Origin of the sequence: Chthonobacter rhizosphaerae, assembly GCF_013839525.1 — a bacterium.
In the GTDB taxonomy this organism is placed as follows: Bacteria; Pseudomonadota; Alphaproteobacteria; order Rhizobiales; family Pleomorphomonadaceae; genus Chthonobacter; species Chthonobacter rhizosphaerae.
Genome location: NZ_JACDIS010000006.1, coordinates 342,799 through 387,858 on the forward strand (window position 1 = coordinate 342,799; position 45,060 = coordinate 387,858).

The following is a 45,060-nucleotide window of genomic DNA, read 5'->3' on the forward strand; positions in this document are numbered from 1 at the left end:
CAGGTCTGCGCGCTGGATCTTCATGTCCGCGATGGCGGCCTGGAGATCGCGAACTTGGTGCTCGTGCTCCAGCACCGTCACGGTGGACTTGCACACCACCTCGTCGGCCGCGGCCTTGCCCTGCATGGCGGCCGCGAGCTCGGTCTTCCGATAGGCGACCGCCGAGGTCAGCGACGTGACGGTGTTCTCCAGGCCGACCACCTGACGGGCCAGCCGCTCGCTGGCGGCGGTGAGCCTGTCGCCCTCCAGCTTCCAGCGCTCCGCCTTGGCGATGAGGTCCTGGTTACGCTCGACCGCCGCGATCAGGCCGCCAAGCTCGGTCTTGCGCGCGCCGACGGCGGCGGACAGGGATACGTGCTCGCTCTCCAGCCGGCGCACGGTCGGTTCGAGCACCCGGTTCCGGCCGTCGAGGTCGGCGAAGATGCGCGAGGCGCTCGCCTCCAGGTCGGATGCGGACGAGGCCTTGGCCTGGACGACCTCCAGCTTGGCGGCGGCGGTCTCGACCTGCGACGCGCGCGCTTTCGCCGCAGCGGAGGCGGCGACGAGCGCGTTTTCGGCCCGGACCAGTTCCCGTTTCTTCGCCGCGATGGAGGCGTTGAGGCTGTCGGCGGTGGAGCCGTCGAGGCCCGCGGCCGCCAGTTGGGCCCTAAGGCCGGCGATCTCGGTGCGGCTCGCATAGGTCTCCGACCAGCCGATGCCGGCGGCCACCACGACTGCGCCCAGGGCCAGGACGACCCCGCGCGGCGTTCCGTCCATCCAGCTTTTCTGCGTTCCCTCGCCCATGACGACCCCCTTTATGATCGGTATCGTTCACCGGGGTGTCGAACTCGGCGCCGGCCCTGCCGACGCGTTCCGCCCCGGTGTTCAAGCTCAAGCCGGGGGAGTGTGCGACCGGACGTCCTGCGAATCAATACCGATGCGGCGGCGACCATCTGCAGGGTGAATGCGATCTTCGGCGTCGGACGCGGTTGAAACGGCGCGCGGACTCGCAGAAGCTCCCGCGGTGGCCACGGCCAAAGGATCGAGGGAGTGGGTCGGACATGACGGTTCCAGTGTTTCGCGACGACGCCTACCTGTCGGTCGCCGAGGCGACGGTGGTGTCGGCGGACGAGACCGGGATCGAGCTCGACCGGTCCGTCTTCTATCCGGCCGGCGGCGGCCAGCCCGGCGATGTCGGTCGCCTGGAGCGGGCGGACGGACGCGTGGTGCCGATCGCCACCGCGGTCTACGCGGACGACCGGAGCCGCATCCTCCTGAGGCCCGCAGAGGGCGCCGACCTGCCGGCGGTGGGCGAGACGGTCGTCCAGCATCTCGACTGGGACACGCGCTACCGGCACATGCGCATCCACACGGCGCTGCACCTCCTCTCGGTCGTGCTGCCCTATCCGGTCACCGGCGGCCAGATCGGCGCCGAGGAGGGGCGGCTCGACTTCGACATGACGGAAGGCGGGCTCGACAAGGCCGAGGTGACGGCCGCGCTCATGGCCCATGTGCGCGAGGACCACCCGATCACCACGGAATGGATCACCGACGAGGATCTTGTCGCCAACCCGGGGCTGGTGAAGACCATGAAGGTGAAGCCGCCCATGGGCCAGGGCCGCGTCCGGCTCGTGCGCATCGGCAAGAGCCTGGACCTGCAGCCTTGCGGCGGCACGCACGTGCGCTCCACCGCCGAGGTGGGCGAGGTGCATGTCGCCAAGGTGGAGAAGAAGGGCAAGATGAACCGCCGCGTCCGGCTGCGCTTCGGCCCCCTCCCCGCCGACGCGGACGCCTGACGCCGGAACTCAAGTCCCGAACCCGAACGGATCCCGATCAACGCGAGGACAGCCCCCATGGCGGATACCCACGACAGCGCCCTCGTCTCGGTGGACTGGCTGGCCGAGCGCCTGCGGGCGCCGGACCTGGTCGTCATCGACGCCACCTGGCACCTGCCGACGACCGAGCGGCTCGCCTCGGAGGAGTATCTCGCCGGCCACATTCCGGGCGCGGTCTTCTTCGACATCGACGGCATCTCGGATCCGTCCACCGACCTGCCCCACATGCTGCCGTCGCCGGAGGCCTTCTCCAGCCGCATGCGCAAGCTCGGCATCGGCGACGGACAGACGATCGTCGTCTACGACAGCTACGGCCTCTTCTCCGCCGCGCGCGTCTGGTGGACCTTCCGGGTCATGGGCGTCGGTCGCGTCCATGTGCTGGACGGCGGCCTGCCGGCCTGGGTGGCGGCGGGGCATCCGCTGGAGGAGGGGCCGGTGCGCCGGCCCGAGCGGCACTTCACAGCCCGCAAGAACAACGCGGCGGTGAAGGACTTCGCCGCCGTGCAGGCGGCTCTCCAGGCCCGGTCGGCCCAGGTGGTGGACGCCCGGAGCGCCGAACGCTTCCGCGGCGAGGCCCCGGAGCCTCGCCCGGGCCTGAAGTCCGGGCACATGCCGGGGGCGGTGAACGTGCCGTTCGGCGCGGTGCTCGACGGCGGCCGGCTGAAGTCGCCGGAGGGCATCAAGGCCGTGTTCAAGGCGCGCGGCGTGGATCTGTCGCGCCCCGTGATCACCAGCTGCGGCTCCGGCGTCACCGCCGCCGTCCTGGCGCTCGCCCTGGAGGAGGCCGGCGCGCGCTCGGTGACCCTCTACGACGGCTCCTGGTCCGAGTGGGGCGCGCGCGACGATGCCCCCGTCGTGACGGGCGACTGACGCGCCATCCTCCGCCCTTGATCACCGGCCGACGCCGCGCGCGATCGCGCCGGCGCACGCCTCCGCCACCGCCCACGAAAAAAACCCGACCCGGCCGATGGGGCCGGATCGGGTGGTGCGCGGACAAGCGTTGCCGGAAGGGTCTCGCCTCGCGAAGGCGAGGCCAGGCCCTCCCTCGCGGCTGATCAGCCCTTCAGGATCGAGCGGCCGGCGTAGCGGGCCTGGGTGCCGAGCTCTTCCTCGATGCGGATCAGCTGGTTGTACTTGGCCACCCGGTCGGAGCGGGCGAGCGAGCCGGTCTTGATCTGCCCGCAGTTGGTCGCGACGGCGAGATCGGCGATGGTCGAGTCCTCGGTCTCGCCGGACCGATGCGACATGACGGCGGTGTAGGCGGCCTTGTGGGCGGTCTCCACGGCGTCCAGCGTCTCGGTCAGAGAGCCGATCTGGTTCACCTTCACCAGAATGGAGTTGGCCGTCGCGGACGAGATGCCCTGGCGAAGCCGCTTGGTGTTGGTGACGAAGAGGTCGTCGCCGACAAGCTGGCAGGTCTTGCCGATCTTGTCGGTGAGGAGCTTCCAGCCGGCCCAGTCGTCCTCGGCCATGCCGTCCTCGATCGAGATGATCGGGTACTTGGCGGCGAGCGAGGCGAGATAGTCCACCTGCTCCTCGATGGAGCGGACCTTGCCCTCGCCCTCGTAGTGATAGGCGCCGTCCTTGAAGAACTCGGTGGCCGCGCAGTCGAGCGCCAGATAGACGTCCTCGCCCGGCCGGTAGCCGGCCTTCTCGATGGACGACATCACGAAGTCCAGCGCGTCCGTCGCCGAGGCCAGATTCGGCGCGAAGCCGCCTTCGTCGCCGACGTTCGTGTTGTGGCCTGCGGCCTTCAGGCCCTTCTTCAGGGTGTGGAAGATCTCGGTGCCGATCCGCACCGCGTCCGCGATCGACTCGGCGCCGACCGGCATGATCATGAATTCCTGGAAGTCGATCGGGTTGTCCGCATGGGCGCCGCCGTTGACGATGTTCATCATCGGCACCGGCAGCACGCGGGCGTTCGGGCCGCCCACATAGCGGTAGAGCGGCAGGCCGGCCGCCTCGGCCGCCGCCTTGGCGGTGGCGAGGGACACGCCCAGGATGGCGTTGGCGCCGAGGCGCGCCTTGTTCGGCGTGCCGTCCAGGTCGATCATGGTCTGGTCGATCTGGATCTGGTCCTCGGCCTCCAGCCCGCCGAGGGCCGCGAAGATCTCGTCGTTCACGGCCGCGACCGCCTTGGTGACGCCCTTGCCGAGGTAGCGGTCGCCGCCGTCCCGCAGCTCGACCGCCTCGTGGGCGCCCGTGGACGCTCCCGACGGCACCGCCGCCCGCCCCATGGAGCCGTCCTCCAGGATGACGTCGACCTCGACGGTCGGGTTGCCGCGGCTGTCGAAGATCTGTCGGCCGACGATGTCGATGATGGCGGTCATGGGAAGGCTTACTCCGAGCAGGGTTGGGAAGCGACTGAAGCCGGCCGTTCTATAGCTTGAGCCGCCCTCCCTGCAAAGGTGCGGAGCCCTTCCAAACCTGCTAGACGAACGGCCCCTTGTCCCCGTCGTCGAGACATCACCGGAGGTGCTACCGTTGACGACCATCGATCCCGCGACCGTGAAGCTCGGTCAGACCAGCCCCATTCCCACCGAACCGGACGCCGGCGTTCTCGACCGGGTCCCCAATCCGCACGCGGACACGCGTTTCGTCGCGCGCTTCACCGTGCCGGAATTCACCTCGCTCTGCCCGGTCACCGGCCAGCCGGATTTCGCCCATCTGGTGATCGACTACGTGCCGGACGCCTGGCTCGTCGAATCGAAGAGCCTGAAGCTCTACCTGTTCGGTTTCCGCAATCACGGCGCCTTCCACGAGGCCTGTACCGTGGAGATCGGCCGCACCCTCGCCGGCCTCCTGAAACCGCACTGGCTGCGCATCGGCGGCTACTGGTACCCGCGCGGCGGCATTCCGATCGACGTGTTCTGGCAGACGGGCGCGCCTCCGTCGGACGTTTTCATGCCCGACCAGGGCGTCCCGCCCTATCGCGGACGCGGCTGACGATCCGGACCCCATGCCCCCTCGCCTCGTCCTCTTCGACTTCGACGGCACGCTCGCGGACAGTTTCCCGTTCTTCGCGGCGAACATGGGCGTTCTGGCGGACCGGCATGGCTTCCTGCGCCTGCCCGAGCACGAATTGGACGAGCTGCGGACCCTCGGCGCGCGCGAGATCCTCGCGCGGGCCCGGGTGCCGCTCTGGAAGCTGCCGGTCATCGCGGCCGATTTCCGCCGCATGATGGCCGAGCGGATCGACGACATCCGATTGTTTCCCGGCACGGGCGAGATGCTGGCCGCGCTCAAGGCCGGCGGAGTCCGGATCGGCGTCGTCACCTCGAACAGCGAGGCCAACGTCCGCCGGGCGCTCGGCCGGGATCTCTCCGCCCTGATCGACCACTACGGCTGCGGGCTCGCCCTGTTCGGAAAGACCCGCAAGCTTCGGCAGATGCTCGCAGCCGCCCGCATCCAGCCGTCCGGGGCCGTTCTGGTGGGCGATGAACTGCGCGACCTGGAGGCCGCGCGGCAGGCCGGCATCCTGTTCGCCGCCGTCACCTGGGGCTACACGCTCGGACCCGCCCTCGCGGCAGCACGGCCGGACCTCATCGTCGAGAGCATGGACGCGCTCGCCGCTAGCCTGCTGGACGGCGCCTGCATCTGAGCGTCGGTCGGTCCGGCGAGCAGGCGCGTCGCCTCCCTAAGGCCCACACGCGCATGCAACCTTTGCGATTAGACATTCGCGCCCACACCGGTTGAGATCGTCCTGCACGGGAGCGGAAGCAGCAGCGTCGATCCAGCGACGCGACCGGGGAGGATGGGCCACCCCGGCCGCAGCGACGGCCTCGCTCTCGAGCAGGAGGCCTGCGCATGTCTCGAAAGAGATGGACGCTGGAGATCAGCCTGACGAAATATGCGGACCGCTGGAGACTAACGGTCCGCATAAACTTCGCAAGATGATCGAGGAGCGGGCGGGCACAAACCGCCCGCTCCACTCCTCCACTCTACACCACTCCGGACAATTCTCAATCCCGGCAAGCCACCTGCGGTCCACCCCGACCGGCCGTCGGGTGGCGCCGGCATCGTCAAACGAGGCGGCTCTGCGCCATCGCGGCCTCGATGAAGCTCGCGAACAGCGGATGGGGCTCGAACGGGCGACTCTTCAGTTCCGGATGGTACTGGACGCCGATGAACCACGGGTGGTCCTTGATCTCGACCGTTTCCGGCAGCACGCCGTCCGGCGACAGGCCGGCGAAGACGAGACCGCAGGATTCCAGCTTCTCCCGGTAGTCGATGTTCACCTCGTACCGGTGCCGGTGGCGTTCGGAGATCCGATCGGACCCGTAGATCTCGGCGATCTTGGTGCCCTGCACCAGCTTGGCCTCGTAGGCGCCGAGGCGGAGCGTGCCGCCCATGTCGCTGTCGGCCTTCCGGCGTTCCAGCTCGTTGCCCTTCAGCCACTCGGTCATCAGGCCGACCACCGGCTGCTCCGCCGGGCCGAACTCGGTGGACGTGGCGTCCTTGATGCCGGCGAGCGAACGGGCCGCCTCGATCACCGCCATCTGCATGCCGAAGCAGATGCCGAAATAGGGCACCTTCCGCTGGCGCGCGAAGCCGGCCGCCCGGATCTTGCCTTCCGAGCCGCGCTCGCCGAAGCCGCCCGGCACCAGGATGCCGTGGACGTGCTCCAGGTAGGGCGCCGGGTCCTCCTTCTCGAAGACCTCGCTCTCGATCCACTCGATGTTGACGCGCACGTTGTTGGCGATGCCGCCGTGGACGAGCGCCTCGATCAGCGACTTGTAGGCGTCCTTCAGCACCGTGTACTTGCCCACCACGGCGATGTTGACCTGGCCTTCCGGGTTCTTGATCCGGTTGACGATGCCCTGCCAGCGCTCCAGGTTCGGGGCCGGCGCGCCGGTGATGCCGAACGCCGCAAGCACCTCGGTGTCCAGGCCCTCCTTGTGGTAGGCGAGCGGCACCTCGTAGATGGACGAGACGTCGAGGCCCGGGATCACGGCGCTTTGGCGCACGTTGCAGAAGAGCGACAGCTTGCGGCGCTCGCCCTCCGGGATCGGCCGGTCGCAGCGCACGAGCAGGATGTCCGGCTGGATGCCGATGGAGCGCAGCTCCTTCACCGAATGCTGGGTCGGCTTTGTCTTCAGTTCGCCCGCCGACGGGATCCAGGGCATCAGGGTGAGGTGGATGTAGACCGCCTCCCCGCGCGGCAGTTCGTTGCCGAGCTGTCGGATCGCCTCCAGGAAGGGCATGGCCTCGATGTCGCCCACGGTGCCGCCGATCTCGGTCAGCACGAAGTCCACGTCCTCGTTGCCGTCGAGCACGAAGGCCTTGATGGCGTCGGTCACGTGGGGAATCACCTGCACGGTGCCGCCCAGGTAGTCGCCCCGCCGCTCCTTGGCGAGGATCTCCTGGTAGATGCGGCCGGTGGTGATGTTGTCCTGCTTGGTGGCCGGGCGCCCGGTGAAGCGCTCGTAGTGGCCGAGGTCGAGGTCGGTCTCCGCCCCGTCGTCGGTCACGAACACCTCGCCGTGCTGGTACGGCGACATCGTGCCGGGATCGACGTTGAGGTAGGGGTCGAGCTTGCGCAGGCGGACCTTGTAGCCGCGGGCCTGCAGGAGGGAGCCGAGAGCGGCCGAGGCAAGACCCTTGCCAAGGGACGAAACCACGCCGCCGGTGATGAAGATGTACCGCGCCATGGGCCTTGAACCTATCTCTATTTCAAACAGCGGTGGAAGCGGAAAGCGAAGTTGTCCGCATGGAAAAACGCGTCGCGGCGCGCGGGCGGCGGGCCGCCGCGCGGTGGACGCTGTCTGGACTGGCTGGACCTCGGCGGCGGCCGCGGCTGACGTCGCGACCACCGGATGCGGGAGACGAGGCGTTCGGCCTCGTCACTGAGCCGGAGCCGGCGCGGCCGGAGCGGTCGTGGTCGGAGCGGTCGTGGTCGGCGCGGCGGGAGCCGGGGCGGTCGATTCGGCCGGAGCCGGTGCGGTCGGCGCGGGCGCGGCCGGAGCCTCGGCGGCGGGATCCACCTCGATGGGAGCGTCGGCCGCCGGGGCCGCGGGGCTCACCGGGGCCTGGTCGAGCGACGGGCCGGCGGGCGCGGCCGCATCGCCGGGAGCCGGGGCGCCCGGAACCGGAGCGGCCGGCGCGCCCGGCACCTGGGCGCCGGCCGGAACCTCGGGCACCTGGGCGCCCGGCGCGGTGTTCCGACGCAGGGCGTTGAGGTCGTCGAGCACGCCGCCCGAACCGCCGCCGACGGCGCCCGGATCGGCCGCCGGCGCGGTGGCGCCGCCCGGAACGGTGTCGAACACCGAACCCGCGTCGCCCGCGAAGCGCGGCAGGATGGAGAGCGCCAGCGAGGTCAGGAAGAAGACCGCCGCCAGGATGGCCGTGGTGCGGGTGAGGACGTTCGCCGTGCCGCGGCTGGTCATGAAGCCGCCGCCGCCGCCGATTCCGAGCGCACCGCCTTCGGAGCGCTGCAGGAGAACGACGCCCACGAGGGCGACCACCACCATCAGGTGGACGACGAGAAGAACCGTTTGCATGAGGTCAGGAAACCTTGTCCAAGAAGCACGGCACGGGGGATCGGGCCCTCGTGGGTACTCGAGCCGGCGGCGTTGTACACGAAGGCTTGGCGGCTTTCCACCCTCTCGCCGTCACGGGTTCGTGGATCGGCCGTCGCCTTCCGTGAAGTGGGCGTTGCAGCCGGTCCGCGCCAGGGGTGGCCGTGCTGTTGGTTCGGCGCGGGCGGACGGGCCGCCCCGCGACCTCGCCAGGGTCAGCGATAGGCGGCCACGATGGCGAGGAAGTCCGCCGCCTTCAGGCTGGCGCCGCCGACGAGGGCGCCGTCCACGTCCGGGACGGTCATGAGCTCGCGGGCGTTGGAGGGCTTCACCGAGCCGCCGTAGAGAATCCGCATCGCCTCCCCCGCCGCGCCGAAACGCTCCACCAGCGTGCGGCGGATGAAGGCGTGCACCTCGGCCACATCGCCCGACGTCGGCGTCAGGCCGGTGCCGATGGCCCAGACCGGCTCGTAGGCGACGACCGTGTTGTCGCCCGTGACGCCGTCCGGAAGAGAGCCGGCGAGCTGGCCGCCGACCACGTCGAGCGTGCGCCCCTCCTCCCGTTCGGCGCGGGTCTCGCCCACGCACACGATGGCCGTCAGCCCCGCCCGCCAGGCCGCCTCGGCCTTGGCGCGGACCGCCGCGTCGGTCTCGTGATGGTCGGCCCGCCGCTCGGAGTGGCCGACGATCACGAAGCGCGCGCCGGCGTCCTTCAGGGCTTCCGCGCTGATGTCGCCCGTGTGGGCGCCACTCGGGGCCGCGTGGCAGTCCTGGCCGCCGACGGGCAGCCTGCCGCGCTCGGCGAAGCTCGCCACCAGGGTGGCCGGCGGGCAGAGGATGACGTCGACCGTCTCCCGCATCGCCGGGTCCAGTCCCTCCGCCACCGCGTCGAGTTCGGAAACCGAGGCCTTGAGGCCGTTCATCTTCCAATTGCCGGCGACGAGGGGCTTGCGGGTGGCCATGGGGGCGTTCTCTCCTGTCGGGGTGGTTCTTGTCTGTTCAGGTCGGTCGTCTTCGGATCGGGCGTCGGTCGTCGAGAGCTGCAGCCCGCCTCTACTGGATCGGGGCGCGCGCGACCATAATGCGTTCGGCGCAGCGACCGACCGCAAGCGAAATCGCCGGGTGAGGGACAAGGGCGCGGGGATATCCGGCCCGGCCGGACTAGGTCGCGCCGACCGACCCCGTCCAACCGTCGGGCGGGCGTCCCTTCTGCGTCGCGCCCTCGCCTTGTGTCGGGCCGGCGCCGTCCCTATGATCCGCCGCGCTTCGGACCGGACCCTGCCGGCGAGACAATGACAACAACGGGACGGCGCCCCTCGTCGCACCCTGACCGGACGGAACTATGCTCGACGCCCTGCGCCGCGGCGCCACCACCTGGGTCGCCAAACTTCTCCTCGTGCTCCTGGTCGCGTCCTTCGCGGTCTGGGGCATTTCCGACGTGTTCCGCGGCGGCCAGACCCGGTCGGTGGCGGAGGTCGGCGGCACGGAGATCGACCTCGCCACCTTCCAGCGCACCTACCAGCGGGAGGTGCAGTCCCTGACGCGCCAGTTCGGCCAGCCGGTCACCTACGAGACCGCCGCCGCCCTCGGCCTGCCCCAGCGGGTGCTCGGCCAGATGATGTCCGAGGCGGCGCTCACCGAGGCGGCCCGCCAGCTCGGCCTCGGCGCGTCCGACCAGGACGTGGCCGCCGAGATCGCGGCCTCCCCCGAGTTCAAGACCGCGAACGACCAGTTCGACCGCGCCCGCTTCCAGCAGCTCCTCCGTCAGGAGGGCTATTCGGAGGCGAGCTTCCTCGCCGAACAGCGGCTGCAGGTGCTGCGCCGGCAGGTGGCCGAGGGCCTCGTCGGCGGCATCAAGGTGCCGACCGCCATGGTCGAGGCGATCGCCCGCTTCCGCAACGAGGTCCGCACCGTGGACTACGCCGTCCTGAACCGGGCCATGGTCGAGCCGATCCCGGCGCCGACCCCGGAGGAGAAGACGGCCTATTTCGAGGAGAACAAGGCCTCGTTCCGCGCGCCCGAATATCGCAAGCTGGAGACGCTGACCCTGACGGCCGCGTCGCTCGCCGATCCGGCGAGCGTCACCGACGAGGCCGCGCGCGCCGAGTACGACCGCACCCGCGGCCAGTACGGCACGCCGGAGCAGCGGCGTATCCAGCAGATCCTGTTTCCGACCGCCGAGGAGGCGAAGGCCGCCGCGGACAAGATCGCCGCCGGCTCCACGTTCGAGGCCGTCGCCGAGGAGCGCGGCCTGACGCCGACCGACTTCGACCTCGGCCTCCTGACCCGCGACAAGGTGGTGGACCCGGCGATCGCCGAGGCCGCCTTCGGGCTCGCACCCAACACCGTCAGCGCTCCGGTGGACGCCCGGTTCGGCTCCGCCCTCGTCCGCGTGACCGAGGTGGCGCCGGAGTCGATCCGGCCGTTCGAGGAGGTCGCCGGCGAGATCAAGGCGTCGCTGGCCGCCAAGGCGGCGGAGCGCACGCTCCTCGACACCGAGCAGGAGATCGAGGACGCCCGCGCGGGTGGCGCGACGCTCGCCGAGATCGCCGAGCGGTTCAAGCTGTCGGTCGCCGCCGTCGAGGCGGTGGACAGCACCGGCAAGGGTCCGGACGGCGCGCCCGTGGTCCTGCCGCCGGGCGAGGGCCTGCTCGACGCCGCCTTCCAGAGCGACGTTGGCGTGGAGAACGATCCGGTCCGCATCCCCGGCGGCGGCTACACCTGGTTCGAGGTGGCGTCCGTGACGCCCGCCCGCGACCGCGCCCTGGAGGAGGTCGACGCCGAGGTGGTCCGCCGGTGGACCGACGAGCGCGCCGGCGAACTCCTCGCCAAGAAGGCGGACGAGATGGTCGCCGCCCTGAAGGGCGGCCAGGACTTCGCCACCGTCGCGACCGCCGCGGGCGCCACCGTCACCCGCTCGCCCGCCTTCCCGCGCGGAGGCGAGGTGCCCGCCCTCGGCGAGGTCGGCATCGACGCCGCGTTCGGCGGCCCGGAGGGCTACGTCACGGCGGTGGAAGGCGACGGCGACACCCACCTGGTGCTGCGGGTCGTCAACGCCGTGGTGCCGCCCTTCTTCGAGGAGGAGGCCGGCAACGCCCAGGTGGCGCAGCGCTTCACCGGCGAACTCCAGGGCAGCCTGCTCACCCAGTACGTGACCGACTTCCAGTCCACCATCGGCACCAGCGTCAACCAGCAGGCGCTGGAGCTTGCTATCGGCGTCGCCGGCCGTTGACGGTCGGCGCGCCGGGCGCCCACACTCCGGCGTCCACCACACGAGACCCTCGGGGGCGAAAGTCTCGACCATGAGCGAGTTCAAGGCGTTGATCGGCAAGGTCGCCACCGGGGCGGCCCTTTCCCGGGAGGAGGCCCGCACGGCGTTCGACGTCATGATGTCGGGCGAGGCCACGCCGTCTCAGATCGGCGGCTTCCTGATGGCGCTCCGCGTGCGCGGCGAGACCGTGGACGAGATGGTCGGCGCCGTGGAGGTGATGCGCTCCAAGATGCTGCGGGTGACCGCGCCCGGATCGGCGATCGACATCGTCGGCACCGGCGGCGACGCCTCCGGCAGCCTCAACATCTCCACCGCCTCGGCCTTCGTGGTGGCGGGCGCCGGGGTGCCGGTCGCCAAGCACGGCAACCGGGCGCTGTCGTCCCGGTCGGGCGCGGCGGACGTGCTCGCCGCCCTCGGCGTCAACATCGACCTCGGCCCGGCGGCCATCGGCCGGTGCGTGGCCGAGGCGGGCTGCGGCTTCATGTTCGCGCCGGCCCACCACGCGGCCATGAAGCACGTGGGCCCCAGCCGGGTGGAGCTCGGCACCCGCACCATCTTCAACCTGCTCGGCCCGCTTTCCAACCCGGCCGGCGTCCGCCGCCAGCTCGTCGGCGTGTTCTCCGGCCAATGGGTGGAGCCGGTGGCGCGGGTGCTGAAGGACCTCGGCTCCGAGGCGGTCTGGGTCGTGCACGGCTCCGACGGGCTCGACGAGATCACCACCGCCGGTCCCACCGCCGTCGCGGAGCTGAAGGACGGCGCCATCCGGACCTTCCAGATTACGCCCGAGGACGCGGGCGTCGGCAGCCATCCGAAGGGCGCCGTCACCGGCGGCACCGCGGAGGAGAACGCCGCCGCCCTCCGCGCCCTCCTCGACGGCGCGCCCGGCGCCTATCGCGACACGGTGCTGATGAACGCGGGGGCCGCGCTCCTCGTCGCCGGCAAGGCGGCGAGCCTGAAGGAAGGCGCATCCCTCGCCGCCCGGTCCATCGACGGCGGCGCCGCCCGGGGCGTGCTCGACGCCCTGGTGCGCATCTCCAACGAACCGGTGCCCGCATGAGCGACATCCTCACCCGGATCGAGGCCTACAAGCGCCAGGAGATCGCCGCCGCCGAAGCGGCCGTCCCGCTGGCCGAGATCAGGGCGCGCGCCGCCGAGGCATCGCCGCCGCGCGGCTTCCGTCGGGCGATCGAGCGGACCGTGGCGGACGGCCGCTACGCGCTCATCGCCGAGATCAAGAAGGCGAGCCCGTCCAAGGGTCTGATCCGGCCGGACTTCGACCCGCCGGCGCTCGCCCGCGCCTACGAGGCCGGCGGCGCGGCCTGCCTGTCCGTGCTGACCGACACCCCGTCCTTCCAGGGCCGGCCGGAATATCTGGGCGCCGCCCGCGCGGCCACGAGCCTGCCGGCGCTCCGCAAGGACTTCCTCTATTCCACCTACCAGGTGTTTGAGGCGCGCGCCTGGGGCGCCGACGCCATCCTGATCATCCTCGCCGCCGTGGACGACGCGCTCGCCCGCGACCTGGAGGCCACCGCCTTCGGCCTCGGCATGGACGTGCTCCTGGAGGTCCACGACGACGCGGAACTCGACCGGGCGCTGGCGCTCTCCTCCCCGCTCGTCGGCATCAACAACCGGAACCTGCGCACCTTCGAGACCCGCCTGGAGACCACCGAGGCCCTGGCGCCCCGGGTGCCGGCGGACCGGATCGTGGTGGGCGAATCCGGCCTCTTCACCAGGGCCGACCTCGACCGCATGGCCGGCGTGGGCGTGCGGACCTTCCTGGTCGGCGAAAGCCTGATGCGGCAGGCGGACGTGACCGCAGCCACGCGCACGCTCCTCGGCCTCTGACAGCCGCCGGACCCGGCAGGCGCCGGCCGTCCGGCCGTTCCTTGGTCCGGGTGTCGCCGGCGGCCCGGCCCGGCTACAGTCCACCCCGAACGACGAGGATCGGCCCGCCGTGACCGACAAGCTGACCCATCTGGACGACCGCGGCGCCGCCTCCATGGTGGACGTCACCGACAAGGCCGCCACCACCCGCACGGCCGTCGCCGAAGGCCGGGTGGTGATGCGGCCCGGGACGCTGGCCGCGATCATGGACGGCGCGGTGCCGAAGGGCGACGTGGTGGCGACCGCCCGCATCGCCGGCATCATGGCCGCCAAGAGGACGCACGAGCTGATCCCCCTCTGCCATCCCCTCGCCGTCACCAAGGTGGCGGTGGAGATCGAGCCGGACGCCGCCCTGCCCGGCCTCGTGGTCACCGCCACCGTGCGGGTGACCGGCCAGACCGGCGTGGAGATGGAGGCGCTGACCGCCGCGTCGGTCGCGTGCCTCACCGTCTACGACATGGCCAAGGCGATCGAGAAGGGCATGCGCATCGAGGGTCTGCGGCTCCTGGAAAAGACCGGCGGCAAGTCCGGGGTCTGGACCGCGGACAGCTGACGCCAGAACACGAAGGGAGGTCGCCCGTGGCCCTGATGCCCGTGTCCGACGCGCAAGGCCGCATGCTGGAGGGCGTCGTGCCGGTGCCGGCGGAGGTGGTGCCGCTCGCCGCCGCGGCCGGCCGCGTGCTCGCCGAGGACCTGTTCGCGCGGCGCACCCAGCCGCCGTTCGCCGTCTCGGCCATGGACGGCTACGCGGTCCGGGCCGCCGATCTCGCGCCCGGCTCGCCGCTGCGGCTGATCGGCGAGGCGGCCGCGGGGCACCGCTTCACCGGCGCGGTCGGCGCCGGGGAGGCCGTGCGCATCTTCACCGGCGCGCCCGTGCCGGAGGGGACCGACACCATCCTGATCCAGGAGAACGCGGAGCGCGACGGCCTCCTGATCCGCCCCACCCAGACCGAACCGGTCGGCCGGCATGTGCGGCCGGAGGCGCTCGACTTCCGCGCCGGCGACCGGCTTCTCGCCGCCGGCACCCGGCTCGACGGCCGGCGCCTGGCGCTCGCGGCCGCGGCCGACCACGCCACGCTGGCGGTCCGCCTGCGGCCGAAGGTGGCGCTTTTGGCGACGGGGGACGAACTGGTGCGTCCCGGCTCGCCCATCGGCCCGAACCAGATCGTCGCGTCCAACGGCTACGGCCTGATGGCGACCCTGGTCGACCACGGCGCGGAGCCACTGGACCTCGGCATCGTGCCCGACGACCTGGACCTGATCCGCGCGCGCCTGCGCTCCGCGTTCGACGGCGGGGCGGACGTGGTCTGCCTGCTCGGCGGCGCCTCGGTCGGCGACCACGACCTCACCCGTCCGGCCATGGCTGCCGAGGGTGTCGAGCTCGATTTCTGGAAGATCGCCATGCGGCCGGGCAAGCCGCTGATGGTGGGCCGGCGCGGGGCCGTGCGGGCGCTCGGCCTGCCGGGCAATCCGGTCTCCACCATGGTGTGCGGGCTCCTGTTCCTGACGCCGCTAGTGCGCGCCCTGCTCGGCGAGCCGGATCCCCTACCCCAGGCCGAGCCCGCGCGCCTTGCCGAGGATCTCCGCCCGAACGACCAGCGCCAGGACTATCTGCGCGCCCGCCTGTCCCGCTCCGACGACGGCGACCTTCTGGCGGCGCCCTTCACGGTCCAGGACAGTTCCATGGTGTCCACCCTCGCCAACGCGGACGCCCTCATCGTGCGGGAGCCGCATGCGCCGGCCGCCAAGGCCGGCGACGCCTGCCGGGTGATCCGCCTCGACCGGGTCTGACCCGGATCAGTCAGCCACGGAGAAGGGGCGCGGCTGCTCGCCGTTCCGCCAGCGCTCGAACATGGTCTCGTAGGCGCGCTCGATGGCGCGGGTGGTGCGCACCGTATCGAACAGCGGCGCGGTGGACCGCGCGGCGGCGAGCCGCTCCTTCAGGTGGTCGCACCGGCCCGGCTCGGTCGCGATCGCGACGGCGAGATCCTCGTAGCTCTTCAAGTCGGGCGTGATCAGGTCCGGCATGCCGACCGACTTCAGAAGGCTTCCGGCCACCCGGCCGACGAAGGTCCGGCCCGTGACCGTCAGCAGGGGCAGGCCGGCCCAGAGGGCGTCACTCGCCGTGGTGTGGGCGTTGATCGGCGCGGTGTCGAGGAAGAGGTCCGCCTGCCGGAGGCGGGCGAGGTGGACGTGGTTCTTCGCCGCTTCCGCGAAGATGATCCGGTCCGGGTCCATGCCGCGCTTCGCGGCCTCGGCCCGAAGATTGTCGCGGGCCTTGGGGCGCACCGACAGGAGCCACAGGACGGACCCGGGAACCCGGCCGAGGATGCGCATCCAGACGTCGAAGACGTCCGGCTTGATCTTGTAGGCCTGGTTCATGCAGGCGAACACGAAGGCGTTCTCGGGCAGGCCGAGGTCGGTGCGGGACGGCTTCCAATCGGCGATCGGCCGCGTGCTGTCGTTCACCTGGTAGCAACCCGGCAGGTAGACCAGGTTCTCCACATAGTGCTCTTGCTCCTCGGGCGGCACGATGTGCTCGTCCACGAGCGTGTAGTCGATGAAGTCGGCCGCCAGCGGACCCGGGTAGCCGATGTAGGCGACCTGGATCGGCGCGGCGCGGTAGGCCGCCACGTGCTCGCGCGCGTTGTGGGTATAGCCCTTCAGGTCGACCAGGATGTCGATCCGGTCCGAAAGGATGCGGCTCACGATGGCCTGGTCGGAGGCCTTCGAGCACTCGTAGAACGAGTCGAACGAGGCGATGACGCGCTGCCGCATCTCCGTGCCGTCGTCGATCCCGACGGAATAGGCGAAGGTCTCGAACCGGCTGCGGTCGTGCTGCTCGAAGAAGCCCGCCATGAGGAGGCTGGTCGCGTGCTGGTGAAAGTCGGCGGACAGGTAGCCGACCCGGATCCGGTCGCCCTTCGGGCGGGGCTCCACCCGCCGGTCCGAATGGTCGATCTGGCTGCCGATCCGGATCCGCTTGACGAAGGCGGCCGACTGGGCCGCCTGCTGGGCCGGCGTGCTCGGCAGGTTGAGGAACAGGAACGGCGGCGCGGGTCGGTCGGACTCCAACGGCATGGTCAGGAGCTTCCGCTCCAGGGCGTCGAGACCCGTCCACTCGCAGGCGTTGCACTTGGCGAAGTAGAAGGTCGCGCTCGGCAGCACGTGGTCGTCCGCCGCGCGCGCCCCCTTGCGATAGGCCTCCAGGCTTTCGGCCCAGCTCTGGCCGCGGTCCAGCACCTCCCCGAATGCGACCCAATGGCCGGCGTTGTGCGGGTCGAGCGAACACGCCTTGCGATAGTCCTCCTCGGATTCCGATTGCCGGCGCAGGTCGAACAGGACCGAGGCGCGCTCCCCGTAGAGCCGCGCGTGGTCCGTGACCCCCATGAGGGCGGAGTCGAGGATCGCCTTGGCGTCGTCGAGGCGCAGCGATCGGCGGAGCGCGAAGGCGTAATCGCAGACGCCCTCCATATCGAGGGGGGCCGCCACGACCGCCCGCTCGTAGGCGAGGACCGCGAGGTCCAGGTGTCCCGCGAGGTCGAGCGCCTTCGCCAGGGCTCGGAGCGAGATGGCCGACGACGGGTCGACGTCGACCGCCTGCATGTACCAGCCGACCGCGCCGAGGAAATTCCCCTTCACCTGCTCGCAGGCGCCGAGGCCGCGAAGCGCCCCGATCGCATGTCGCGGCGTGTGGACGAGCGACGTGAACAGCTCGGCCGCCGCGTCGGTCCTGCCCTGGCGGAAGTGTCGCTGCGCCTTGGCGAGGACCCGATCCGCCGCCGCGGGCGACAGGGCCCGCGCTCCGGCGGCCGGCTGCGATTCGATCGGTTCGAACGATGCTGACATGGCGGCGCTCCTCCGGCGGGGCCGGCGCGCGTCGCCCGAGAGCCCCGATAGATCGTTTCTCGCCGCACTGTCGCGAGGGCCGCTTGCGCGGGGCTGACGACGCCGGCGCGCGCCGAAGCCCCGATATCCGCAAAAGAACACGCCGGACGCGTTGGGCACGCTTGCAGAACGCAGGTAGAACATGCTAACCATGTTCGTGTTTTGTACCGACACCGAACCTAAACGACTCGCGCCGCATACTGCGGGCCGCTTGTTGAAAACCCGCCGCCTGGTCGCGCGAACGAGGGCCGTATGCTGACGCGAAAGCAGTTCGAGCTCCTGATGTTCATCCACGAGCGCCTGAAGGAGTCAGGTGTTCCGCCTTCGTTCGACGAGATGAAGGACGCCCTGGACCTGAAGTCCAAGTCCGGCATCCATCGACTCATCACGGCGCTGGAGGAACGGGGCTTCATCCGCCGGCTTCCCAACCGGGCGCGAGCGCTCGAGGTGGTGAAGCTGCCCGAATCGGTTCAGCCGTCGCCGGCCCGGCCGCGCCGCGGGTTCGAGCCGTCGGTTATCGAAGGCAACCTCGGCAAGGCGCGGCCCGCGCCGACGCCGGAGCCGACGTTCGAGCGCGACACGCTGCCCGTCCCGGTCATGGGCCGAATCGCCGCCGGCGTGCCGATCTCGGCCATCCAGAACCACTCGCACACGGTTCACGTGCCCATCGACCTCATCACCACGGGCGAGCACTTCGCCCTGGAGGTGCGGGGCGATTCCATGATCGAGGCCGGCATCCTCGACGGCGACACGGTGGTCATCAAGCGGTCCGACGTCGCCGACACCGGGGACATCGTGGTCGCGCTCGTGGACGACGAGGAGGCCACTCTGAAGCGCCTGCGCAAGAAGGGCGCCTCGATCGCGTTGGAGGCCGCCAACCCGGCCTACGAGACGCGGATCTTCGGGCCGGACCGGGTGCGCATCCAGGGCAAGCTCGTGGCGCTGATGCGCCGCTACTGACGGGGGCCGGCGGACGGGCTCGGCACCTGTTCGCCGTCCCGATCCGCTTTGCCATCCGGGGCGGGATGCCAGGGCCGCCGCGGATCGGAGATGGCCGCGTCGAGGGGCACCAGACGGAGCCGGCCATCGGGTCCGGCGTTTCGCCGCCGGCCTGATCGCGCCGCGTCCGCCGGCGGTCCTGCCGCCCCGTCTCCGGGCTCCACCGCATAGGTCCGCGCCCCCGTTGCGGCGAGATCCGTCCGGTCGATCACCGTCGTCAGCGCGCGGCACCATCGCGGCGCCACCAGGGGCGTCACCACGAGCCGGGCGGTGGCGCACTCGTCCGCGAAGGCGGCCGGTTGCCGGACGAGCGCGATCAGCGAGCGCCGGCCCGGCCTGCCCGGATCCGCCCAACCCGTGGCGGCGCCGCCCGCGGCATCCTCCTGTCGCTCCCCCTGCCCCGCGCCCTTCCGCCGCCTCCCAAGTTTCCCGGCAGCGGCTCTCCCGTCTTCCGCCAGCACGCATGCCTCGGCATCGCAGCGGACGCCGTCGGACAGCGTGTCGGTCTCCCGGGCCGGCGGCGCGCCTCGTGCCGCGAGCCACAGGTTCGTCTCGAACGCGTCCGCCCGGCCCAGCACGTGCAGGCGCCCGGACGGGTCGGCGTAGAGCACGCGGCGCCCGGTGCCGGAGACGACCAGATCGGGCGCGCGCTCCAGCGGCGCCAGAACCAGCCCGGCGGCCACCAGGGCGAGCCCCGCGAACCGGACCCTGCCGGTCCAGAGCATCAGCCAGAGGCCGCCCGCCACCATCAGGAGCGTGCCGGCAAGGCTCGGCCGGCCGAAGCTTCCGCCTCCCGGCGTCCAGTCCGCCACCATGACGGCGATCGCGATCATGATGTCGATGCCGAGCCCCATCGCCGGCAGCGTCCATCCGTCCAGCCCGAACGGCATGGCGATGGCCGACATCACGCCCGCCGGCATGATCAGGAAGGCGATCACGGGCGTCGCCAGGAGGTTGGACACGATCCCGAGCGGCGCCAGCCGGCCGAAGTGGTAGAGGGCGATCGGCCCGGTCGCGAGGCCGGCGATCAGGGAGGTGGCCATGCAGCCGAGCGTCCAGAGGCCGACGGCGGTCGCCACCCGGACGGCGAGGTTGACGTCGGGCGGATCGCCCATGGGCCGCGCCTCGCGCCAGCCCTCGTAGGCGGCGATCAGGGCCGCCACCGAGATGAAGGACATCTGCGCGCCCGGTTCGAGCACCGACACCGGATCGACGGCGAACACCACGAGCGCCGCCACCGCCACGAGCCGGAGCGAGAACGGCCGTCGGTCAACCATCACGGCCACGCACGCGAGGGCGACCATGGCGGCGCTCCGCACGGTCGCGACGGACATGCCGGAGACCAGAAGGTAGAGCCCCGCCCCCACCAGCGCCGCGCCCGCCGCCCATCGCTTCACCGGCCATTCCAGCGCCGCCCGCGGCCACAGGGCGACGAGAAGCCGGACCGCCTTGAACAGGCCGAAGGCCACGAGCGACATGTGGAGGCCGGAAATGGACAGCACGTGGGAGAGGCCGGAGACCTGCATGGCCCGGTCCGTCTCCGCGTCGATGGCGCCCCGGTCGCCCACCATCAGGGCGGCGGCGATCGCCCCCGTGTCGCCCGGCAGCGTCGCCCGCACCCGCGTCGCCACCTGCTGGCGCACGCTCTCCACCTCCGCCCAGGCGCGCAGCAATCCCGGAGCCGGCGGCGAATCCGCCCAGGGCTCGGGCGGCGCGATCGTGAAGCCGGTGGCGCCGATCCGGTCGAACCACGCGACGCGGGCGAAGTCATAACCGCCCGGATAGAGCGGCGGCGAAGGCGGCGCCAGCCGCGCTTTCAGGCGCACCGCCGCGCCGGGGCGCAGCAGCCCGTCCGGCACCGGGCCGCGCACGATCACCTGCACCCTCAGCGGCGCGCGCCCCCGGCGATAGGATTCCAGGTGGTGCACGGCCACGAGCACGCGGATCCCACGGCTCTCCCGGTCCTCTACCGCCATCAGGTGGCCGGCGACGACGCCGGTCCAGGGCCGGCCGAGGCGCGGCGCCTCCGAGAGGGCGGTGCTCGCCTCCGCCGCCAGCCAGCCGATCGCCCCGGTGGCGGCGGCCGCGAGGAGGAGCGACGGCCGGCCGGCACGATCCGCCCGGACGGCGACGGCGATCAGCCCGGCGGCCCCGGCGATCGCCGCGACGATCGGGACGGACGGCAGCGCGAACCAGAGCGCGATCCCCGCCATCAGGGCGACCGGCAGCCACAGGAAGCCCCGCCCCTCGGCGAGGTCGTGCTCGATCTCCCGCCTGGCCCGGTCGCGCGCGGCGGCGAAGCGCTCGCGCCACACGGACCGGCGTTCGCGCCGCCGCCGGCCCGGCGCCCGGTCCGCGCCCGCCCTCCTGGGGCCCCACACGTCGGCCGGGGTCAGTCCCGGTCCTTCGCCGTCACCGTCGAGACCGGCCGCTCGCAGCGCCACGCGGCTTCTCCGTCAGGGTCATCGCCTTTTGCGGCGTCCCGCGCATCGTGCTACAGACCCCTGCCTTTTCGGCCGGGGCGGACCGATGTCGGCCGCCTGCCCCGCCCGCCGCCGGATCCCTTGCGAGTTTTGCCTATGACCAAGCCCGTCGTCACGCGTTTTGCGCCGTCTCCGACCGGATTCCTCCACATCGGTGGCGCGCGCACCGCTCTCTTCAACTGGCTCTACGCCAGGCGGACCGGCGGCACGATGCTGCTCCGGATCGAGGACACGGACCGGGAGCGCTCCACGCAGGCGGCGGTGGACGCGATTCTCGACGGGCTCACCTGGCTCGGCCTCACCTGGGAGGGCGAGGCGATCTCCCAGTTCCAGCGCGCGGAGCGGCACGCGGAGGTGGCCCGCGGCCTCGTGGAGGCCGGCAAGGCCTACTACTGCTACTGCACGCCCCAGGAGCTGGAGGCCATGCGCGAGAGCGCCAAGGCCGAGGGCCGGCCGCCCCGCTACGACGGCCGGTGGCGCGACCGCGACCCGTCCGAGGCGCCCGCGGGCGTGAAGCCGGCGATCCGCATCAAGGCGCCGCTCGACGGCGAGACGGCGATCGACGATCAGGTGCAGGGCCGCGTCGTGTTCCCGAACAAGGACCTCGACGACTTCATCATCCTGCGCTCCGACGGCACGCCCACCTACATGCACGCGGTCGTGGTCGACGACCACGACATGGGCGTCACCCACATCATCCGCGGCGACGATCACCTGACCAACGCGGCCCGGCAGGCGATCATCTACGGCGCGCTCGGCTGGGACATCCCGGTGATGGCGCACATCCCGCTCATCCACGGGCCGGACGGCGCCAAGCTGTCCAAGCGCCACGGCGCCCTCGGCGTCGACGCGTACCGCGCCATGGGCTACCTGCCGGCCGCGCTCAGGAACTATCTCGTCCGCCTCGGCTGGGCTCATGGCGACGCCGAGATCCTCTCCACCGACGAGATGATCGAGCTGTTCGATCTCGCCGGCATCGGCCGCTCCCCCTCCCGCTTCGATTTCGCCAAGCTGGAGAACCTCAACGGCCACTACATCCGCTCCACCCCGGACGCGGAACTCGTCCGCCACGTGGAGACCGTGCTCGACCACATCGGCCCCACCGGCGCGGACCTCAAGGCGAAGCTCGACGAGGCGATGCGGGCGAAGCTGCTGGCCGCCATGCCGGGCCTCAAGGAGCGCGCGAAGACGGTGCTGGAGCTGATCGACGGCGCGCAATTCCTGTTCGCCGCTCGCCCCCTGCCGGTGGACGAGAGGGCCGCCGCCCTCCTGGACGAGACGGGCCGCTCGGCCCTCGGGGCCCTTCTGCCGCGCCTCGACGCCCTCCCCGACTGGTCGGCCGCCAGCACCGAGGCCGTGGTGCGGGCCTACGCGGAGGAGGCCGGGCTGAAGCTCGGCAAGGTCGCCCAGCCACTCCGGGCCGCGCTCACCGGCCGGTCCACCTCCCCACCGGTCTTCGACGTGCTCGCCGTGCTCGGCCGCGACGAGAGCCTCGCCCGCATCCGCGACGCGGCCTGACCGACCGCGGGCCGAGCGCCGTCACCCGGGCGCGCGGGCGCCCGGGCCGGACCCGTCGACCCGATCGGCACCGCGCCGGCGACGCAATCGGCACCCTGTCGGGTCCCGCGCCGAAGATCCGTGCGTGGGTTTACGCATGGCTGCCCGGCCGTCATGAGCCCTCGTCCACGGTTGACGCGGGCGCCGATCCGTCGATCATCTGACGCAGCGTCAGGCGGCGTCTCTCCTGTCCGAAACCGGTGCGCGGCTTCGACTTTTTGGGGCCGCCGGCATGGTCGCAATTTCCAAAGGTCAGCTTGCCGCACCCTGGTTTTTCCGCTACGCACAATGGCGTTCCCTCTCGGCGATGAGGCAGCTGACCTTTACGTCAACGTCAATTCAGGTCGCCGCACCTGGGTCAACCGACACCTTGGAGGTCCATCCGTATGAGCGAAACCAAAGCCTCCCTGACCACCGGCGAGAAGGTCATCGAATTCCCGGTCAAAGAGGGTTCTGTCGGGCCGAGCGTCATCGACATCTCCACGCTCTACGCCAAGACCGGACAGTTCACCTACGACCCGGGGTTCACCTCGACCGCCTCGTGCGAGTCGAAGATCACCTACATCGACGGCGACAAGGGCGTGCTGCTCTACCGCGGCTATCCGATCGAGCAGCTGGCGGAAAACGGCGACTTCCTGGAGACCTGCTATCTCCTACTCTATGGCGACCTGCCGACGGCGGCCCAGAAGGCCGACTTCGACATGCGCGTCACCCGGCACACCATGGTGCACGAGCAGATGTCGCGCTTCTTCTCCGGCTTCCGGCGTGATGCGCACCCGATGGCCGTCATGGTGGGCGTTGTCGGCGCGCTGGCGGCCTTCTACCACGACTCCACGGACATCTCCGATCCGCACCAGCGCATGGTCGCGTCCCTGCGCATGATCGCCAAGATGCCGACCATCGCGGCCATGGCCTACAAGTACTCGATCGGCCAACCGTTCGTGTACCCGAAGAACAGCCTCGACTACTCGTCCAACTTCCTCAACATGTGCTTCTCGGTGCCGTGCGAGGATTATGTGGTCAACCCGGTTCTGGCGCGCGCCATGGACCGGATCTTCATTCTCCACGCGGACCACGAGCAGAACGCCTCCACCTCCACGGTGCGGCTCGCCGGCTCCTCGGGCGCGAACCCGTTCGCCTGCATCGCCGCCGGCATCGCCTGCCTCTGGGGCCCGGCCCACGGCGGCGCCAACGAGGCGGCGCTCAACATGCTGGCCGAGATCGGCACGCCGGACCGCATCCCGGAGTACGTCCGCCGGGCGAAGGACAAGTCCGACCCGTTCCGCCTCATGGGCTTCGGCCACCGGGTCTACAAGAACTACGACCCGCGCGCCCGCATCATGCAGCGCACCACGCACGAGGTCCTGGCCGCCGTCGGCAACACCGACGACCCGCTCCTGCAGGTAGCCGTGGAGCTGGAGAAGGTGGCGCTGTCGGACGAGTATTTCATCGAGAAGAAGCTCTATCCGAACATCGACTTCTACTCCGGCATCACGCTCCGCGCGCTCGGCTTCCCGACCACCATGTTCACGGTGCTGTTCGCCCTCGCCCGCACGGTGGGCTGGATCGCCCAGTGGAAGGAGATGATCGAGGACCCGTCCCAACGCATCGGCCGCCCCCGCCAGCTCTACACGGGCGCGCCGGAGCGCGACTACGTGCCGGTGGAGAACCGCCGCTGACCGGCCTCGGCCGGAGCGGGATCCGAACATCGGAAGGGCGCCCTCGGGCGCCCTTTTTCATTGTCCTGGAAGGGCTTGGCGCCGGGTCCTCAGGCCCCGCCCGGGCGGGGCTTCAGCGGCCGGGCACGCGCCGGGCGGTGGCGAGCACCACGTCCGCCGCCGCGTCGCCGGGGCTGCGGCCGCCGGGCAGCGCCATGCGGGTCCAGAGGTCGCCGAGCGCTTCAACCTGCCGGGCGCGCTCCGCCGTGTCGGCGAGGAGCGGCGCGACGGCGGCGGCGAGCCCGTCGGCCGTCACGTCGGCGTCCAGGTGTTCGGGGATGACGTTGCGGCCGAGGATGATGTTCGGCAGCACCATGGAGCTCACCTGCGGCTGCCCGGTCGCCAGCACGATGCGCTTGACGATCCGGAACAGGGCGTCCAGCCGGTAGGCCACCACCATGGGCACGCCGGCGAGCGCCAGTTCCAGGGTCACGGTGCCGGACGCGGCCAGCGCCGCGTGCGCCCGCCGGAAGGCGGCGAACTTCGCCGCTTCCCCCGAGACGATCGTCGGGCGCACCGCCCAGGACGCGCTGCCGGCGGTGATCGTCTCCTGCAGGTGCGGCACCGCCGGGATCACGCACTCGAACCGCACGCCCTTGGCTGCGAGCCGGCCCACCGTTTCGCCGAACACCTCCAGGAGCCGGCTCACCTCGCTGTGCCGGCTGCCCGGCAGCACCAGGAGGGTCGGCGGGTCCGCGGTCGCCAAAGGCTGGCGCTCCCCGTCCGTGCCGAGCAGCAGGTCCGGCCGGTCGATCAGCGGATGGCCCACGTAGGTGGTGGTCGGCCCGCCGAGGCGGGCATGGATCTCCGGCTCGAACGGCAGGATGGCAAGCAGGTGGTCCACATAGACGGCCATCTTGCGCGCCCGCCCCGGCCGCCACGCCCACACGGACGGCGACACGTAGCCGACGATCGGGATGGCGCCGCGCTCCTTGCGCACGCGCTTCGCCACCTGGTGCGTGAAATCCGGGCTGTCGATGATCACCATCACGTCCGGATCGGCGGCCAGCGCGGCGGTCACCGTGGCGTAGACCCGCCGCACCAGGGTCGGCAGGCGGGCGAGCACGGGGCCGATGCCCATGACGGCGATGTCGTGGAGCGGGAACAGCGGCGCGAGGCCGAGCGCCTGCATGCGCGAACCGCCGAGGCCGCTGAAGCGCACCGAGCCGCCGGTGCGCCGGATCAGCGCCTCCATCAGCCGGGCGCCCAGCTGGTCGCCCGATTCCTCGCCGACCACCAGGAAGACGTGCAAGGGCCGGGAATCGGAGCTCATGGGGCCGGCTCGGGCGCGATCGGCGCGTCCGCGGGCGTCATGTCCAGGGTTTCGGCCACCAGGAAGACCCGGGCCGCGTCGGCGGCCGCCACCGTGGCGGCCCGGTCGACGATCATCACCCGGCCCGCCTCCACGGCGATGCCGGCGAGCCCGGCGTCGGCCACCAGCGCCACGGTCTTCGGGCCGACCGTCGGCATGTCCACGCGCAGATCCTGCTGGGGCTTGGCGGCCTTCACGAGCACGCCCTCCCGGCCCGACCACTTCAGCCGTCCGCGCCGGCGCAGGTCCGCGATCCGGCCGATCAGCTCGTCGGTTCCCTCCACGCCCTCGACCCCCACCACGCGGCCGCCGATGCCGACCACCGCCTGGCCGATGTCCAGGCTGCCGAGCACCCGCGCGGCCTCGAAGCCCTTGCCGATGTCCACGGCCTGGGAGGCGGACGGCCCGTAGCGGCCGATCTGGCCGACCGTCGCCACGAGGTCGGGCGCCACCGAATGGGCGCCGATGATCGTGTAGCCCCGATCCTCGAAGAAGCGGACGACACCCTTCAACACGGTGTCGTCGCCGCCGACCATGAGGGCGAGAATGCGCGGCAGGCTGAGGATGGCGCCGAGGTCCACCCGGATGGCGCTGAAGTCCGGCCGGCTGACCGACCCGGCGATGACGATGTCGCCCACCTTCTCGCGCACCAGGAGGTCGAACAGGCGGCCGATCTCGCCCCAGCGCACCCAGTGGTGCGGGAAGGCCTGGATGGCGTGGTCGGCCTCGCCGCGGATGCCGAACACCACCACCGGGCGGCCCGAGTCACGCGCGGCGGCCGCCACCGTGACCGGAATCGCCCCGCCCCCGGCGATGATGCCGAGGGTCGGGCGAGACGGATCGGTGGGCGCCGGATGCATCAGTCGTCGATGTCCTTCCCGCGAGGCGTGCAGAGCGCCCGGTCTCCCCCTTCCCGGATGAAGGCGATCAGCTTGTCCACCAGCGGCGTGCCGCCGTGCGCCGCCTCGAGGGCGTCCACACGGGCCGACAGCGCACCTTCGCTGGAGAAGAGCGTCCTGTAGGCGGCCCGGAGCGCGTGGATGTGCTCGCGCGGGTGGTTCGCGCGCTTCAGCCCGACGAGGTTCAGCCCGCCGAGGTGGGCGCGGTTGCCGAGCACCGTGCCGAACGGGATCACGTCGTTCTCCACGCCCGTCATGCCGCCCACGAAGGCGCCCTCCCCGATCCGCACCCACTGGTGCACGGCCGAGAGGCCGCCCAGGATGGCGTTGTCGGCGATGCGCACGTGGCCGCCGAGGGTCACGTTGTTCACCAGGATCACGTTGTCGCCGACGATGCAGTCGTGCGCCACGTGCGCGCCGACCATCAGCAGGCAGCGGTCGCCCACCCTGGTCAGCATGCCGCCGCCCTCGGTGCCGAGGTTCACCGTCACGTTCTCGCGCACCACCGTGTCGGCGCCGATCTCCACCCGGCTCGGCTCGCCGCGATACTTCAGATCCTGCGGCGCGTGGCCGATGCTGGCGAACGGGTAGACCTTGGCGCGCGGGCCGATCGTCGTCCGGCCGGTCACCACCACGTGGGAGTGCAGGACGACGCCGTCGCCGAGCACCACGTCCGGTCCGACCACGCTGAAGGCGCCGACCGACACGCCGGCGCCGAGAGTGGCCGCCGGATCGACGATCGCCGTGGGGTGTACTGCTGCCATCTCGCCTTCGTCTCCTTCGCGAACGCTCACTCGTCCACCAGCATGGCGCTGAGTTCCGCCTCCGCGACCTTCACGCCGGACACCTTCGCCTCGGCCGAAAACCACCACATATTCGCACGTTGCTTTGTTTTCTTCACATGGTACTCGAGCACGTCGCCCGGCTGCACCGGGCGGCGGAACTTCACCTTGTCGATGGTCATGAAGTAGACGAGCTTCGGCCGGCGCTCCATCGGGCGGGCCGCCACGCAGATGGCGCCCGCCGTCTGGGCCATGCCCTCGATCATCAGGACTCCCGGCATGACCGGCTGCTTGGGGAAGTGACCCTGGAATTGCGGCTCGTTCATGGTGACGTTCTTGATGCCGATCGCGGACGAGTCCCCGTCGATCTCGACGATCTTGTCGACGAGCAGGAAGGGATACCGATGCGGCAGCACCTCCAGCAGTCGCATGATGTCCAGGGCGGCGAGCGTCTTCGGCCCTTCGGCCGGGGACGCCTGTTCAGGGTTGTCGCTCACGTGTCGCTCTCTCTGCCGGATGCCAACTTCTGGAGGGTGGTCACTTCCCGCATCCATTCGCGGATGGGCTTGGCCGGAATGCCGCCGACCCGGGTGCCGGCGGGGATGTCGTCCTTGACGGCGGAGGCTCCCGCCACCTGGGCGCCGGAGCCGATCTTCACGTGGCCGGAGACGCCCGCCTGACCGCCGAGGGCGACGAAGTCGCCGAGGGTCGACGAGCCGGAGATGCCGGTCTGGGCCACGAGCACGCAATGCCGGCCGACCACCACGTTGTGGCCGACCTGCACGCCGTTGTCGATCTTGGTGCCCTCGCCGATGATGGTGTCGCGGTTGGAGCCGCGGTCGATGGTGGAGTTCGCTCCCACCTCCACGTCGTCCTGGATCACCACGCGGCCGATCTGCGGCACCTTCAGGTGCCCGGCCGGCCCCATGGCGAAGCCGAACCCGTCCTGGCCGATCCGCACGCCCGCATGGAGGATCACCCGGTTGCCGACGAGCGCGTGGGTGATGCTGGCGGTCGGGCCCACATAGCCGTCGCGGCCGATGCGGACGCCCGCGCCGATCACCGCGTTGGCGCAGATCACCGTGCCGCGGCCGATCTCCGCGCCGCGGCCGATCACGGCGCCCGCCTCCACCGTCACGGCGTCCTCCAGCCTCGCGTCCGGATGGATGTGGGCGGCCGGCGAGATGCCCTCCTCGCCGGTCACCCCCGGCGGCCGGGTCGCGTCCGGGAAGAGCGCCTGCAGCACCAGCGCCATGCCCCGATAGGGCGAGGGAGCCACGACCACGGCCGTGCCCTCCGGCGCGGCGCCGAGGTGCTTCTCCGCCAGGATCACGGCCGCCGCCGTGGTGGCGCGCAGCTGCGGCACATAGCGCGGATTGTCCAGGAAGGTCAGGTCGTCCGGGCCGGCCTGGTCCAACGGGGCGACCCGCGAGAGGCGCATCGCGCCGTCACCCCGGGCGACCCGGCCGCCGGCGAGGGCTGCGACCTCCTCCAGCGTGAGGGTTCGCACCGGCGTGAAGAATTGAGGGTCGGCCATCCGCCTCGTCCCTTCGCCAAAACACGGCACTCGATAGCGGAAACGCGCCGTCCGCTACGATGTTTCGCCGCCTTCTTTAAACAACACGGCCGCCGCGGTGAAGCGGCGGCCGTCGCACGGGATTGCGGGAACCCGGGATCAGAACTTGGTACCGCCGGAGAACCGGAAGATCTGCGTCTCGTCCGCGTCGTCCTTGGACACCGGCAGCGCGAAATCCGCGCGCAGGAGGCCGAACGGCGACTGCCACAGCAGGCCGAGGCCCACGGAGGCGCGCAGGGTCGGGTCGTCGCCGACCACGCTCACGCCCGGACCGGCGTCGTCCACGCTCTCCTGGTCCACGTCCCACACGGTGCCGGCGTCGGCGAACAGCGAGCCGTAGAAGCCGAACTCGCGGGGCACGACCGGGATCGGGAAGATCGTCTCGGCGGTGGCCGCCGCGTAGAGCTGCCCGCCCAGGAGGTAGCCGGAGGTGTCGTCGCGCGGGCCGATGCCTTCCGACGCGAAGCCGCGGATCGTCTCGCCGCCGAGGCGGAAGTGGTCCACGAACCGCAGGTCCTGGCCGATGCCCATGATGTGGCCGGCCTTGACGCCCACGTGGCCGATCATGCCCCAGTCCGGGATGATCTCCTTGTAGTAGTCGGCCTTGGCGGTGGTGCGCAGGAACTGCACGTCGCCGCCGACGCCGGCGAACTCCTGGCCGAACTGGGCGAAGATGCCGTCGCGCGGGAACAGGCGGCTGTCGATGGTGTCGTAGGTCAGCGTGTAGCCGATGGACGAGACCAGCGTCTCGCTCTCCTCGATGAGGTTCGGGCCGATGCCGTCCTCGTCGGTGAACTCGTCGTCGATCCCGAAGATCTCCTGGTTGTACAGGGAGTACTTCAGGCCGAGCGTGGTGTCCTCGGCCACCGGGATGCCGAAGCGCAGGGCTCCACCGGTCAGCACCTCCTCGTAGGGGTGCACGTCGCCGCTGCCCTCGTCATACGACCGGCGATAGAGGTCGAAGCCCGCCGAAAGGCGACGGTCGAGGAAGTAGGGCTCGGTGAAGGAGAGCTCGTAGGTCTCGGCCTCCTCGCCACGGCCCACCGCGGCGCGGACATACTGGCCGCGGCCGAGGAAGTTCTTCTCCGACAGCGACAGCTCGGCGATGAAGCCGTTGGCGGTCGAGTAGCCGGCGCCGATGGAGACCTCGCCGGTCGGCTGGTCCTCCACCTGCACGTTGACGATCACCCGGTCGGGCGAGGAGCCCGGCTCGCTGAACACGCGCACGGTCTTGAAGTAGCCGAGGTTGCGCAGGCGACGCTCGGCCTTCTCGATCAGCACCTGGTTGAACGCGTCGCCTTCCGCGAGGTCGAACTCGCGGCGGATCACGTAGTCGCGGGTGCGGGTGTTGCCGATCACGTTGATCCGCTCGACATAGGCGCGGGCGCCTTCGTCGACGAAGTAGGTCACCGAGATCCGGCGGTTGGCGTAGTCGCGATCGCCGCGCGGACGCACCTGCACGAAGGCGTAGCCGCGAGCGGCCACGGCCACGGTGATGTCCTCCAGCGTCTCCTCGACGGCGGTGGCGTTGTACACGTCGCCCGGCTTGGTGGTCGCGAGGGCGCGCAGCTCTTCCGGATTGATCTCGCTGAGGGTCGATTCGACGTTGATGTCGCCGAACGTGTACTGCTCGCCCTCCTCCACCGTGAAGGTGATGAAGAAGGCGTTCTGCTCGCGGTCGAAGTCGGCGACGGCCGAGACGATGCGGAAGTCGGCGTAGCCGCGGCTGTAGTAGAAGCGGCGCAGCAGTTCCTGGTCGGCGTTCAGGCGATCGGGATCGTAGTTGTCGGTGGACCGGAGCCAGCCGAGGATGCCCGACTCCTTGGTCTGGATCACATCGCCGAGCCGGCCGTCGGAAAAGGCCTTGTTGCCCACGAAGCTGATCCGGTTCACCTCGGTGCGCGGGCCTTCGTTGATCTTGAAGACCAGATCCACGCGGTTCTCGCCGAGGTCGATCACCTGCGGCTCCACCGTGGCGTTGTAGCGGCCCGTGCGGCGGTAGAGTTCCAGGATGCGCTGGGTGTCGGACTGCACCTTCGCCTGGGTCAGCACCGACCGCGGCTGCAGCTCGATGGTGGCGGCGAGGATCTTATCGTCGTGTCGATCGTTACCCTCGAAGGCGACGCGCGTGATCACCGGGTTCTCCACCACGGCGACCACCAGCGTGTTGCCGGAGCGGGAGATTCGCACGTCGGAGAAGAGCCCGGTGGCGAACAGCGTCTTGATCGATTCGTCGACGTCCGCGGCCGTGTAGTTCCGGCCCGGCTGGATGGTCAGGTACGAGATGACGGTGTCGGGTTCGACGCGGGTGGACCCGGTGACCGAGATCCTTGAAACGACCTCCGCGTGGGCCTTTTCCATGCCGACGCCCGGCAGATCCGCGCCAACGAGCGGCAGAACGCCGCCGAGCGCGACCGACAGGCCGACGACTTTGGTCCAGTTTTTCGCTGCGCGCATGAGATACTCAAACCCGTTGATCGCTTCAGAGGTCCGGATCGGAAAGCGGCGCCGGAGTCTCGACGTTCGGTTTTTACAGTGTTCAGGAAGACTGGCAAGGCGGGACGGCGCGTGAGACCCGTTTCTCACCAGACAGTTGCCGCCTCGCCACGGTGTTCCGCGGAATCGCCGGGTGCGGATCATCCGGCGGCCAACTGCATCAAATCGTTCCATGTCGCGAACACCATCAACGCCAGTACAATCGCGAATCCGACCCTGAACCCGTAGTCCTGCGCCCGTTCCGACAAAGGACGACCGCGGATGGCCTCGATCGCGTAGAAGACCAGATGGCCTCCGTCGAGCAACGGTATCGGGAAAAGGTTAAGCAGACCGATCGAAACCGATAGGATCGCGGCAAGGTTAATGAGCGGTGCAATTCCAAGCGTCGCCACCTGTCCGGACACCTGCGCCACCCGGATCGGGCCGCCCAGCTGGTCCGGCGACTCGCGCCCGATGATCACGCCCCACAGATAGTCGAGCGTGCGCGTCACGATGAAGCTCGTCTCCTTCACGGCCTCGCCGACCGCGCCCACGGGGCCGTAGGTCACCACGGTCACGTTGCGCGCCGTGTGCTGCAGGCCGAGCATGCCCACCCGGTGCACGTTGCCGAACCGGTCCGTGGTCTCGCGCCGCTCCGGCGTGGCCGTCAGCGTCACCGGCTGGCCGGCGCGCTCCACCACGATCGTCAGCGGCGTGCCGGCGCTGCCGGAAACCACCCGCTGCAGGTCGGTGAAGCTTTCCACCGGCGCCCCGTCGATGGACTTGATCAGGTCGCCCACCTGGAAGCCCGCCACCGCCGCGGCGCTGTTCTCCTGCACGCCGTCCACCGTCGGCGCCGACACGGGCTTGCCGGCCGCCATGAAGAGGCCGGCGAAGATCACCACCGCCAGGATGAAGTTGGCGATCGGCCCGGCCGCCACGATGGCGGCGCGGCGCGCCACGCTCTTGCCCTGGAAGGAGCCCTCGTGGTGCGCGATGGCGGCGTCGCGGTTGGGGGTGCTCGCCGCGCTCATGTCGTCGATGAACTTCACGTAGCCGCCGAGGGGGATCGCGGCGATCCGCCAGCGGGTGCCGTGGCGGTCGTTGAAGCCGACGATCTCCGGCCCGAAACCCACCGAGAAGGTGCGTACCGCCACGCCGCACCAGCGGGCGACCAGGAAGTGGCCCAGCTCGTGGAAGAACACCACGATGGTGAGCACGAAAAGGAAGGGGATCAGCGTTCCGAGCACGGAACCGCCGAAGCCGGTGATCATGTCCATCGTGGTCCTCCCGGATCCCGGCCCGCCCCGGGTGCCGCTAGGCCGCGGGCAACGACGAGGGATCTGACGAAATTCATTGCATCCGGCGCGCCACCTCGGCCGCCGCCAGCCGGCGGCCGGACGCGTCCAGGCTTTCGGCGTCGACGAGCGACGCGGGTTCCGCCATCATGCCCGCCCCGCGCGCCCTGGACAACGTATCGGCCACCACCGCGGCAATGTCCAGGAATCGGATCCGCCCGTCGAGGAAAGCCTCCACGGCGATCTCGTTGGCGGCGTTGAGCACGCACGGCGCGCCCCGCCCCTCGGCGAGCGCGGCTTCGGCGAGCGCGAGGCATGGGAAGCGCGCCCGGTCCGGCGCCTCGAAGGTCAGCGTGCCGAGCGCGACGAGGTCGAGCGGCGCCACCGGCGCCGGCCGGCGCTCCGGCCAGGCCAGGCAGTGGGCGATAGGCGTGCGCATGTCGGCCGAGCCCAGTTCGGCCAGCAGCGAGCCGTCCGTGTAGCGCACCAGCCCGTGCACCGCCGACTGGGGGTGGACGACGACGCTCAGCTGGTCCGGCCGAACCGGAAAAAGATGATGCGCCTCGATGAGTTCGAGGCCTTTGTTCATGAGCGTCGCGCTGTCGATGCTGATCTTCCGCCCCATCGACCAGTTGGGGTGCTTCAGCGCCCGCTCGGGCGTCACGCCAGCCATCTCGGCGAGGGAGAGGGTCCGGAACGGCCCGCCCGAGGCGGTCAGGATGATCTCCGCCACCTCGCGGATGTTCTCCGCGTCGAGCACCTGGAAGATGGCGTTGTGCTCGCTGTCCACCGGCAGCACGCGCACGCCGCGCCGCACCGCCTCGGTCATGAACAGGGTGCCGGCGGAAACGAGCGTCTCCTTGTTGGCGAGGGCCACCGCCTCCGCGGCGCCGAGCGCCGCCAGCGAGGGCGCGAGGCCCGCGGCGCCCACGATGGCCGAGACCACCAGGTCCGCCGGCCGCGCCGCCGCCTCCACGATGGCGTCCGGACCGGCCGCCGCCGCGACTCCCGTGCCGGCGAGCCGCTCCGCCAGCTCGCCATAGGCCGTCTCGTCGCCGATCACCGCCACCGCGGCGCCGACCCGGACCGCCGCCTCGGCGAGGGCCGCCGTATTGGACTGGGCGGTAAGCGCCACCACGTCGAACCGGTCCGGCTCCCGGCCGATCAGGTCCAGCGTGGACGTTCCGATCGACCCCGTCGCCCCCAGCACGGAGATCCGCAGCGGCCCCGACCGGGACGAGGGCGCGAGCGCGCCGGATCGGGGCAGGTGCATGCGTCGCCTCTCCTTACCAGGCCATCAGGCCGGTGGCCACGTCCGCCCCGCCCGCGCGCGCCATGCCGATGGCGGCGGCCAGGACCAAGGCTACAGCGAGACCGTCCACCCGATCCATCACACCGCCGTGACCGGGGATCAGGTGGCTGGAATCCTTCACACCGAAATGGCGCTTCAAGGCGGATTCGAACAGGTCCCCCGCCTGGGATCCGACCGCCAGGACCAGAATGACGACGGCCAGCACGGCGCTCGCCCGGAATCCGCCGATCTCGGCGACCGCCAGCCCGCCCGCCACCGCGCCCACGAGCCCGCCGAGCGCGCCCGACCAGGTCTTCTTCGGCGACACGCGCGGCCAGAGCTTCGGCCCGCCCACCGAGCGGCCGACGAAATAGGCGGCGCTGTCGGCCGCCCACACCACCACGAACACGAAGGCCAGCGCCACGAGGCCGTTGGTCGTCTCGCCCGGCGCGCCGTTGCCGCGCAGCACGATGGCGGCGACGCCCGGCAGGGCCGCGTAGACGATGCCGGCGCCGAGCCAGGGCAGCTTGCGGTCCATGGCGCCGAGGAGCACCAGCACGCCCGTCACGGCCGCGATCGCGGCGATCGACGACACCGGGTCCCAGATGGACGCGAACACCGACACGGCGACGAGCACGAGGCTCGCCTTGTCGGCGGCGCGGGTCTGAAACGGGCCCGCCATGGCGTTCCATTCGTGCAGCACCAGGCCGGCGCCGATCGCCACCAGGCCGGCGAACACGTAGCCGCCGGCCACCACCGCGCCCGCGGCGATCGCCATCATGACCAGCGCGGACGCCAGGCGGAGCGGCAGGTCCGAACGGGGCCGACGCGGCTCCTCGGGCTGGCCCGCGGACATGCTCAGACCTCTGCCCCGACCTTGAGCCCGCCGAACCGTCGGTCGCGGGCGTAGAAGGCTTCCAGGGCGTCGTCGAAATGGTCGGCCGAGAAGTCCGGCCAGAGCACCGGGGAGAAGTAGAACTCCGCGTAGGCGGCCTGCCAGAGCAGGAAATTGGAGAGGCGCTGCTCGCCGCTCGTCCGGATGATCAGGTCCGGGTCCGGGATGCCGGCCGTGTCGAGCCGCTCCCCGATGGTCGCCTCGGTCACCGAATCCGCCGAGAGCCGGCCGGCGGCGATGTCGGTCGCGATCGACCGCATGGCCCGGGCGATCTCGTTGCGGGCGCCGTAGTTGAACGCGACCACAAGCGTCAGGCCGTCGTTCCCGGCGGTGCGGGTCTCCGCCTCCTCCAGAAGGCCGAGGATGTCCGCCGGCAGGTCCGACCGTTCGCCGATCACCCGCACCTGGACGTTGGACGACACCAGTTCGGCGAGGTCACGGCGCACGAAGACCTTGAGGAGCAGCATCAGCGTCTGCACCTCCTCCAGCGGCCGGCTCCAGTTCTCCGACGAGAAGGAGTAGAGCGTCAGGTAGCGGACGCCCACCTCGCCGGCGTGTCGGACGATGTCGCGGAGCGTCTGCACGCCGCGTCGATGGCCCTCCGTGCGGGGCAGGCCCTTGGCGCGCGCCCACCGCCCGTTGCCATCCATGATGATGGCCACATGGGCGGGAAGCCTGGCCACATCCCGGGCCGCTGGTCTGATCACTGGTTCACTCGTCGTCATGGAGCCCCCGGGGGTCGCACGGCCGCCGCCCGCAGCCATGCGTCCGCACCACGCGTGGCAAGCCTGTGTCCCTCAGACCTGCATGATTTCCTGTTCCTTCTGGGACAGGAGCTTGTCGACCTCGGCGATGGTCTCGTCGGTCAGTTTCTGAACCTTCTCGGAATAGGAGCGGCTGGAATCCTCCCCGATGAGGCCTTCCTTCTCCAGTTCCTTCAGTTCGTCCATACCATCACGGCGCACGTGGCGCACGGAAACACGGGTCGCCTCGGCGTACTTGTGCGCGATCTTGACCATTTCCTTGCGGCGCTCGGTGTTGAGCTCCGGAATCGGCAGGCGCAGCAGCGTGCCTTCCACGATCGGGTTGAGGCCGAGGTTGGACTCGCGGATGGCCCGATCCACCGCGCCCACCATCTGCTTGTCCCACACCTGAACGGAGAGCATGCGCGCCTCCGGAACGCTCACGGTCGCCACCTGGTTCAGCGGCATGGTGGAGCCGTAGGCCTCCACCACGATCGGATCGAGCAGGCTCGCCGACGCGCGACCGGTGCGCAGGCCCGACAGTTCGTTCTTGAAGACGCTGATCGCGCCCTGCATGCGCCGCTTCAGGTCGCCGAGGTCGAATTCGTCGTCAGCCATGGTTCCTATCCTTCCCTGGAGCCGCCGGAGCCCGGCGGCGGACCGCCCGCCGATGCCCGGGGCGGCTCACCGCCCGACGGCCCGGCGCATGGGACGGTCATGGAGTCACGATGGTCGCGCGACCGCGCCCGAGCAGGACGTCCACGAAGGAGCCCGACTCGTGAATGGAAAAGACGATTACCGGAATACGATTGTCGCGAGCAAGCGCAATTGCCGCCGCGTCCATCACGGCGAGACCGCGCGAGAGCACCTCCTGGTGGGTCAGCGTCTCGTACCGGGTGGCGGTCGGATCCTTCTTCGGATCGGCGCTGTAGATGCCGTCCACCTGCGTGCCCTTGAGGAGGGCGTCGCAGTTCATCTCGGCGGCCCGGAGCGCGGCGCCGGAATCGGTCGTGAAGAACGGGTTGCCGGTGCCGCCGGCGAACACCACCACCTTCTTCGCCGCGAAGGCCGCGTCGGCGCCGCGCTGGGTGAAGGTGTCGCACACGGTCGGCATGGCGACCGCCGAAAGAACCTCCGACGGCACGCCCCTGGCGGCGATCGCCGAGCGGATCGTCAGCGAGTTCATCACCGTCGCCAGCATCCCGAGGTGGTCGCCGGTGGTCCGGTCGCCGCCCTCCGCCGCCACCGAGACGCCGCGGAAGATGTTGCCGCCGCCGACCACGATGCCGATCTCCACGCCCAGCCGGTAGGCCTCCACCACCTCGGTGGCGATCCGGTCCACGACGGCGCCGTCGATGCCGTAGCCCTTGGCGCCCATCAGGGCCTCGCCGGACAGCTTCAAGAGGACGCGCTTGTAGATCGGCTGGTCAGCCATGCGGTATTACTCCGAGGGAGACGGGAAGACGCGGCGATCAGAATAGCCGCTCGGTCCGCCGATGGCACCGCCTTATCGACTGTCGCGGGCCGTTTTCTCGGGCGGATCATGTCGACGGATGTTGCCGGATACGCTTGGGGCGCCGGCTTGGCCGACGCCCCAGGTCTCGTCCGATGCTCAGCCCTTGCCGGCTGCCGCCGCGACTTCCGCGGCGAAATCGGTCTCTTCCTTCTCGATGCCCTCGCCGAGAGCGAAGCGCACGAAGGCCGCCACCTTGATCGGCGCGCCCACGGTGGCCTCGGCGGCCTTCACGGCCTGCTCGACGGTCTGGTCCGGGTTGATCACGAACGCCTGCTTCAGGAGCGTGGACTCCTCGAAGAACTTGCGGATGCGGCCCTCGACCATCTTCTCGATGACGTTGGCCGGCTTGCCGCTTTCCTTCGCCTGTTCGGCGAAGATCGCGCGCTCGCGCTCGACCACGGCCGGGTCGATCTCGTCGGCGGACAGCGCCAGCGGGTTCGTGGCGGCCACGTGCATGGCGATCTGCCGGCCGAGCTTCATCAGCTCGTCCGCGTTGCCGGTGGACTCCAGCGCCACCAGCACGCCGATCTTGCCGAGGCTGTCGGCGATCGCGGAGTGCACGTAGGGGGCGACCACGCCGGCGGGAACCGACAGCGCCTTCGACCGGCGGAAGGTCATGTTCTCGCCGATGGTGGCGACCAGTTCCTTCACCTCGTCCTCGACCGTGTGGCTCTTGCCCGGATAGGCGGCCGCGGCGGTGGCGTCACGGTCGCCGCCGTTCTTCACGGCGACAGAGGCCACGTTGCGCACGAGGCCCTGGAAGGCCTCGTTGCGGGCCACGAAGTCGGTCTCGGAGTTCACCTCCACGACGGCCGCGGTGGCGCCGTCGAGGGCGACGCCCACGAGACCCTCGGCCGCCACGCGGCCGGCCTTCTTGGCCGCCTTGGACAGGCCCTTGGCGCGCAGCCAGTCGACCGCGGCCTCCAGGTCGCCGCCGGTCTCGGTCAGGGCGGTCTTGCAGTCCATCATGCCCGCGCCGGTCTTCTCGCGGAGCTCCTTCACCTGTGCAGCCGAGATGCTCATCGGATCCTCTTCCATGTCGTGAACGGCGGTGCGGCGGCCGCTCGTCCGTCGGGGCCAGAACGCGTGGTCCGACCCTCGTGGGATCGGCCATGCTCCAGGATGTCGCGTCGTCGGGCGGCCCTCGCGGAGCCGGACCGAAGAGCCGGGACCGCAAAAGCCGCTAGCGCTTGAAGCCGACACCCTGATGACGCCGAACGGCGGGCGCCGACACGGGAAAAACTCGGGTCGGTCAGGAAAACGGCGGGCGAACCGACAAGGGTCCGCCCGCCGCGTGAACGATCAGGAGGGGCGCCCCTGGTCAGGCGGCGGCGTCGTTGGCCTCGGCGAGAGCCGGCTCCTCGACGACGATCTCCTCGGCGGCGCCGATGTCGATGCCCATCGAGCCCTGGCCGCGCGAGATGCCGTCGATGGCGGCGCGGGCGACCAGATCGCAGTAGAGCGCGATGGCGCGGCCGGCGTCGTCATTGCCCGGCACCGGGTAGGTGATGCCGTCCGGATCGCAGTTGCTGTCCAGGATCGCGGCGACCGGGATGCCCAGGCGGCGGGCCTCGTCGATCGCGATCTTCTCCTTGTTGGTGTCGATCACGAAGATGAGGTCCGGGGTGCCGCCCATGTCCTTGATGCCGCCGAGCGCGCGCTCCAGCTTGTCGCGCTCGCGGGTCATCACCAGGCGCTCCTTCTTGGTGAGGCGCTGGGCGGCGTCGCCGTTCAGCGTCTCGTCGAGCTTGCGCAGGCGCTGGATCGAGGCCGAAATCGTCTTCCAGTTGGTCAGCATGCCGCCGAGCCAGCGGGCGTTGACGAAATACTGGGCCGACATGCGGGCGGCGGCGGCCACCGGCTCCTGGGCCTGGCGCTTGGTGCCGACGATCAGCACGCGGCCGCCACGGGCGACGGTGTCCGACACCGCCTTCAGGGCCTGGTGCAGCAGCGGCACCGACTGGGCGAGATCGAGGATGTGCACGTTGTTGCGCTCGCCGAAGATGTACGGCTTCATCTTCGGATTCCAGCGGTGGGTCTGGTGGCCGAAGTGGACACCGGCCTCGAGCAGCTGGCGGAGAGTGTAGTCAGGCAGAGCCATCAGAAACGGTCCTTGTTTTCCGGTTCGACCTCCGCGGGACTTCGGTTGATGAGCCCGGACCTCGACGAGGCCCGGCAACCGACCGGACGGACGCGCACGACGACGTGCGCACCCGCGGCTCCCGCGTGTGGGATGGCGCGGCATATAGGATAGGTGCACCGGTCATTGCAAGTGTTTCCGGCCGCCGACGCCCCCCAAGAGGCGCCGCGGCGGCCCACAGCCGGCCGGGACCGGCGGCCCGCGCCGACCCACGATTGCCGTATCGACGGCCTCGGGCCACCGCGTCCGCCAGAGCCAACGGCCGGGCACACGCGGCCGCAGACACCCGATGACGGATGCTCGCGACCGAAAGCGGCCGCCGCCGGCGCGCGCTCCGCCGGGGCCGGCGAGCGTGTCAGCCCTTCAGCGTCGCGGCCTGCTCCACCCACTTCTCCCGCTCGATCCGGCCTGGAAAGGCCAGATAGGTGCCCACCCACTTGGCCTCGTCGGTGGACCAGGCGGCGATCTGGTCGAAGTGGTAGATGCCGAGGGCGTTGAGCCGGGCCTCGTTCAGCGGACCGATTCCCTTGATCTTCTTCAGGTTGTCCGGCTGGCCGTCGCGCGGGCCGGCGAGCGGGTTGGGCCGCACGCCCACCTGGTCGGCGCTCGCCGCCTTCTCGGCGTCGATGATGCCGTCCGCCGGCGCGACAGGCTCGGCCGCCGCCTCGTCCGCCGGAGCGACCTCGGCGGCCACCGGCGCAGCGGCGATCGGCTGAGGCGCCGCCGGAGCGGTCGCCTCGACGGGCGCGGCGACCGGATCCGTCGAGATCCAGGCGGGCGCCTCCGGCGTCTCCTTGCCGCCGGACGCCGCCGGCGCGGCGGCTTCCACGCCGGTCGTCGGCGCGGCCGGGACTGCGGCGGGCATCTCCTCGGCGGGCACCACGACCGGCGGTTCCGGAGGCGCCACCACGGTGGGCTCCACCCGGGGAGCCACCGCCACGATCGGCGGGGCGACCGGCGCGGGCGTCGGAGCCGGGGAGGGCTCCAGGGCCGCGCGGGCGTGACCATGGCCGCCCGCCGCCGCAGCCGCCCCCGCCAGCGCGGGCCCTCGGCCGTAGCCGGCGGCGAACATGTGCTTGGCCCCGATCCCGACGAACAGGCCCAGCGCCGTCGTCAGCAGCAGCAGCACGAAGGACTCGACCACAAGCCAGACCATGGTGACACCCCCTTCCCTATCCCGTGGTTCGACCCGAGGGCCTCGCTCAGCTTTCGCTTGAGGGCCGGGCCGTGAACCAGCCGATCAGCACCCCGAGCGCCAGTGCGATGGCCACATAGGGCCAGAGCGCGAACGTCAGATAGATCATGTCATCCTCCCCAGGCCTTTATCGCCGTCGCCGTCGCCCCCATGCGACGCGGTCACGGCGTGGTCGGTCGGACCGTGATGGCGATCCGCCGATCGGATGCGGCCGGTCCGGGCGCGGGCGCCAGGGCTTCCACGCCGGCCGACTCGATGCTTTCCAAAGGTATCCCCGTCGCGTTGAAGAATTGCGCCACCGCCGCCGCCCGCTCCTTGGCGAGCATGTCCACCGGCCCGGGGGCGTCGCTCATGGCTTCGACGCGGACCGTCACGCCCTGGCAGCGCTGCAGCACGGCGGCCACCCGGTCCACCAGCCCGTGGCTCTCCTCCGCGATCGCGCCCGATCCCGTGTCGAACCGGATCGCGTTGGTGGCGAGCACGGCGTCGACCAGCGGCTGGCAGGCGGTCGCCGGCACCGGCGGTTCCCGCTTGGCGACGCTGATCGAAGCGTCCAGCCGATAGCCCGACGGCAGGTCCGTGGCGACGTCGGTGGAAAGCCGCGTCGCGCCCACCCCCGTGAAGGCCTTGCCCTGAACGGTCACGACCGAGCCGTCCACCTCCACCTTGCCGGTCGCCAGCAGGGAGGCGGCATGGACCGCCGCCACGACCGCGTCGGTCGCGCCCGCCGGCAGGCCGGGAAACTCTTCCAGGCTCATCTTGACGTCGACGGCGCCGAAGCTCCGGCGCACCGTCTCCGACACGGCGTCGCGCGCCGCGGCGTCCGCCACCGTGCCGGAGATCACCACCGTGTCGAGAGCGCGCTCCACCGTGAACCGCAGGGCGGCCGGCGCGTCCACGGTGACCCGCCCCTTCTTGACCGCCGGCGGCAGCGCCTGGTCGAACGCGGACGTCACGGTCGCGGCCGTGCGGGCGCTCGTACTCGCCCCCGTCAGCGACAGCGTCTCGCCCTCCAGCCGGACGGAGCCGCCGTCCAGCCGCGCGATCTGGTCCGCCGCGAAAGCCGCGACGGCCTCCAGGTCGACCCCCGCCGGCAGGCCGGCCGCCAGCTGGGTGCGGTCCGCTACCGCGAGATCGCCCGAGACCGATTCCGCCACTTCGCGGATCGCCGTGCGGGCCGCCTCGCTCGGCACGAAACCGGCCACCACGAGGCTGTCCTCGGTCTTCTCCAGCGACCAGACGAACGGCGACACCACCGGCGGCGTCACGGTGGAGGTCACCGTGTAGCCTTCCGGCGTCGCCGAGGCGACGAGCGCCTCCAGCTCCAGAAGATCCGCGCTGGTCGCCGCCGAGCCGGAGATCGTGATCTGGCGGTCGGCCAGCGACGCCGTCCCCGCCGACACATGGTCGAGCGCCTGGATCGTGAAGCTCGCCGCGCCCGGATAGCCGTCCGGAGCGCCGTCCGCGAGCGTCGCCTCCACGACCGCGTTGTTCGGGCCCGCCACCCGGGTCGCCTCGGACCTGAGCCCGGCGAGCACCGCGTCCGTCGGCACGAACCCCGTCACGGTCAGCTTGTCGCCCGACCGGACGGCCGCGAGCGTATAGGGAGCGACCACCGGAAGGCCGACGTTCGCCTCCACCTGGAAGCCGGCCGGCTTCCAGGCGGCCAGATGGGCGTTCAGCATTCGCCAGGACGCCGGGTCCGCCGCCACGCCGGACACGATCACCCGGTCGCCCGAGATGTCGATCCGCCCGGTGGCGAGCTGGTCGAGAAAGTCGATCGCCGCCGCGGCGGTCTCCACGAAGCCGTCGGGGGCGCCCGACGCGAGGTCGACCCGGTCGCTCACGGGATTGAGGCCCGCCGCCGTGCGGGCGAGCCCGAACAGGCGGTTGCGCGCGTCCGGGTCCGGCGCATAGCCGGAGACGGCCACGCCGTTCGGGTCGATTTCGGCCGTGAAGCTGAACGGCGCCGCGATCGGGCGCACCACCGTGGTGGACGCGAGCGTATAGCCGGCCGGCAGGGCGGGCGGGACCTGAAGCCGCCCATAGGCCTCGTTCGAGGCGGCCTCGCCCTCGATCGTCACCGTGGTGTCGGACAGGGTGATGACGCCGGATTTCAGCTCCCCGAGGATGGGATAGAGCGTCTGCAGCACCTCGGCGAAGCCGCGCTCCGGCGCGCCGCGGGCGAGCCTCAGGCGGTCGTTGTAGGCGAGGTTCGGCACCGCGGTCGTGAACGCCGCCATCATGCGGGCGCGCTCCGGCACGGACGGAGCCGATCCCTCCAGCGTCAGCACGCCGTTCTGGCGGACCATGCGGACCACATAGGGCGTCTGTTCCGGCAGGAGCTCCACGTCGTCCGTGTCCACGTCACGGACGCCGAACAGCCGCTCCACCCGGTTTTCCGCAAGTTCGCGGGCCGACGGCGTGGGCGCCGCGCCCGTCAGGGTCACGTCGCGGCCGTTGACCTCCAGCCCCGCCCAGGACGTGACCTCCGGCGCCAGCGCCGCGCCGGCCCGCTCGCGGATCGACTCCTCGATGTCGCCGCCCTTGATAGCGACGGCCGCGACCGTCAGCACGGCGGCGACAGCCGTTACGGATGCAGCCTGGACCTTCCAGCCCGCCATGAATGCCCTCCCCCAACCTTTCCGCCACGGCCCGAACGCGCCGCGGCCGCGTTGGGGCGAGCCTATGTGCAGGGTGAGACGCGCGCAACTCGTCTGGAGGATGATGGATGCGGCATTATCGAACACGATGCGTGTGACGGCCGCGACAGCCGTCGGCCGACCAGAGCATCGGCCGCGAGATCCTGCGCGGGCGTGACCCGGATCTCATCGAGACGTGCGGGCGACCCCGCCGGCACGCGCCCAACCCGCCACCGGGTTACCCAGGCCCGACAAGCGAAACCGACCCGCCGCATGCGAACCCAGCGGCACAGCACAAGTCGCCAAACCATCAGCCGGTGGAATCCGGCGACAAATTCGTCGATCGACCAGGGTTCAGCCTGACCTGACCCCACCCTTCCCGGACCCCGTCCATCGTCCGAATCCGCCTGCCGCCGAAACGCAAAAGAGCCCGGCGCGAGGCCGGGCTCTCCTTGGCAGACCGCCGAGGCGGACGCCAATCCCTGATTACCAGGTGCGGGACAGCTGGAGGAGACCGGTGAACTCGTCGCCGGCTTCCTCGTAGACCACTTCCGACGTCAGCACGAGGCCGGACGCGACCGCGAAGTCGGCACCGACGGTCACGCCGTAGGTGTCGTCGGCGCCGGTCGTCGAGTCGATCGTGTAGCCGAAGTTCGCGTAGGCGGTGATCATGTCGGTCGCGGCGTAGGAAGCGCCGACCGCGAGGAAGAGGTCTTCCGCCGCGTCATCGTAAGCCACGGAGGCCGCAGCGCTCAGCTCGTCGGTCACGGTCAGTTCCGCGCCGGCCTTCACGAAGAAGGATTCGGTCGCGTCGGAGTAGGACGCCGCGATGGCAGCCTCACCCCACGGCTGGTCGGAGATGCCGACGATGCCCTGGATTTCGAAGTCGTCGGTCGTGCCCGCGTCCAAAGCGGTGCCACCGGCGATCGCCTGAAGACCGGCGTAGAAGCCACCACCCAGGTCGTCGACCATCACGCCGGCGAGCAGGTCGGTCGAGCCGAACTTGTTGCGGTCGGTATCGCCGTACACGGCGCCGAAGCCGTCGAAGAAGTCCGCGGCGAAACCGACGGTCACGTAGCCGAGCTGGATGAAGGCCTTGCCGACTTCGATGCCTTTGCCAGTCTTTTCCGTCTTCAGCTCGAGGAACGAGCGCAGAGCGCCGTATTCGGTCCCGTTGCGGGCGTCGAACTGGACGCGGCCGTCGACGGCGAAGCCGACGTCGTCGTCGAAGTCGATGTCCGCCTTGGCGCGCACGCGGCCGGAGATGTCCAGGCAGGTCTCGGTGCCCGGAATGTAGAAGAAGCCCTTGCCGAAGGTGTCGCACACCTTCACGTAGTCGACAGCGGCCGGAACCGGCTCGCCCGGCAGATCGGCGGCGTAACCGGCCGACACGGTCATCAGGCCGGCGGCGGTGCCGAGCATAATGGTCTTGATGTTCATCACATGACCTCCAAAGACTACCCGAGGAGGAACCAGCTCCGCCGTTCACGCTCTTCGCTCGCCGAACTTGGCGACCGTGACCGCTACCCAGAAGCGAGTCCCGTTCTCTTCCGCCGGGAAGAAGTGGAGGGTGTCTCCGACCTTCGGCCCGCAGGAAGTTCGATCTGAACTGTCAGATCTTGCAGGTCATAAATTGCCGATGGAGACCTAACGATCAACGACCATCCGGCGCCGGCCGGTGGAGAAGGCGCGGACGAACAGCCGCTGTTGCGAAAACGCAACGCGGTATGCATTTCTTGCAATTCTTTGTGTGGTTTTTGCGCCTCAGGGAAGCGCGCGGATCACCCGCTCAGCACGACGCCGGCTCATATGTTGCGGCTCGGTATCACCGATTCCGTTCCAGGAATCCGGCCGGCGGCGCGAGGCCGACCTCCGGGATTCACTGCGCGCGAGAGAATCGTCCGTGCGTGCGAGAGAATCGTCCGTGCACGAAAAAGCCCGGCATCGAGCCGGGCCTTCTTCGTTCTCGATCATGCGAAAAGAAAAAAGGCTCGGCCGAAGCCGAGCCTTTCTCCGCCAGTTCCCTTTGGAGGGGGGACCGTATTACCAGGTACGGGACAGCTGCAGGACGCCCTGCAGGGAGTCTTCGTCGTCGATCTCGGCGTAGGACACTTCACCGGTGAGCACGAGGCCCGAGGTGACGGTGTAGTCCACACCGACGTTG

At 70.7% G+C, this 45,060-nt stretch carries 35 protein-coding genes and 1 pseudogene (1 of these 36 only partly in view); 12 read left to right on the forward strand and 24 right to left on the reverse strand.

The window, feature by feature from the left end; all coding sequences use genetic code 11:
- Positions 1 to 783, reverse strand: the 5' portion of a protein-coding gene (locus HND91_RS13540) for a coiled-coil domain-containing protein (RefSeq protein WP_181707100.1). It extends 282 nt beyond the left edge of the window; only the first 783 of its 1,065 coding nucleotides appear in the window; the start codon lies at positions 781 to 783; the stop codon falls past the left edge of the window.
- 257 nt (positions 784 to 1,040) lie between these two features.
- Between HND91_RS13540 and HND91_RS13545 the strand changes: the two genes are divergently transcribed.
- Together HND91_RS13545 and sseA are read left to right on the forward strand one after the other, a co-directional pair.
- Positions 1,041 to 1,775 carry an alanyl-tRNA editing protein gene (locus HND91_RS13545; protein WP_181707101.1) on the forward strand — a complete coding sequence of 245 codons (735 nt, stop codon included), beginning with the start codon at positions 1,041 to 1,043 and terminating at the stop codon, positions 1,773 to 1,775.
- A 57-nt stretch (positions 1,776 to 1,832) separates the two neighbouring features.
- Positions 1,833 to 2,684 carry a 3-mercaptopyruvate sulfurtransferase gene (sseA, locus tag HND91_RS13550; protein WP_181707102.1) on the forward strand — a complete coding sequence of 284 codons (852 nt, stop codon included), beginning with the start codon at positions 1,833 to 1,835 and terminating at the stop codon, positions 2,682 to 2,684.
- 185 nt (positions 2,685 to 2,869) lie between these two features.
- Here the strand turns inward: sseA and eno are convergent, their stop codons facing one another.
- Positions 2,870 to 4,144: a phosphopyruvate hydratase gene (gene eno / locus HND91_RS13555; protein WP_181707103.1), complete on the reverse strand. Its 1,275-nt coding sequence runs from the start codon at positions 4,142 to 4,144 to the stop codon at positions 2,870 to 2,872.
- A 163-nt stretch (positions 4,145 to 4,307) separates the two neighbouring features.
- Between eno and queF the strand changes: the two genes are divergently transcribed.
- Together queF and HND91_RS13565 are read left to right on the forward strand one after the other, a co-directional pair.
- Positions 4,308 to 4,760 carry a preQ(1) synthase gene (gene queF, locus HND91_RS13560; RefSeq protein ID WP_181707159.1) on the forward strand — a complete coding sequence of 151 codons (453 nt, stop codon included), beginning with the start codon at positions 4,308 to 4,310 and terminating at the stop codon, positions 4,758 to 4,760.
- Between the two features lie 13 nt (positions 4,761 to 4,773).
- Complete coding sequence (locus tag HND91_RS13565) at positions 4,774 to 5,415, forward strand: HAD hydrolase-like protein (RefSeq protein ID WP_181707104.1); 642 nt, start codon at positions 4,774 to 4,776, stop codon at positions 5,413 to 5,415.
- 421 nt (positions 5,416 to 5,836) lie between these two features.
- Here HND91_RS13565 and pyrG read toward each other — a convergent pair whose 3' ends face one another.
- From pyrG to tpiA, 3 genes are all read right to left on the reverse strand, one after another.
- Positions 5,837 to 7,465 carry a CTP synthase gene (pyrG, locus tag HND91_RS13570; RefSeq protein WP_181707105.1) on the reverse strand — a complete coding sequence of 543 codons (1,629 nt, stop codon included), beginning with the start codon at positions 7,463 to 7,465 and terminating at the stop codon, positions 5,837 to 5,839.
- Between the two features lie 192 nt (positions 7,466 to 7,657).
- Positions 7,658 to 8,314 (reverse strand): preprotein translocase subunit SecG, encoded by a 657-nt coding sequence (gene secG / locus HND91_RS13575; protein ID WP_181707106.1) that lies wholly within the window; start codon positions 8,312 to 8,314, stop codon positions 7,658 to 7,660.
- Positions 8,315 to 8,547: 233 nt separating this feature from the next.
- A complete protein-coding gene (gene tpiA, locus HND91_RS13580) occupies positions 8,548 to 9,294 on the reverse strand; it encodes a triose-phosphate isomerase (RefSeq protein ID WP_181707107.1) in 747 nt (248 codons plus the stop codon).
- Between the two features lie 380 nt (positions 9,295 to 9,674).
- Here tpiA and HND91_RS13585 point away from each other — a divergent pair, with 380 nt between their 5' ends.
- From HND91_RS13585 to HND91_RS13605, 5 genes are all read left to right on the forward strand, one after another.
- A complete protein-coding gene (locus HND91_RS13585; RefSeq protein ID WP_181707108.1) occupies positions 9,675 to 11,564 on the forward strand; it encodes a peptidylprolyl isomerase in 1,890 nt (629 codons plus the stop codon).
- A 70-nt stretch (positions 11,565 to 11,634) separates the two neighbouring features.
- Positions 11,635 to 12,660 carry an anthranilate phosphoribosyltransferase gene (gene trpD / locus HND91_RS13590; RefSeq protein WP_181707109.1) on the forward strand — a complete coding sequence of 342 codons (1,026 nt, stop codon included), beginning with the start codon at positions 11,635 to 11,637 and terminating at the stop codon, positions 12,658 to 12,660.
- On the forward strand, positions 12,657 to 13,448 hold the full coding sequence (trpC, locus tag HND91_RS13595) for an indole-3-glycerol phosphate synthase TrpC (RefSeq protein WP_181707110.1): 792 nt from the start codon (positions 12,657 to 12,659) through the stop codon (positions 13,446 to 13,448). The genes trpD and trpC overlap by 4 nt, the downstream gene beginning before the upstream one ends.
- A gap of 109 nt (positions 13,449 to 13,557) precedes the next feature.
- Positions 13,558 to 14,040 (forward strand): cyclic pyranopterin monophosphate synthase MoaC, encoded by a 483-nt coding sequence (moaC, locus tag HND91_RS13600; RefSeq protein WP_181707111.1) that lies wholly within the window; start codon positions 13,558 to 13,560, stop codon positions 14,038 to 14,040.
- A 26-nt stretch (positions 14,041 to 14,066) separates the two neighbouring features.
- Positions 14,067 to 15,278 carry a molybdopterin-binding protein gene (locus HND91_RS13605; RefSeq protein ID WP_181707112.1) on the forward strand — a complete coding sequence of 404 codons (1,212 nt, stop codon included), beginning with the start codon at positions 14,067 to 14,069 and terminating at the stop codon, positions 15,276 to 15,278.
- A 6-nt stretch (positions 15,279 to 15,284) separates the two neighbouring features.
- Here HND91_RS13605 and HND91_RS13610 read toward each other — a convergent pair whose 3' ends face one another.
- Entirely contained in the window at positions 15,285 to 17,336 is a 2,052-nt protein-coding gene (locus tag HND91_RS13610) for an O-linked N-acetylglucosamine transferase, SPINDLY family protein (protein ID WP_181707113.1), read from the reverse strand.
- A 291-nt stretch (positions 17,337 to 17,627) separates the two neighbouring features.
- Between HND91_RS13610 and lexA the strand changes: the two genes are divergently transcribed.
- Positions 17,628 to 18,335: a transcriptional repressor LexA gene (gene lexA, locus HND91_RS13615; protein ID WP_181707114.1), complete on the forward strand. Its 708-nt coding sequence runs from the start codon at positions 17,628 to 17,630 to the stop codon at positions 18,333 to 18,335.
- Here the strand turns inward: lexA and HND91_RS13620 are convergent.
- Positions 18,329 to 20,818 carry a ComEC/Rec2 family competence protein gene (locus tag HND91_RS13620; protein ID WP_181707115.1) on the reverse strand — a complete coding sequence of 830 codons (2,490 nt, stop codon included), beginning with the start codon at positions 20,816 to 20,818 and terminating at the stop codon, positions 18,329 to 18,331. The two genes, lexA and HND91_RS13620, sit on opposite strands and share 7 nt — an antisense overlap.
- 135 nt (positions 20,819 to 20,953) lie before the next feature.
- On the opposite strand from HND91_RS13620, the gene gltX reads away from it, so the two are divergent.
- Both gltX and gltA read left to right on the forward strand, forming a co-directional pair.
- Positions 20,954 to 22,375: a glutamate--tRNA ligase gene (gltX, locus tag HND91_RS13625; RefSeq protein ID WP_181707116.1), complete on the forward strand. Its 1,422-nt coding sequence runs from the start codon at positions 20,954 to 20,956 to the stop codon at positions 22,373 to 22,375.
- Positions 22,376 to 22,800: 425 nt separating this feature from the next.
- Complete coding sequence (gltA, locus tag HND91_RS13630; protein ID WP_181707117.1) at positions 22,801 to 24,093, forward strand: citrate synthase; 1,293 nt, start codon at positions 22,801 to 22,803, stop codon at positions 24,091 to 24,093.
- 112 nt (positions 24,094 to 24,205) lie between these two features.
- On the opposite strand, the gene lpxB is transcribed toward gltA, so the two are convergent.
- From lpxB to HND91_RS13715, 17 genes and pseudogenes are all read right to left on the reverse strand, one after another.
- Positions 24,206 to 25,405: a lipid-A-disaccharide synthase gene (gene lpxB / locus HND91_RS13635; RefSeq protein ID WP_181707118.1), complete on the reverse strand. Its 1,200-nt coding sequence runs from the start codon at positions 25,403 to 25,405 to the stop codon at positions 24,206 to 24,208.
- Positions 25,402 to 26,304 (reverse strand): LpxI family protein, encoded by a 903-nt coding sequence (locus tag HND91_RS13640; RefSeq protein ID WP_181707119.1) that lies wholly within the window; start codon positions 26,302 to 26,304, stop codon positions 25,402 to 25,404. The genes lpxB and HND91_RS13640 overlap by 4 nt, the downstream gene beginning before the upstream one ends.
- A complete protein-coding gene (lpxA, locus tag HND91_RS13645; RefSeq protein WP_181707120.1) occupies positions 26,304 to 27,107 on the reverse strand; it encodes an acyl-ACP--UDP-N-acetylglucosamine O-acyltransferase in 804 nt (267 codons plus the stop codon). Before lpxA ends, HND91_RS13640 begins: the two co-directional genes overlap by 1 nt.
- A gap of 26 nt (positions 27,108 to 27,133) precedes the next feature.
- Positions 27,134 to 27,556 carry a 3-hydroxyacyl-ACP dehydratase FabZ gene (gene fabZ, locus HND91_RS13650; protein WP_246329483.1) on the reverse strand — a complete coding sequence of 141 codons (423 nt, stop codon included), beginning with the start codon at positions 27,554 to 27,556 and terminating at the stop codon, positions 27,134 to 27,136.
- Between the two features lie 62 nt (positions 27,557 to 27,618).
- Positions 27,619 to 28,662 (reverse strand): UDP-3-O-(3-hydroxymyristoyl)glucosamine N-acyltransferase, encoded by a 1,044-nt coding sequence (gene lpxD, locus HND91_RS13655; protein ID WP_181707122.1) that lies wholly within the window; start codon positions 28,660 to 28,662, stop codon positions 27,619 to 27,621.
- A gap of 138 nt (positions 28,663 to 28,800) precedes the next feature.
- Positions 28,801 to 31,158 carry an outer membrane protein assembly factor BamA gene (bamA, locus tag HND91_RS13660; RefSeq protein WP_181707123.1) on the reverse strand — a complete coding sequence of 786 codons (2,358 nt, stop codon included), beginning with the start codon at positions 31,156 to 31,158 and terminating at the stop codon, positions 28,801 to 28,803.
- 179 nt (positions 31,159 to 31,337) lie between these two features.
- Positions 31,338 to 32,456 (reverse strand): RIP metalloprotease RseP, encoded by a 1,119-nt coding sequence (rseP, locus tag HND91_RS13665; protein WP_181707124.1) that lies wholly within the window; start codon positions 32,454 to 32,456, stop codon positions 31,338 to 31,340.
- 73 nt (positions 32,457 to 32,529) lie between these two features.
- Positions 32,530 to 33,747 carry a 1-deoxy-D-xylulose-5-phosphate reductoisomerase gene (gene dxr / locus HND91_RS13670; RefSeq protein ID WP_181707125.1) on the reverse strand — a complete coding sequence of 406 codons (1,218 nt, stop codon included), beginning with the start codon at positions 33,745 to 33,747 and terminating at the stop codon, positions 32,530 to 32,532.
- A 13-nt stretch (positions 33,748 to 33,760) separates the two neighbouring features.
- Positions 33,761 to 34,621 carry a phosphatidate cytidylyltransferase gene (locus HND91_RS13675; RefSeq protein ID WP_181707126.1) on the reverse strand — a complete coding sequence of 287 codons (861 nt, stop codon included), beginning with the start codon at positions 34,619 to 34,621 and terminating at the stop codon, positions 33,761 to 33,763.
- 2 nt (positions 34,622 to 34,623) lie between these two features.
- Positions 34,624 to 35,364, reverse strand: coding sequence for an isoprenyl transferase (locus HND91_RS13680; protein WP_343057340.1), 741 nt, complete (start codon positions 35,362 to 35,364; stop codon positions 34,624 to 34,626).
- 93 nt (positions 35,365 to 35,457) lie between these two features.
- Entirely contained in the window at positions 35,458 to 36,021 is a 564-nt protein-coding gene (gene frr / locus HND91_RS13685) for a ribosome recycling factor (RefSeq protein ID WP_181707128.1), read from the reverse strand.
- Positions 36,022 to 36,118: 97 nt separating this feature from the next.
- Positions 36,119 to 36,838 (reverse strand): UMP kinase, encoded by a 720-nt coding sequence (pyrH, locus tag HND91_RS13690; protein WP_181707129.1) that lies wholly within the window; start codon positions 36,836 to 36,838, stop codon positions 36,119 to 36,121.
- 177 nt (positions 36,839 to 37,015) lie between these two features.
- Positions 37,016 to 37,942 carry a translation elongation factor Ts gene (tsf, locus tag HND91_RS13695; RefSeq protein ID WP_181707130.1) on the reverse strand — a complete coding sequence of 309 codons (927 nt, stop codon included), beginning with the start codon at positions 37,940 to 37,942 and terminating at the stop codon, positions 37,016 to 37,018.
- A gap of 334 nt (positions 37,943 to 38,276) precedes the next feature.
- Positions 38,277 to 39,020, reverse strand: a pseudogene (rpsB, locus tag HND91_RS13700) (30S ribosomal protein S2); the annotation flags it as partial.
- 394 nt (positions 39,021 to 39,414) lie between these two features.
- Complete coding sequence (locus tag HND91_RS22790; protein ID WP_246329465.1) at positions 39,415 to 40,215, reverse strand: hypothetical protein; 801 nt, start codon at positions 40,213 to 40,215, stop codon at positions 39,415 to 39,417.
- A gap of 200 nt (positions 40,216 to 40,415) precedes the next feature.
- The gene (locus HND91_RS13710) at positions 40,416 to 42,878 is read right to left on the reverse strand and encodes a BON domain-containing protein (RefSeq protein ID WP_181707132.1); all 2,463 of its coding nucleotides are present in this window, start codon (positions 42,876 to 42,878) and stop codon (positions 40,416 to 40,418) included.
- 504 nt (positions 42,879 to 43,382) lie between these two features.
- On the reverse strand, positions 43,383 to 44,336 hold the full coding sequence (locus tag HND91_RS13715; protein WP_181707133.1) for a porin: 954 nt from the start codon (positions 44,334 to 44,336) through the stop codon (positions 43,383 to 43,385).
- Positions 44,337 to 45,060 lie beyond the last annotated feature (724 nt).

Bases quoted from the DNA above. Each gene is read 5' to 3' on its own strand.
- HND91_RS13545 (WP_181707101.1), top strand. From the start codon at position 1,041: ATGACGGTTCCAGTGTTTCGCGACGACGCCTACCTGTCGGTCGCCGAG.
- sseA (WP_181707102.1), top strand. From the start codon at position 1,833: ATGGCGGATACCCACGACAGCGCCCTCGTCTCGGTGGACTGGCTGGCC.
- eno (WP_181707103.1), bottom strand. From the start codon at position 4,144: ATGACCGCCATCATCGACATCGTCGGCCGACAGATCTTCGACAGCCGC.
- HND91_RS13565 (WP_181707104.1), top strand. From the start codon at position 4,774: ATGCCCCCTCGCCTCGTCCTCTTCGACTTCGACGGCACGCTCGCGGAC.
- pyrG (WP_181707105.1), bottom strand. From the start codon at position 7,465: ATGGCGCGGTACATCTTCATCACCGGCGGCGTGGTTTCGTCCCTTGGC.
- secG (WP_181707106.1), bottom strand. From the start codon at position 8,314: ATGCAAACGGTTCTTCTCGTCGTCCACCTGATGGTGGTGGTCGCCCTC.
- tpiA (WP_181707107.1), bottom strand. From the start codon at position 9,294: ATGGCCACCCGCAAGCCCCTCGTCGCCGGCAATTGGAAGATGAACGGC.
- HND91_RS13585 (WP_181707108.1), top strand. From the start codon at position 9,675: ATGCTCGACGCCCTGCGCCGCGGCGCCACCACCTGGGTCGCCAAACTT.
- trpD (WP_181707109.1), top strand. From the start codon at position 11,635: ATGAGCGAGTTCAAGGCGTTGATCGGCAAGGTCGCCACCGGGGCGGCC.
- trpC (WP_181707110.1), top strand. From the start codon at position 12,657: ATGAGCGACATCCTCACCCGGATCGAGGCCTACAAGCGCCAGGAGATC.
- HND91_RS13610 (WP_181707113.1), bottom strand. From the start codon at position 17,336: ATGTCAGCATCGTTCGAACCGATCGAATCGCAGCCGGCCGCCGGAGCG.
- lexA (WP_181707114.1), top strand. From the start codon at position 17,628: ATGCTGACGCGAAAGCAGTTCGAGCTCCTGATGTTCATCCACGAGCGC.
- gltX (WP_181707116.1), top strand. From the start codon at position 20,954: ATGACCAAGCCCGTCGTCACGCGTTTTGCGCCGTCTCCGACCGGATTC.
- gltA (WP_181707117.1), top strand. From the start codon at position 22,801: ATGAGCGAAACCAAAGCCTCCCTGACCACCGGCGAGAAGGTCATCGAA.
- lpxB (WP_181707118.1), bottom strand. From the start codon at position 25,405: ATGAGCTCCGATTCCCGGCCCTTGCACGTCTTCCTGGTGGTCGGCGAG.
- HND91_RS13640 (WP_181707119.1), bottom strand. From the start codon at position 26,304: ATGCATCCGGCGCCCACCGATCCGTCTCGCCCGACCCTCGGCATCATC.
- lpxA (WP_181707120.1), bottom strand. From the start codon at position 27,107: ATGGCAGCAGTACACCCCACGGCGATCGTCGATCCGGCGGCCACTCTC.
- fabZ (WP_246329483.1), bottom strand. From the start codon at position 27,556: ATGCGACTGCTGGAGGTGCTGCCGCATCGGTATCCCTTCCTGCTCGTC.
- lpxD (WP_181707122.1), bottom strand. From the start codon at position 28,662: ATGGCCGACCCTCAATTCTTCACGCCGGTGCGAACCCTCACGCTGGAG.
- bamA (WP_181707123.1), bottom strand. From the start codon at position 31,158: ATGCGCGCAGCGAAAAACTGGACCAAAGTCGTCGGCCTGTCGGTCGCG.
- rseP (WP_181707124.1), bottom strand. From the start codon at position 32,456: ATGGACATGATCACCGGCTTCGGCGGTTCCGTGCTCGGAACGCTGATC.
- dxr (WP_181707125.1), bottom strand. From the start codon at position 33,747: ATGCACCTGCCCCGATCCGGCGCGCTCGCGCCCTCGTCCCGGTCGGGG.
- HND91_RS13675 (WP_181707126.1), bottom strand. From the start codon at position 34,621: ATGTCCGCGGGCCAGCCCGAGGAGCCGCGTCGGCCCCGTTCGGACCTG.
- frr (WP_181707128.1), bottom strand. From the start codon at position 36,021: ATGGCTGACGACGAATTCGACCTCGGCGACCTGAAGCGGCGCATGCAG.
- pyrH (WP_181707129.1), bottom strand. From the start codon at position 36,838: ATGGCTGACCAGCCGATCTACAAGCGCGTCCTCTTGAAGCTGTCCGGC.
- tsf (WP_181707130.1), bottom strand. From the start codon at position 37,942: ATGAGCATCTCGGCTGCACAGGTGAAGGAGCTCCGCGAGAAGACCGGC.
- HND91_RS22790 (WP_246329465.1), bottom strand. From the start codon at position 40,215: ATGGTCTGGCTTGTGGTCGAGTCCTTCGTGCTGCTGCTGCTGACGACG.
- HND91_RS13710 (WP_181707132.1), bottom strand. From the start codon at position 42,878: ATGGCGGGCTGGAAGGTCCAGGCTGCATCCGTAACGGCTGTCGCCGCC.
- HND91_RS13715 (WP_181707133.1), bottom strand. From the start codon at position 44,336: ATGAACATCAAGACCATTATGCTCGGCACCGCCGCCGGCCTGATGACC.